Raw genomic sequence first — 57,671 nt, 5'->3', positions numbered from 1 at the left:
GCTTTCACCAAGGCGTCGCACCAATTGCAGATTGACGGCGGCCCAACCGGTAGTCGGCTCACCATCGACAGCAACAATTTCCTGACCAGCGTTCAAACCGGCACTGGCGGCGATACTGCCGGATTCAACTGCACCAATGACCGGGCGAATCTGCTCGCTGCCGAGCATCGCCAATACCCAGAAGAACACCAACGCCAACAGAAAGTTGGCAATGGGCCCGGCCGCAACAATGGCGATACGCTGGCGTACGGATTTGCGGTTGAACGATTGATCTAGCTGATCAACCGGAACTTCACCCTCACGCTCGTCGAGCATTTTGACGTAGCCGCCCAGCGGAATCGCGGCAACCACAAACTCGGTGCCTTGCTTGTCGTGCCAGCGCAGCAACGGCATGCCGAAGCCTACGGAGAAACGTAGAACCTTGACGCCACAGCGACGCGCGACCCAGAAGTGGCCGAATTCGTGAAAGGTGACCAGCACACCCAAGGCGATCAGGGTGCCGGCAATCATATAGAGCGCGCTCATCTACTTTCTCCGCAATCCTGTTCAGTGCCGCGTGTAGCCATTGTCTTGCAAATTCTATCGATCGTGACGCTTCAACCACTGTTCTGCCAGAACTCGTGCCTTGGCATCTGCCGTAAACACGGCTTCGAGATCTGCCAGCGCAACCACCGGCTCGAGATCCAAGACCTCCTCGATGATACTCGCGATTTCCGGGTAACGGACCCGTCCGTCGAGAAACGCTGCCACTGCCACTTCGTTGGCCGCATTGAGCATCGCTGGCGCACTGTCGCCAGCCTCGGCAGCTTGCCGTGCCAGACGCAGGCAAGGGAAGCGCTCTTCATCCGGCGCCTCGAAGTCCAGCCGCGCGATGGCGAACAGATCCAGCGGTGCGACACCGGAATCAATGCGCTCCGGCCAGGCCAAGGCATTGGCGATCGGTGTACGCATGTCGGGATTGCCCAACTGCGCCAGCACCGAACCGTCGACATAATCGACCAGCGAGTGAATCACGCTCTGCGGATGAATCACCACTTCGACCTGCGAAGGTTTTGCATCAAACAGCCAACAGGCCTCGATCAGCTCAAGACCTTTATTCATCATGCTGGCCGAATCGACCGAGATCTTGCGCCCCATGGACCAGTTCGGGTGTGCACACGCCTGATCAGGTGAAACATGCGCCAGCTCACTCATCGGTGTCTGTCGGAACGGGCCACCAGAGGCTGTGAGTAAAATCCGACGAACACCCACCGAACTCAATCCACGGGCAAAATCCTGTGGCATGCACTGGAAAATCGCGTTGTGTTCGCTATCGATCGGCAACAATACCGAACCGCTCTTGCGCACTGCCTGCATGAACAAGGCGCCGGACATCACCAGCGCCTCTTTATTAGCGAGGAGTATCTTCTTGCCGGCCTCGACGGCCGCCAGGGTCGGGCGCAGACCTGCCGCACCGACGATCGCCGCCATCACCGCATCGACTTCCGGAGCAGCAGCGACCTGACACAGCCCCTCCTCCCCCACCAACACACGGGTCGGTAAACCGGCGGCACGCAAATCGTCCTGCAAGCCACGCGCGGCGGCGGCCTCGGGCACCACAGCAAATTGCGGCACATGGCGCACGCACAAAGCAAAAAGCTCACTGAGGCGCGTGAAACCACTCAACGCGAAGACCTGATAACGCTCAGGATGACGAGCAATGACATCCAGCGTGCTCAGACCGATCGAGCCCGTCGCACCGAGAACGGTAATCTGTTGAGGACGACTCACGGTGCCGCCATCCACAGCAGCACGGCAAATACCGGGATTGCCGCGGTCAGACTGTCGATACGATCAAGCACGCCGCCATGACCGGGCAGCAGATTACTGCTGTCCTTGATGCCGGACTGACGCTTGAACATGCTTTCGGTCAGATCGCCGACAACCGAGATAAAGACGATCAGCGCAGCGCCGATCAAGCCCTTAAGCAGCTCGGCGACGGTCCAGTCACGCACCAGACCGACAATCGCTGTAATCAGCAAACTCAGCGCCAGACCACCGTAGACGCCTTCCCAGCTCTTGCCTGGGCTGACTTGCGGAGCCAGCTTGCGCTTGCCGAATTTGCGACCAGAGAAGTAGGCACCGATATCGGCGCCCCAGACCAGCACCATCACGGCCATGATCAGCCAGTTACCCAGCGGGTACTGTTTGATTTGCACCAGGCCTTGCCAGGCCGGCAGCAGAATCAGCAGGCCGATGACCAGTTTGGTTGCCGCACTCGACCAATGCACGCTGGAGCGCGGATAGGTCAGCACCAGCCAGGTCGCCGCCGCCCACCACAATACAGACGCACCCAGCACCCACGGGGCAAGCCCGGGCAGGATGTACATGATGAACAACATGAACGCGACCACGGCGGCAAAACCCACGCGGAACGCTTGCCCGGTGAAGCCAGCCAGACGCGCCCATTCCCAGGCACCCAAAGTCACAACCAGACCGATAAACAAGGCAAAACCGGAGCCTTCCAGCAGGAAAAACCCGCACAAGGCGATCGGCAGCAGGATCAGTGCAGTGATGATTCGTTGTTTAAGCATTAAACCCGGGCTCCAGCTTCGACCTGTTCGCTCGTTTTACCGAAGCGACGCTGGCGCGAAGCGAAATCGGCCAGCGCATTGCGCATGGCATCGTGTTTGAAGTCCGGCCAGAACAGGTCGGAGAAGTACAACTCGGCGTAAGCCAGTTGCCACAGCAAGAAGTTGCTGATGCGGTGCTCACCACCGGTACGAATGCACAAGTCAGGCAATGGCAGATCGCCGGTCGCCAGACAGGTTTGCAGCAGATCAGGAGTGATGTCTTCCGGACGCAGGTGCCCGGCCTGAACTTCACGCGCCAGACGCTGTGCAGCTTGCGCGATATCCCACTGGCCACCGTAATTGGCGGCGATCTGCAGGATGAAACGGTTGGCACCCGCCGTCATCGCCTCGGCTTCACGCATTGCCGCCTGAAGCTCCGGATGAAAGCGCGAACGATCGCCAATGATGCGCAGGCTGATGTTGTTGTCGTTGAGGCGCTTGGCCTCACGACGCAATGCCTTGAAGAACAAGTCCATCAAGGCACTGACCTCATCGGCCGGACGCTGCCAGTTCTCACTGGAAAACGCGAACAGGGTGAGCACTTCGACCTTGGCCTCGGCGCACACCTCAATTACCGCACGCACAGCATCCACGCCCGCTTTATGCCCGGCGACACCCGGCATAAAGCGTTTTTTCGCCCAGCGATTGTTGCCATCCATGATGATCGCGACATGGCGCGGCACCGCGGACGGCGCAGTCTGCTTGGTCTTGTCCATTAAAAGCTCGAACCTTATACGGCCATCAGATCCGCTTCTTTTTGCTTGGTAGCCGTGTCGATATCAGCCTCGGCCTTGTCGGTGAGCTTCTGAATATCGGCAGCGGCACGACGCTCTTCGTCTTCGCTGATTTCTTTGTCCTTGACCAGTTTTTTCAGCTCGCCCAAGGCGTCACGACGAATATTGCGCACGGCAACACGCGCGTCTTCGGCAGCACTGCGCGCCTGCTTGGTGAAGCCCTTGCGGGTTTCTTCAGTCAGGGCCGGCATGGAGATCAGCAACAACTCGCCCAGGTTGGTCGGGTTGAGGTTCAGACCAGCGCTCTGGATTGCCTTGTCGACTGCGGCGAGCATGTTGCGCTCGAACGCAACGACTTGCAGGGTACGCGAGTCCTTAACGGTGATGTTCGCCACTTGAGTGATGGAGGTGTCTGCGCCGTAGTACGGCACCATCACGCTACCCAGAATGCTTGGGTGAGCCTTGCCGGTACGAATCTGACCGAATGCGTGGGCCAGAGAGTCCAGGGATTTTTGCATGCGCTCTTGAGCGTCTTTTTTGATTTCGTTGATCATTGTTGACCTTCCTCGATCAGGGTGCCTTCAGCGCCGCCATGGACGATGTTCAGCAGGGCACCGGGCTTGTTCATGTTGAATACGCGCAGCGGCATCTTGTGGTCGCGGCACAGGCAAATAGCGGTCAGATCCATTACACCCAGCTTGCGATCCAGCACTTCATCATAAGTCAGATGATCGAACTTCTCGGCATGCGGGTCTTTGAACGGGTCAGCGGTGTAAACGCCATCGACCTTGGTCGCTTTCAGCACGACGTCGGCATCGATTTCGATTGCACGCAGGCAGGCTGCCGAATCCGTGGTGAAGAACGGGTTGCCGGTACCGGCTGCGAAAATCACGACGTCTTTGGAGTTCAGGTGGCGCATGGCTTTGCGGCGATCATAGTGATCGGTCACGCCAACCATGGAAATGGCCGACATCACGATGGCCGAGATATTGGCACGTTCCAGCGCATCGCGCATGGCCAAGGCGTTCATCACAGTGGCCAGCATGCCCATGTGGTCGCCTGTGACCCGATCCATACCGGCTTTGCTCAGGGCTTCGCCACGGAACAGGTTGCCACCACCGATCACCAGACCGACCTGTACGCCGATGCCGACCAGCTGGCCGACTTCCAGCGCCATGCGATCCAGCACTTTTGGATCGATCCCGAACTCTTCCGAGCCCATCAGGGCCTCGCCGCTAAGCTTGAGTAGAATGCGTTTATAGCGAGCCTGATAACCACTGCCCTGCTGAGCCATTGCGAATCTCTCCTGCGGCGTATTTAAAAATTCTTTGCGAGCTGTTTACAGCTGGCGTTCACTCTAGCTTGGCGCTGCTTCAGCGCCATCGGAACATGGCTTTGTAAGTCAGTTCCAAGTGGAAACCAATAAAAAATTGGCAACCCCATCTGAAAAGAGGCTGCGCGCGTTAGCGGGCAGCCTCTTTCGGCGACAGTTGAAAAACCGTCTTACTGCTTGGCGGCAGCCAGCTGAGCAGCAACTTCTTCAGCGAAGTTGTCTACTGGCTTCTCGATGCCGTCGCCCACTTTGTAGTAGGTGAAGGAAACGATTTCTGCGCCGCCTTTCTTGGCCAGCTCGCCAACCTTGATTTCAGGGTTCTTGACGAACGCCTGCTCAACCAGGCTTGCTTCTGCCAGGAACTTGCTGATACGGCCTTTGACCATGTTCTCAACAATGTTTTCTGGCTTGCCTTTGATCTTCTCTTCGTTCAGCTGCAGGAACACAGCTTTTTCACGCTCGATCGCTTCGTCCGAAACTTGCGAAGGCAGCAGGAACTCAGGGTTGCTTGCAGCTACGTGCATCGCGATGTCTTTGGCCAGCTCGACGTCACCGCCTTTCAGAGCCACAACAACACCGATCTTGTTGCCGTGCAGGTACGAACCTACAACGTCACCTTCGATACGGGTCAGACGACGGATGTTGACGTTTTCGCCTACTTTGGCAACCAGTGCTTCACGAGCAGCTTCTTGCGAAGCGATCAGCGGAGCAGCGTCGGTCAGCTTGTCAGCGAAAGCTTTTTCAACGCTGGCAGCAACGAAGTTTTTGAAGTCGTCTTGCAGAGCCAGGAAGTCGGTCTGCGAGTTCACTTCCAGGATAACGGCAGCTTTACCGTCGTCCTTGATTGCGATTGCGCCTTCAGCGGCAACGTTGCCAGCCTTCTTCGCAGCCTTGATCGCGCCCGAAGCACGCATGTCATCAATGGCTTTTTCGATGTCGCCGTCAGCCTTTTCCAGGGCTTTCTTGCAGTCCATCATGCCTTCGCCGGTACGCTCGCGCAGTTCTTTAACCAACGCTGCAGTAATTGCTGCCATTTTCAAATTCCTCTTGGATAGGTTTTCAACCATTCCACCCGATCGAACGGGCGTTCAATTCTTCCCGAACCACCCTTGTTAGCTGCCGCACATTACAAACAGTGCCGTGGGCGCCAACAAATGGTTTTCGAGGTGGCAAAAAGGGGGCCAAGCCCCCTTTTTGCTTACTGAGTCAACGCCAGGGCGTTAATTACTCAGCTGCAGCCTGAGTTTCTTCAGCTGCGAATTCTACAGTGCCGCCAGCAACATTGTTGCGACCACGGATTACTGCGTCAGCCATCGAACCCATGTACAGCTGGATAGCGCGGATTGCGTCATCGTTGCCTGGGATGATGTAGTCAACGCCTTCCGGGCTGCTGTTGGTGTCGACAACGCCGATTACCGGGATGCCCAGCTTGTTGGCTTCGGTGATCGCGATGCGCTCGTGGTCAACGTCGATCACGAACAGTGCGTCTGGCAGACCGCCCATGTCCTTGATGCCGCCCAGCGAACGATCCAGCTTCTCAAGATCACGGGAGCGCATCAGCGCTTCTTTCTTGGTCAGCTTGGCGAAAGTACCGTCTTCGGCTTGAACTTCAAGGTCACGCAGACGCTTGATGGAAGCACGAATGGTTTTGAAGTTGGTCAGCATGCCGCCCAACCAGCGGTGATCGACGTACGGCGAACCGCAACGTGCTGCTTCTTCAGCAACGATCTTGCCAGCGGAACGCTTGGTGCCGACGAACAGAATCTTGTTTTTGCCCTGGGCCAGACGCTCTACGAAAGTCAGAGCTTCGTTGAACATTGGCAGGGTTTTTTCAAGGTTGATAATGTGAATCTTGTTACGCGCGCCGAAAATGTACTTACCCATTTTCGGATTCCAGTAACGGGTTTGGTGACCGAAGTGCACACCGGCCTTCAGCATATCGCGCATATTGACTTGGGACATGATAGTTCCTTAATAAGTCGGGTTTGGCCTCCACGTATCCCAATGACCAACCAGTGGCATAAAGCCAAAAGCACCCAGGTCATCGTGTCGACACGTGTGTGGATTTAAGCTTTTCGGGGTATCCCCGGAAAGCGGCGCATTTTATACCACAGGGTGCGCAGAAACGGAACCCGGAATCTGTATTCGCACCAAGGACATGGGCGCAGCCCCCTTGGAATCGGCCCCGAACGCACCATTGTATAGAGAGAAGCGATGCACGCGGGCGCTGAATTGCGCCGTGCGTCTGTTAGAATCGCGTTTTTCAGGGTCGCCGATCGAACACCGGCCACCCTATCCGTATCAGCAAGCGCCGCCGAGCGCAGAGAGAGCCTGTATGACCGTCAACCTCAAAACCCCCGAGGACATCGCTGGCATGCGCGTCGCCGGCAAACTGGCCGCCGATGTGCTGGAAATGATTGCCGAACATGTCAAACCAGGCGTCACCACCGATGAGCTGAACCAGATCTGCCACGACTACATCGTCAATGTGCAGCAAGCCATCCCCGCCCCGCTCAACTACAAGGGCTACCCGAAGTCGATCTGCACCTCGATCAACCACGTGGTCTGCCATGGCATTCCGAATGACAAGCCGCTGAAAAACGGCGACACCCTGAACATCGACGTCACCGTGATCAAGGACGGTTACCACGGCGACACCAGCCGCATGTTCCACGTCGGCGAAGTACCGGTCTGGGCCGAACGCCTGTCGCAGATCACCCAGGAATGCATGTACAAGGCGATCGAGATCGTCAAACCCGGCTGCCGCCTCGGTGACATCGGCGAAGTGATCCAGAAGCACGCCGAGAAGAACGGTTTCTCGGTGGTTCGCGAGTTCTGCGGTCACGGCATCGGCAAGGTTTTCCACGAAGAGCCGCAGATCCTCCACTACGGCCGCGCCGGCACTGGCATGGAACTGAAGGCCGGGATGACCTTCACTATCGAGCCGATGATCAACCAGGGCAAGGCCGACACCAAAGTATTGGGCGATGGCTGGACCGCGATCACCAAGGACCGCAAGCTCTCGGCGCAGTGGGAACACACCCTGCTGGTGACCGACACCGGCTACGAGATCTTCACCCTGCGCGCCGACGACACCATCCCGCGCATCTCGGCCTGATCCAGACAACGCTCCCAGCCTTATAGAAGGAAAGCCAATCGATGCCGCAGGTGGATCCCGAACTCTTCGACCGCGGCCAGTTCCAGGCTGAACTGGCCCTCAAAGCGAGTCCTATCGCGGCGTTCAAGAAGGCGATCCGCCAGGCTCGCGAGGTCCTCGACACGCGTTTTCGCCAAGGTCGCGACATCCGCCGCCTGATCGAAGACCGTGCCTGGTTCGTCGACAACATCCTGCAAAAGGCCTGGGAGCAGTTCAACTGGAGCGAAGACGCTGACATCGCACTGGTCGCGGTCGGCGGCTACGGCCGCGGTGAGTTGCACCCGTATTCCGACATCGATTTGCTGATCCTGCTGGACAGCGCCGATCACGAAGTTTTCCGCGACTCCATCGAGCGCTTTCTGACGCTGCTGTGGGACATCGGCCTGGAAGTCGGTCAGAGCGTGCGCTCGGTCGATGAATGCGCCGAAGAGGCCCGCGCTGACCTCACAGTGGTCACCAACCTGATGGAAAGCCGCACCATCTGCGGCCCCGAGCACCTGCGTCAGCGCATGCTCGACGTCACCAGCACCGCACACATGTGGCCGGCCAAGGAGTTCTTCCTCGCCAAGCGCGCCGAACAGAAGGCCCGCCACCACAAATACAACGACACCGAATACAACCTGGAACCCAACGTGAAAGGCTCGCCCGGCGGCCTGCGGGATATTCAGACGATTCTGTGGGTGGCCCGACGTCAGTACGGCACCCTTAACCTGCGCGCACTCGCTGGCGAAGGTTTCCTGGTCGAGAGTGAAAACGCGCTGCTCGCCTCCTCCCAGGAATTCCTCTGGAAAGTGCGCTACGCCCTGCACATGCTCGCCGGTCGCTCCGAAGACCGCTTGCTGTTCGATCATCAGCGCACCATCGCCGGGCTGCTCGGGTTTGAAGGTGACGACGCCAAACAGGCCGTCGAAAACTTCATGCAGCAGTATTTCCGCGTGGTCATGAGCATCGCCCAGCTCAGCGACCTGATCATCCAGCACTTCGAGGAAGTCATCCTCGCGCCGGAAGACGAAGCGCCGCCGCAGCCGATCAACTCGCGCTTCCAACTGCATGACGGCTATATCGAGGCACGCAATGACAACGTGTTCCGCCGCACGCCGTTCGCCATGCTCGAAATCTTCGTGCTGATGGCGCAGCAGCCGGAAATCAAAGGCGTGCGCGCCGACACCATTCGTCTGCTGCGCGAGCACCGTCACCTGATCGACGACAACTTCCGCAACGATATTCGCAACACCAGCCTGTTCATCGAGCTGTTCAAGTGCAAGATCGGCATTCACCGCAACCTGCGACGGATGAACCGTTACGGCATTCTCGGGCGCTATCTGCCGGAGTTCGGCTTTATCGTCGGGCAAATGCAGCACGACCTGTTCCACATTTATACGGTCGATGCGCACACGCTGAACCTGATCAAGCACCTGCGCAAATTGCAGTACACCCAGGTCTCGGAAAAATTTCCGTTGGCCGCCAAGCTGATGGCCAAACTGCCCAAGCCTGAACTGATCTACATGGCCGGCCTGTACCACGACATCGGCAAGGGCCGGCATGGCGATCACTCGGAGATCGGCGCGGTCGATGCCGAGGCGTTCTGCCAGCGCCATCAGTTGCCGGTGTGGGACAGCCGCCTGATCGTCTGGCTGGTGCAGAACCACCTGGTGATGTCGACCACCGCCCAGCGCAAGGACTTGTCCGACCCGCAAGTGATCCACGACTTTGCCTTGGCTGTCGGCGATGAAACCCGTCTCGACTATCTCTACGTGCTGACCGTGGCCGACATCAACGCGACCAACCCGACGCTGTGGAATTCCTGGCGCGCCAGCCTGTTGCGCCAGCTCTACACCGAGACCAAACGTGCCTTGCGTCGCGGCCTGGAAAACCCGGTGGATCGCGAAGAGCAGATCCGCCAGACCCAGAGTGCTGCGCTGGACATTCTGGTGCGCGGCGGCACCGATCCGGACGATGTCGAGCAATTGTGGGCGCAGTTGGGCGATGACTATTTCCTGCGCCACACCGCCGGTGACGTGGCCTGGCACAGCGATGCGATCCTCCAGCAACCGGTCGATGGCGGGCCGCTGGTGCTGATCAAGGAAACCACCCAGCGCGAGTTCGAGGGTGGCACGCAGATCTTCATTTATGCACCGGATCAACACGACTTCTTCGCGGTGACCGTGGCGGCGATGGATCAGCTTAACCTGAACATTCACGACGCGCGGGTTATCACCTCGAGCAGCCAGTTCACCCTCGACACCTACATCGTGCTCGACAACGAAGGCGAGTCCATCGGCGACAACCCGGCGCGGGTCAAGCAAATCCGCGAAGGCCTGACCGAAGCCCTGCGCAATCCGGACGATTACCCGACGATCATCCAGCGCCGCGTGCCGCGCCAGCTCAAGCATTTCGCCTTTGCGCCACAGGTGACGATTCACAACGATGCCCAGCGTCCGGTGACCGTGCTGGAGTTGACCGCACCCGACCGCCCAGGACTGTTGGCGCGGATCGGCGGGATTTTCCTCGAGTTCGACCTGTCGCTGCAGAACGCCAAGATTGCGACGTTGGGCGAACGAGTAGAAGACGTGTTCTTCATCACCGACGCCCACAACCAACCGTTGTCCGACCCGTTGCTGTGCAGCCGTTTGCAGGATGCGATCGTTGAGCAACTGAGCGTCAATCAGGAACCCGATATCAAATTGTCGCGCATCAGTATTTGATGGCGCCCCGGATTCAAATGGCTTTGCGAGAGACCCAGCCCCAATGAACAACGCTCTGAACCAGCTCCAGCCGTACCCGTTCGAAAAGCTCCGCGCCCTGCTCGGCACTGTGACGCCAAATCCGGACAAACGCCCGATCGCCCTGTCGATCGGCGAGCCGAAACACCGTTCGCCAAGCTTCGTCGCCGAAGCCCTGGCGAACAGTCTGGATCAGATGGCCGTATACCCGACCACCCTCGGCATCCCCGCCCTGCGCGAAGCCATCGCCGGCTGGTGCGAGCGGCGTTTCGGCGTGCCGAGCGGCTGGATCGATCCGGCGCGCAACGTGCTGCCGGTCAATGGCACCCGTGAAGCGTTGTTCGCATTCACCCAGACCGTGGTCAACCGTGGCGACGACGCACTGGTGGTCAGCCCGAACCCGTTCTACCAGATCTACGAGGGCGCCGCGTTCCTCGCCGGGGCCAAGCCGCACTACCTGCCATGCCTCGACGAAAACGGCTTCAACCCGGATTTCGAAGCCGTTTCGCCAGATATCTGGAAACGCTGCCAGATCCTCTTCCTCTGCTCGCCGGGTAACCCGACCGGCGCACTGATCCCGGTCGATACCCTGAAAAAGCTGATCGCCCTGGCCGACGAGTACGATTTCGTGATCGCCGCCGACGAGTGCTACAGCGAACTGTACTTCGATGAGCAAACTCCGCCGCCGGGACTGCTGACGGCCTGCGTCGAACTGGGCCGCAAGGACTTCAAGCGTTGCGTGGTGTTCCACAGCCTGTCCAAGCGCTCCAACCTGCCGGGTCTGCGCTCAGGTTTTGTCGCCGGTGATGCCGACATCCTCAAAGGCTTCCTGCTGTATCGCACCTACCACGGCTGCGCGATGCCGGTGCAAACGCAACTAGCCAGCGTTGCTGCGTGGAACGACGAAGTGCATGTGCGCGCCAACCGTGCGCTGTATCGCGAGAAATTCGATGCGGTGCTGGAGATTCTTGCCCCAGTGATGGATGTGCAGCGCCCGGATGGCAGCTTTTACCTGTGGCCGAATGTGCAAGGTGATGATGCAGCGTTCTGCCGTGATCTTTTCGCTGAGGAGCACGTGACAGTAGTGCCGGGCTCCTACTTGTCCCGCGAAGTGGACGGTGTCAATCCGGGTGCGGGCCGTGTGCGCATGGCACTTGTCGCGCCGCTGGCGGAATGCGTGGAAGCCGCCGAGCGTATTCGCGCATTTATTACTCGCAAGCAGTAATTAATGAGGCCGTGCCAGTCAATCTGGCACGGCCACTTGCAGCATCAAACTCCCGCACCCTATAAAAAATAAACTCCCAGCAAGACACCAACACACCGCCACACCGCCACACCGCCACAGCTTTAATCTAATCTGCCTGAGCGTGTCGTCGCCAATCCAAGGATTTCAAGCGACGCGTGACCGTGGTGTCGGGCTCGTACCTGCACGGGACATAAAACATGACGTCACAGTCCATATAACGTTGTATTGCACTGGGCGTAAAACCGGATCATCCAGACTTTGAAGTCAACGTGACTCATGAGTTCGGTCACGCCCTTGGCGCTATGCATGAACACCAGCACCCGCAGGCGAAAATCCCGTGGGATAAACCAAAGGTCTATGAGTTCTATCAGAACCGCGAAATGAATCCACTGACGCCGGAGGAAATCGACAGAAACCTGTTTACTCCTTTCGACACGCTGGAGGCGATTTATACTTCTTACGACAAAAGGTCGATCATGCACCACCCAGTGGCTAATACGTTGACACTGGGTAATTGGGAAGTGCCAATCAATCGCAGGATCAGCAAGAAAGACAAACGCCTGATGCGTTTGCTTTACCCGAAATGAATGTCCCCACCTAAAAAACTATTCTTTAAAAGCAAACCTGCACGTTGCGCTTCAGACGAGCATAAGACGAGGGCGGCATTGCACCGCCCTCGTCGGCCCGTGACAAACATCGCGGGCCTTTTTTCGCGTCAACTGCCGTTACTTACATCCAGTTCGCCGCCAGCACAGGCTGCAACGCCTGCTGCTCGGCCCCGCCGAAGGTCATGGTCGCTGGCGCCGCCGGCGCGAACGCCGCCATGGCCTGGACCAGTTGCTCCACATCACGATCCATCAACCGATGACGGTCTCCGGCCATGATGTCCCGAGGCCGCTCCGGCTTGTCGGCATACCAGTTATGCAGCGTGACTTCCTGCTTGCTGCCGATCACCGATATCTGCAGGTCCTGCCCTTTGTGCTGGAACCACAATTGATCGGGGCTGATGTCCTTGCCGAACACCAGATCGCCTCCCCCGTTGCTGAACTCGATGTCATTGACCCCGTGCCCGACTTCAACCGTCGGCATGTTGCCGCTGACCACCACCTTGTTGTTGCCATCCCCCAGTTTCACCGTGGCGAAAGACCCTGAATCGGTAATGGTGTTGTTGCCATGGCCGACGGTGAGCTTGTCGACGTCACCGATCACAACGTTATTGCCATTGCCCAAAGTGATATTGCCCCGGCGGCCGGTCACGTTAACCTTGTTGTCACCGTTGCCGGCATGCACCTTGGCATTCGAGGCTTCGACGTTGATAGTCTTGCTTTCGTCGCCAATCGTGACATCGGCGAAGAAGCCCTGGACCGTCATGACGTTCGGGTCGGTGGCCGCCGGCAGAGGGTTCGTTGTAGAAGGTGTTGAACCGCCGCGGATCCTGTCCCGGATTGACGCGAACGTAGTGTCCGCGGTTTGCCCTACGCCCCAGGTATCGTCGATTTTCAGGCGCGGGTCTTGCGCACTCACGACGTCTGGAACGATGACCGGTCGGCGAGTCGGGATATCAAGGTCATGATGGGCGATATCGATCGTCGGGACATCCGGGATGATAATCGGCCGTGGACTCGGAATATCAATCGACGCAGGCCCCAGCACATCCCGACCGACCGGGCCGATGTCCGGTACTTTCGATGGGACCAGGGAACCAACAGCGCGCTCGGCCAGAATCTGCTCGATGGTTTTGTGGTCAGGGAGCGTCGTCCCACCCCGGTTCGCCTCACGCTCGGCCATGATCTGTTCAAAGGTTTTGTGTTCCGGCACTTTCGGATTCAGGTCGATACCGCGTTCTGCCAGGATCTGCTCAATCGTCTTGGTCTCCGGAAGCTTGAAGTCCGGAATCGTGACCGAAGGTCGCAGCACTGGATCAATGGTCGGGACGCTGATGGCCGGGGACAGGTCAATGGGAGGCAGCGGCGTGACCACCGAAGGTTTGTCGACGCCAGGACGCTCGACAATCGGCGTCAGCGTTTCAGGTACCGTGAGCGGAGGCTGATCGGTGACCGGCGGCACCGGTCCAACCGTTGGTACCACGGCAGGCGCAGGGTCGGCAAAGAGGAAATCCGTCGTACTGATCTGCGCCACATCAAGCGCATCCAGATACAGCAGGTTGGTGTTTGCATCGCTGCCCTGGGCACCGATGCGTGTCACATACACACCGTGAATCTGGGTCAGGCCATTGAATGTCGCGCGGTTCTTGTGCTCGATGATCAACTGACTGAAGTCGGTGACGCCAGTCTGGCGCAAATCGATCTTGTCGATACCGTGACGGAACCCACGCAAGGCGTTGTTGTAATCCTTGACGCCGGACTGGGCCGCCACCACGAACACGTCCGAGGTCGCGCTGTCGTGGCTGTAAATCGTACCGTTCAGTGAGGCCACGGTTTTACCCTGAGCGTCGCTGCTGTACATCACGCCTTTACCGCCACCGTTGAGTACCACGGTGCCCAAGCCCTCTTGCGGCTTGACCGCCGAAGCGTCGCTGTTGATGTAAGCCGTCGGCGCGACAAAGCTGTCCTGAAACTTGAAGTTTGCTGCAGTGATGCCGGCGAGTGCCTGGTTTTTCAGAACGATGACCTGGCCCTTGCCCAGGTCAACCTTGACGTCCGCGCCCTGTTGCGTCAGTTGCAGATCAGCGAATTTCTTCCCGGCAAACCCCACCAGATCGACGACTTCACCGCGCGCAGCTTCGAAGTTGTTGAGGGTATCGTTGCCCGCATCGCGACGATGCACCACAAAGAAGTCCTTGCCCGCACCGCCGGTCAGCACGTTGTTGCCACGTCCGCCGTCGAGCAAGGCGTCGGCATTGCCGGCGACCAGCGTGTCATTGCCATCGCCGCTGACAATATTCTGAATGGCCGACGGGTTTTTCACCGTCAGCGCCGCGCCGCCAATGCTGGCAACACCGGTCAGCAGGTTGACCGAGGTGTCCCCGGAAACAGCCGCCGCATTCAGGGTATTGCGCCCACCTGCGACACCGTTGACCGCGTCATCCAGCACCGCGCGATTGGCATGACCAACTACCGACTTGAGGTATTCATCGGTGTAGAAATAGGTGTCGTCCGCCGTCGCCTTACTGCCGTACAAACGCAGCGACCAGCTATTGAGGGTAACCGGCAGACCGGACGCCGAATCGGTCACTTGCAGGGTCCAGTTGCCCGCCGAGCGTTCACCGAAGTCATGGGTCGACATGAAGGTGTACTTGAACGAGCCGGACTGCGTGCTGCCGACATCGCTAGCGCTGGCACCCGGCATGCCATCCGGGACTTTGCCCTGACGGTTGAGCAACACACTTTGCGTGCCATCGGGGGAAATCAGCTTGAGGGTCAGATCGCCGAGGCGGCCAACCTGAGCATCAAAGTCGATCTCGACGTGCTCGACATTCATCCCGGCATTCATCGCAATCGAGGACGTCAGCGTCGCGCCCGCTGCCAACGGTTTGCCCAGTGCACCGCTGGAGGCGCTGTAGACGTATTCGTTGGCGCCGGTGCTCTGGGTCATCCAGGCCTCGGACAAACGCACCGCGGCCCGCGCATCGACTTCACCAAAACCATAGTCATTGCTGGTGTGCATGCCGCCGCCGTTCCAGCCATGGGCGGCGTTGTCGCTCCATTGGGTTGCCGGGTCGTTGATCTGGCGCGCTGACAACGCGAGGATCTGCTGCACATCGCGATAACCCAGGTTCGGGTTGGCTTCGAGCATCAACGCAACGATGCCGGAAACGATCGGCGCAGCAAAACTGGTGCCCTGCATGCTCGTGTAATCGTTGCCGAACGTGGAGCCGCGTTCGGTTTCCAGCATGTGGCTGGTGGACACGACATTGCTGCCCGGTGCTGATACCAACAGGCTGGCGCCCGGGTTGGAAAATGGCGAAGAGCCTATCTGCAAGGTCGACAGATCGCCCTGTGCGTTGATCGCGCCGACTTCCACTGAGAAGCGATTGTTGTTGGTCAGCGAACCCTGGGCATTGCCACCGGTAGCACGGCTGTTGCCGCCCGCTGCAACGATGATCGTACCCAGGCCGCCGCGACCGTTGCTCGCCGCGTACTGCGCATTCATGCTCAGCGCGGTGGCGGTGGTGAAGTGGCCGTCCTGATAACTGCTGAGGGCGAAGTCATTGGTGAAACCCCAGCTGTTGTTGGCGATGTCGAAACTGACCATGTGGCCGAGTCCCGTCAGATCATCGCCCTTGCCCGCGAGGTAGTAACCACCGAGTTTCGCGTCGTAGGCCACGCCCACGCCGCCGATGCCGTTCTTCGCGCCGACCATCACCCCCGCGACCATCGTCGCGTGGTTGGATACCAGCCCCGGCAAGGTGCCGTTGGTCTTCTGCGTTTGCAACCAGGCCTGATCGATATTCGGCGCCAGGTCAGGATGCGCGACATCAAAAATTTCCGGCGCGGTAGCGAACTCGCCGCCCGGCTCGAATTGACCAATGCGCACGCCTTTGCCGGTGTAGTCCTTCCAGACCGGCAGCACATGGGTGTCGCTCAAATACCATTCCTGAGCGGCCAAGGGATCAAGCGGCACTTCGGGAGTCAGCAGGGTCACACCGGCACGCATCGGTGCGGTCTGGCCGCTGCCGAGGTCCACCACCGACGCCGACAGATTACCCGCCGCATCGGCCACGCCGTACTTGAAGCTGATCAGTCCGGTGTAACGCGCGTCCGGGGTAAACAGCACATCGCCCTGGGCGGTGAGGCTGACCGTACCGCCGACCGCGTCACCGACATTGGCAATGTGCAGCGCGCCTTGGCTGTTCAGACGTTGATCATTGGCCAACAGGCTTTCGGCGCTGATCAGATGTGTCTGGGTGCGATCAAACGCCTTGCCGGCCTTGTCGAGCGTGAGCACATCGGCCACTGGCATCGCGTTGGGGGTCAGCAGGTCAACAGCGGAAATGTCCGAGAAGTTAAGCTTCTGGATGTTGCTCAGCGTCACCGTGCCGTCACGCCCGGCGACCTTGTCGGCCACTTCATAACCGGTCGCGGTGCGAGTGATGCGGTAGTCGCCGTGGGTGCCGTGCAGCGTGACCAGATTGATCCCGCCGTCACCATCAATGGTCGCGTTGCCGTGGCCGACTTCGATGATGTCGTTACCGGCACCGCCGAAGATTTTATCGGTGCCGCCACCGGCATGGATGATGCTGCCTCCTTCGGAAGCATAAATGGTGTCGCCCTGAGGCCCGGCATAAATCACCGCTTTACCGCTGCCGCCGATGATGGTGTTGTGGCCGCTGCCACCGACCAGCACGTCGTTGCCCGAGCCACCGACCAGCGTCGAGTTGCCTGAGCCGCCCTTAATGAAAGCGCTGCCGGTGCCACCGCTCATGATCGTGTCGTTGCCGCCACCGCCTTGGGCGATAGTCAGGCCAGCGCGGGCCATGTTCAGCACCACGCCTTTGTCGCCGACGATAATCGCCGTGTCGTGACCGCCATTGCCATGGATGTTGGTCGGGTTGTCCGAGGCGCTGATGACAAACACGTCATCACCCACGCCGCCGTTGTAGGTGTTGCTGCCCGCACCGCCAACGAGCCAGCTACCGGCCGGCGCCGCGATCAACGTGTCGTCGCCGCTGCCGCCATACAGGTTATTCACGCCGAGTTGTGCCGCATCCAGCGTTTCACCCGCGGTGCTCTGGCTGGCATAAGCGCTGGTGGTGCGGCTGTCCTTGCCGCTGGTGGTCGAAGTCACGCGCGTGCCGGTGCCTTGGCTGGTCACGATGTTGCTGACCGGATCCCCCAGAAAATCCACCGCCAACGCTTCCTGGCTCTTGCCATTCATCGTGAACGAACCAGTGGCGAGCACCTTGTTACCGTCACGCATCTCAGCTTGAGGGGACGCCACCGCACGTACATTGATCTGGGTGATTCCCAGCTCGGCCAGCGTCTTGAGTTCACCGCCATCGACTTTGGCGTCATGGGTGCCGTCAACCCAGACGCGCAACTTGCTCCAGATCGGATCGCGCTGATCGATCACGCCGTCCTTGTTCGCGTCTTCACTGGCCAATGCCGCGAAACCGTCCTTGAACTTTGTCTCGCCCGCCGCGCCGTTGACGCCGACCTTGCCACCGTAATACTCGGAGAACATCTGGCTGACGTCTTTGACCTGGCCACTGCCATCGTCAATCACCAGCATGCCCGTGGTGCGATCCGCCCAGCCGCTGCGCTTGAGCGTGCCACTGTGGTCGGTATCAAACAGCACACCGTCACGAATGTCGGTCATGTGCACGCCATTGCCGGTCAGGTCCAGCAACAGCGGGTCAACGTAGGTGTTGAAGGTCGACATTGCCGACAAACCGTTCAGGGTCACCGCACTGCGCAGGCTGAAATCCGGCTTGGTCGCGCTCGGGGTCGGGTAGAACTGCGACAGGTAAGTGTTGGGGCGAGCGTTGGGGTCCAGCTGCATTTCACCGGGGCGGACACCGCCAGAGGCGAGACTGGCCATCTGGGTGGAGGTGAAATCGGTTTTGCTGAGCATCCCGCCGAGGGCGAAGATGCTGTTCGTCGACGAGTTTTGAATGTAGCCGTTGGCGACGTCTTGCTGGGCTTTGCTTTCGCCCTGGATGTGTTGTTGGGGTTGGGGGGATGGGTTGATGTCGATGTTGATCAGGCTGGATGTCTGAGGAGCCGTAGTAATGTCACCCACGCCCAGCCACAAGCATTGTTGACCATCTTTTGCTTCGTAGTACTCACCGTGTCGGGTTAAATCGTCACGGATGATTTGACCGCCATAAGTATGCAATAGATCATTGACATGACTGACATTATCAGCTGGAAACAAAGCACCTTCGAATCCTTTGTCGTTATACCCGATAGATTTCAAAGACGCGTATACAAAGTCCACACAGCTATTGGTAAGTAGTCGGTAGCGAGTATTATCAAACCCGCCTGACTTAGGATTCTCCGAAAAGCGAACTAACTTGTTATATTGGTCCTCGCTCAATACAACACTTACTTCATACACTGTCTCCTTGTACCCGGCATCATCATAATTACCCACCTGCCCCAGGCCACGCATCTCGCCATAAACGGATTCGAAGCCATAACTTTTCTTACTCCCTGCACCATCACTCACGGAATACCACATATGTCCACCAGACGAAGCGTGCGTATCGCCCTCTTTGTGATCACCTTTGTTTTGTTGATAAACGTATTCCGCGTCCGTCTTTGCAACCTTATAAGTCACACTGTACTTCTTATCCACTTTAACGCTCCCTTATAAACTTAAAAATCGCTTCAATGCTTTGGGTTGTAATAAGTAAATTGCACAAACCCCTCTATCCCCCGAAACGCTTCCCGATCGTCAAGAGCACTAACTTCGACGGTATAACTTCCAGATGCCAGCTTTAAAATCTTAATCAATCGAACTGCTGCATTAACATACCGCCCCTCGTACTCAATCCCCTGCCCCCATTGCACTCCTGCTGTCACTAATTCCTCATCAAAGAAAACCTGCCCATCTTTCAAGACCCTAAGGTGTATTGGGATGAGTACACCCTCATGATCAGTATCGCCCCATATTTCAATCTGCCTATATATTCCAGCCAAATCATTTTCCTTCGCAAATAGCAAAGCGAATCTGTAATCGCCGGACGTGGTAACCACAAACTGCGCAGTGACGGACTGATTAGCCCGGGAAATATCCAAGGGTTTGACGATTGATACAGGGGCCGAACAGGCGGCCAACAAAAAACAAACAACACCTAAAACCCCTTTTTGTAAAACACTTATCAAGCCTTGCATAAAAACTCCTCTTCTTACTTTCAACCACTAAAGGAAACCCAAGAAAAATAGACAACCAAATAACTAAATAAAACCAAATTGGACGGATTTATTTTCCGAAAGCAGCACCATTCTGAAAAACAAATCCACCCCCTTTCTCTCCCTTACTTACTCATCGCAGAAAGATATCGCACCACGCATCCCGTAAAAAACCCGAACAACGAAAAATTCGCCAAAACGAATGTCCGGGAAAAGTAAACGAGAAATCTGCTCTTTCGTTCCGAAAGGAAAAGCCCAACAAAAATATTCAAACAGACTAAAACCTTTACATCCGGGTAGATCTCGACAAAGTAGTCATCGGAGACACCAGCAACAAATTTCATCACCAGAAATACAGCCACGCCAAAAAAAATAGCGCAGAGAAAATACTTACTATAGAACCTCCGCTGCTCCAAACTTAGCAACTCCATACACCCCCCTTCAGCCAGCAATTAATACGAGTTAAGTAGATAGAGACGCGGACATGCTTCGACACTAAAGGGGACAGATTTATTTTTTGAAAACAGCACCATTCTGAAAATAAATCTGCCCCCTTTCTCTCCTTCTGGCCAATGCCGCGAAACCGTCCTTGAACTTCGCCTCGCCCGCCGCGCCGTTGACGCCGACCTTGCCACCGTAATACTCGGAGAACATCTGACTGACGTCTTTGATCTGGCCACTGCCATCGTCAATCACCAGCATGCCGGTGGTGCGATCCATTTCACCCGGACGAATACCGCCCGAGGCCAGGCTGGCCATTTGGGTGGAGGTGAAATCGGTTTTGTTGAGAATCCCGTCGAGGGCGAAGATCTTGTTCGTCGCGCCGTTGACGATGTAACCGTTGGCCGCATCTCGTGTTCGCTGATTCTCAAGTTGTATTTGGTGGCTCGCCTGAGGATCGGGGTTGATTTCGATGTTCAGCAGGCTTGCTGGCGGGGTCCACGCCGGTCCACCTTGATCAATCAGTGGTTGCCCGTCACGATCCGGATGAATAATCGACATCCCGGTTTTTATTGAAATGACATTGGGCTCATTGTTCCACAACTCGCCTTCAGTCTTGATATTTTGACCACCGCGGCGGAAGGACTTGTATAAGTTATAGAGACCTCCTCCACCGATAATTTCCGTTTCGGTCAGCCCCAATACGGTTGAAATCAATCCGAAGTTGAAAGACGCAGCATTTGTGAAACTGGGAACGAAGCCGTCACCTGTCGTGTGCGAAGCACCGTTATAAGAGCGTTGAAGATCACCCACGCCACTCTGCCTGAAGGTCTCATAAACAACGCTATAGAGGCTGTTCCGAAAACTGAGAGAGGACGCGTCATAGTCCTCCCTGACTTTCTTGAAGTGTTCGATCGAAGCTTTCATATCATAATCCGCCGGCACCATGAACGGCTGATCGGTCTGGGGATCCATAACATAATTGCCAAGCCCGTCACTCAGCCATTTCGCCGCAACGAGTGTTCCATCTTTGGTTTGTACAGTAAAACTGTCCTTGCCAAATTGCCCCTGCATCAACGTCAGTTTAGCCACTTGCTTCCCTTACTTTAAAAACCCTCTTGATCGTTCAAGAGGAAACTTGAAAATTCCCTTTCTAGCGATAAGCAGAAAACCTGATCTGTATCTTTCCGGAAGCGTCCGAGGCACGCAGCTTGACGTCTCGGCTCACGATCCGGGTTGCGCCGATTGCAAAATCGATTTGAAGATCATTGTCTGAATTCCACTTCACTGCCGGTGAAGCTTCGTGGTCAAAAAAAACATCACACTCAGCTGAATAAACCTGGTATTCGGAGTGAGCAATTACTTCATCGATAGTCTGCCGACTGTTAAAAACAAAAACCGTGTCCGAACAAAACGGCGCTATTGCGCCCCCGCCTGCACGCGTGACGTGAACAGCGCTGTACTTTCCGTTTGGAGACAAATAAGCCAGCTTCGTCACATCATCATCGGAATCAGAACTAAGCGATAAGAGGGTAATGGCGCCATATTTCAGAATCGTCAGAGCACCCACCACCAGCAGTATCAATTTCAACCCACGAACAATGCTCAAATGACCCACCTTGAATTTCATAACGTTTCTGATTTCATGGACGTTGAAGGATTTATCGTTTCAATCCTGACTGTTTCCCACCTGAATCCGTCAACACTCAACGCTCACGCAAACTCTCATCCATATGTTGTTGCAGCGGGCTCAAGAAGTACTCGATCACCCGTCGTTGATCGGTCTTCACTTCCGCCGTCACTGACATACCCGGCGACAGCGCCACGCGTTGGCCGTTGATCAGCAGATGGTCGGTTTTCAGGCGGATGCGGCTGCTGTAGACCGGACCGCGTTTTTCATCGTCGATGGCGTCGCTGGAGACGCTGAGGACTTCACCGGCAACCGTGCCGTACTTGGTGAAGGTGAACGTTTCGACCTTGACCGTGACCGGTTGGCCGGCACGGACGAAGCCGACGTCCTTGTTTTCCAGCATGGCTTCCACTTCCACCGGTTGGTCGGCGGGCACGATGACCATCAAGGGTTGGGCCGCAGTGACGACACCACCGACGGTGTGAATCGCCAGTTGCTGAACGGTGCCGTCCACCGGTGCAGTGAGGCTGGTGAGGGTTTCCTGGTAGCGGGCCTTGGTCAGTTCCTCGACCAGACTCGCGGCTTTTTGGTTGGCCTGCTGTTGCAGGTCGAGCATGGCGCGGCGATTTTGCGCGACCACACCTTCGCGTCGACGCCGCGCTTCGCCTTGCGCGGCGGTGGATTGCAAGACGCTGGCTTGCTGCACACTCAATTGGCGTTGCAGGTCGAGGCGCGCCTGTTCTTTTTCCAGGTACTCGTGGCGGGCGACGTATTGTTGCGCGAGCAGGCGCTGGTAGTCCTCGGCCAGTTGCGTGGCAATCGGCACGGTTTGCCGAAGGCTGGCCACCTGGGCCTGGGCAGACTGGATTTCGGCATTGCGCTGCTGGATTTCCGCGTCCACCAATTCCAGGCTGTTGCGGTATTCCTGATACTGCCCTTGCAGCCAGCGCTGGGCACTGAGCACCTGTTGCGGATCGGCGTCGGTGATTGCGCCGATCAGCGATGCCGGTGGTTTGTGCTGATTGATCGCATCGAGCATCGCTGCACTGCGGGCGCCGTCGATGCGGGCGGCAAGCAAGTCACTCTGAATCCGTCTGACGTCGGCGTCAGCAGCCGTCGGGTCGAGTTCGACCAGCAACTCACCGACTTTCACCGCCTGACCGTCGCTGACATGAATAGCCCTGACCACCGCCGTCTCGCTGGATTGAATCAGTTTGGTCTTGCCACTCGGCACGATCTTCCCGGAGGCGACCGCCACCACTTCGATCTTGCCTGCGTACGCCCACAACAGCGCCAGCACTGCGAAGCCCATGATGCTCCAGACAAAGATTCTTGGCGCCGGGTGCACGGGGGTTTCCTGCAACTCCAGCGCGGCGGGCAGGAACTGCGCTTCATGGCGCAGGCGCGGCACGCTGTCCATCTGTTTGCGCTGACGCCAGGATTCGCGCCAGGCGTGACGGTAACGCTGCATTAATGAGGGCGTTGCGCTCATGGGAAATCGATCCTTGAATCCGGAATACAGTGACTGCCACCGCATCCGAAATGGGGGCGGCGGACTACGAATACATGAAGGGCTGATCAGCCCTGTTGCATGCGATGCAGGCGCGAATAGTGGCCGGCCTGATGGGTGAGCAATTCGGCATGGCTGCCCTGCTCGACGATTTGTCCGCGATCAACCACCAGGATGCGATTGGCATCGCGTACCGCCGACAATCGATGCGCGATGATGATCACCGTGCGGCCCGCGCAGATGCTTTGCATGTTTTGCTGGATGATCCGCTCGGACTCGTAGTCCAGCGCACTGGTGGCCTCGTCGAAAATCAGGATTCGCGGATTGCCGATCAAGGCACGGGCGATGGCCACCCGTTGCCGTTGGCCGCCGGAAAGCGAGGTGCCGTGCTCGCCGACCATGGTGTCGTAGCCTTCGGGCAGTTCCAGAATGAACTCATGTGCGCCGGCCATGGTGGCCGCGTGCATCACCGCTTCGAGTGGCGCGCCCGGATCGCTCAGGGCAATGTTCTCGCGGATGCTGCGGTTGAACAGCATGTTGTCCTGCAAGACCACGCCGATCTGTCGACGCAGGGAGGAGACGTCCGCCAGGGCCAGGTCCATGCCATCGACCAGCACCCGGCCGCGTTCTGGCACGTACAAACGTTGCAGCAATCGCGTCAGAGTACTCTTGCCGGAGCCGGAGCGCCCGACCACGCCGATCACTTCGCCTGCAGCAATTTGCAGGCTGACGCCACGCAGAACTTCCGAACCGTCGGCGCGATAGCGGAAGTGCACCTGGTCGAATTCGATCTGGCCCTTGAGCGGCGGCAACGCACTGCGTGTGGCCTGGGATAATTCGGTTCGGGTATTGAGAATGTCGCCCAGACGCTGAACCGAAACACCGGTCTGCTGGAAGCTCGTCCACAGTTGCGCAAGACGCATGATCGGCCCGCTGACGCGACCGGCGAGCATGTTAAAGGCGATCAGCTCGCCCACCGACAATTGCCCGTCGATCACCAAGCGAGCGCCCAGCCACAAGGTCGCGACCGTGACCAGTTTACCGATCAGCGACACGCTTTCATTGGCGATGGTGGACAGGGTCTGGGTCTTGAAACCAGCGGCGACGTATGCGGCCATCTGGTTGTCCCACTTGCGGATGGCCTGCGGCTCGACAGCCATGGATTTCACCGTGTCGATGCCGTTGACGGTCTCCACCAGAAACGCCTGATTCTCGGCGCCACGCGTGAAGCTGTCCTCCAACCTGGCCCGCAGCAACGGCGTGATGAACAGCGACACCAGAACGTACAACGGCAACGACAGCAACACGATCAGGGTCAGCCAGCCGCTGTAATAGAACATCACCAGCACGAACACCACGGAGAACAGCACGTCCAGCAACAAAGTGATCGCGTTACCGGTGAGGAAGCTGCGGATGTTCTCCAGCTCGCGCACCCGGGCCACCGAATCACCGACCCTGCGCGCCTGGAAATAGGCCAGCGGCAGGTTGATCAGGTGGCGGAACAAGCGCGAGCCCAACTCCACATCGATGCGACTCGCGGTGTGGGCAAACACGTAGCTGCGCAAACCGCTCAGGGCCGACTCGAACAGCATGATGCCCAGCAGCCCGGCGGCGATTACGTCGAGGGTAGTCAGGCCGTGATGCACCAGCACCTTGTCCATCACTACCTGGAAAAACAGCGGCGTGACCAGCGCAAACAGCTGCAAGGCAAAGGACACCAGCAGCACTTCGCCGAGCAGCTTGCGGTATTTAACGATGGCGGGAATGAACCAGGTGAAATCGAAGCGCGAAGTTTCGCCGGCCAGCGTCGACTCCGAACGCACCAGCAGCAGTTCACCGCTCCAGCGTGCGGCCAGTTCCTGGAGCGTAATCACTTCCGGTCGCGCGGCACGCGGGTCCTGAATCAGTGCCTGACCTTGATCAAGCTTGGCGATGATGAAAAACGTGCCGTCGTTTGCGACGGCAATCGCTGGTAAAGGCGTGCGGTCCAGACGGGCGACGGTGGTGTTCACCGACTTGGCCTTCAGGCCCAGCTTGCGGGCGGCGAGCAGCAGCTCACGTTGCGTGAAAGGCTGATTGGCCGGAGTGAACTCATGTGCCAATTGCTCGGCGGATGCTGCCACCGAATGAAAACGGGCAAGCATTACCAGACACACGAGACCGGTGTCTGGCGTGGACGACTCAGCGCCCCTTCCTTGATCACTCATAAGCTTCCATGCATGCCGCTTAGCGACAATAAATTCATATATCTTTCAATAGGTTATATCAGCCTTGAAACAATTGGTATCAAAACGACATCACTTCTCCAAGGTTGATCTCACTCTGGTGTATGACGCGCCCGTTAGAGCGACTTGCGCTCCTCTGGCGGCAGGAAATCGCGATCCGCGTCATAGTCCTTGTTCAGGTACATCGCCAGATCGTTCAGGTCGGCGGGACTCAAGGTCCCGGCCGCCTGCTTCAGCTTGAGCGTATCGATGATGTAGTCGTAACGAGCGTTGTTGTACTCACGCACCGCGCCATACAACTGGCGCTCGGCATTGAGTACGTCGGCGGTATTGCGCGAGCCCAGATTCCGGCCTGCCTGATTGGCCTTGACCGACGCCAGGCTCGAACGAATGGTTTGCCGGCGGGCAGTCACCTGCTCGATATCGGAATTAACCGCACGATAGAAATTGCGCGTGTTCTGCACCACTTCGCGGCGGCGGTCCTCGCGCTCGTCCTCACTTTGCGCCAGACGCTCGGTGGCTTCGCGCACCTGCGAGCGGGTCATGCCGCCGCTGTATAACGGGATGTTCAACTCCACCCCGATGCTGCCTTGGGCGACATTGTCGCGGTAGCCATCGCGGCCGAAATCGGTGGGATTGCTGTAGCCGAAACTGTCGTTGTCACCCTTGCGCCAGGACGCCACCGCATCGATGGTCGGCGCATAACCCGCCTTGCGCTGGCGGTTGGTCTGCTCGGCGGCAATCACTGCGTAACTGCTGGCCTGCAACGCCAGGTTTTGCTGCACTGCACGGCTGACCCAGGCGTTGGCGTCGTTGGGGGCCGGAAGCTCCACCGGGAGTTGATGCTCGATACCGTCGATCGACGAATAGTCCTGACTCGTCAGGCGGGACAGCCCTTCGTATGCATCATCGACCTTGCGCTCGGCAAGCTTGCGGTTGGCGTTGGCGTTGTCGTACGCAGCTTGGGCGTCAAGCACGTCGGTGATGCTTGACGCACCATTTTCAAGACGCGCCTGCGCTTGCTGCTGTTGCCGCTTGAGCGCGGCTTCCTCGGCTTTGGAAGCTGCGAGCAAATCCAGCGCACGCAAGGTTTCAAAATAGGCTTGGGCTGCGGTCAGAACCAGCCCCTGTTCCTTGGCGCCCAGTTCAAGTTCGGCCTGCGAGCTGCTGGCCTGCGCCGCTTCGAGTTGAAACCAGCGGTCGACACGAAACAGTGGTTGATTGAGGTTGGCCTGAAACACCGAAGTACTGCGGGTGCGAGTCAGGCCCGGCTCGTCACGTTGCAGGCGCACCGATTCCACTGTACTTCCAGCGCTGAGGGTGGGCAGCAACCCGGCGCGAGCTTGCGGCACGCTTTCGCGGCGAGCCAGATAATCATGACGGGCGGCGGACAGTTGAGAGTCGTGTTCAACCGCTTGCCGATACACCCCAAGCAGGTCAGCACGTTCGGCACTGGCAGCGGCCAAGGGTACGAATGTCGTGAAAGAGAGGGTCAGCAGCGAGACAAAAAAACGGGAGGGCGCAGTCATAACTATCCGTGTCAAATTGCAATAATCGATTCAGCAGGCTGATCGAGGGCGCGCATGCTACGCCTTCACCCACATCGCAACAAGACAACTTTATAGCCACTTGCCATCATTTGTACAAAGCCACGGGAACTGCATTTCCCTTGTGGAAACGGGCTTGCTCACGAATGCCCCAGGTCATTCAACAATGATGTTGACTGCGACGGCCCCCTCGCGAGCAAGCTCGCGCCCACAGGTTTTGCGCTTTAACCGAAGGCTCATGGCATAATCCAAGACCATTTTTTTCCAGCACCTGTAAAGGGGGCAATTCCTTGACCGTTTCAAGTAAAACGTTGCACCTTTTCGGCATCAAAGCCTGCGACACCATGAAGAAGGCGCGCACCTGGCTCGATGAACACGCTGTCAGTTACGACTTTCACGATTACAAAACCGCCGGCATCGACCGTGAACACCTGACCCAATGGTGTGACGAACATGGCTGGCAAACGGTGTTGAACCGCGCAGGCACGACCTTTCGCAAACTCGACGACGAACGCAAAGCCGATCTCGACCAGTCGAAAGCCATCGAACTGATGCTCGCTCAACCCTCGATGATCAAGCGCCCGGTGCTCGATCTCGGTGACCGAACCCTGATTGGCTTCAAGCCAGATATCTACGCGGCCGCTCTGAAGTAAGCAGCCCGTCACTCTTTGTAGAGGTGTATTTACATGTCCAATTCCCTGTTCAGCATCGCTTTTGGTGTCGGCACTCAGAACCGTCAAGGCGCGTGGCTGGAAGTGTTCTACGCACAGCCATTGCTCAACCCATCGGCCGAACTGGTCGCGGCGGTTGCGCCGATCCTCGGTTACACCGAAGGCAACCAGGCCATCACCTTCACCACCGCTCAGGCTGCGCAACTGGCCGAAGCCGTGAAAGGCATCGACGCCGTGCAAGGCAAGCTGCTGACCCGTCTGGCTGAAAGCCACAAGCCGCTGGTCGCCACTTTGCTGGCTGAAGACGCACAGCTGACTTCGACCCCTGAGGCTTACCTCAAGCTGCACCTGCTGTCGCACCGTCTGGTCAAGCCACACGGCGTGAGCCTGGCCGGGATCTTCCCGCTGCTGCCGAACGTTGCCTGGACCAGCCAAGGTGCTGTTGACCTGAGCGAACTGGCGGAAATGCAACTGGAAGCCCGTCTGCGTGGCGAGCTGCTGGAAGTGTTCTCGGTGGACAAGTTCCCGAAAATGACCGACTACGTGGTTCCGGCCGGCGTGCGTATCGCTGACGCGGCACGTCTGCGTCTGGGCGCCTACGTAGGCGAAGGCACCACCGTGATGCACGAAGGTTTCATCAACTTCAACGCCGGCACCGAAGGCCCGGGCATGATCGAAGGCCGCGTTTCCGCTGGCGTATTCGTCGGCAAGGGCTCGGACCTGGGCGGCGGTTGCTCGACCATGGGCACCCTGTCGGGCGGCGGCAACATCGTGATCAAGGTCGGCGAAGGCTGCCTGATCGGCGCCAACGCCGGTATCGGTATCCCGTTAGGCGACCGTAACACCGTTGAGTCGGGCCTGTACGTGACCGCCGGTACCAAGGTGGCGCTGCTCGACGAAAACAACAATCTGGTCAAGGTTGTGAAAGCGCGTGAATTGGCTGGTCAGACTGACCTGCTGTTCCGTCGCAATTCGGAAACCGGTGCCGTGGAGTGCAAAACTCACAAGTCGGCGATCGAACTGAACGAAGCGCTGCACGCTCACAACTAAGTGCTTGGATAATCCATTGTAGGAGTGAGCCTGCTCGCGATGCTTTTAGCGCCCTCACGGACGCCATCGCGAGCAGGCTCACTCCTACAGGATTTGGCGTACATCCCGCCCCTCTTCACCAGGGCTAAAGACCGTGATGATTCCCTCCCCGTGGCGCGCCGATTTCCCGGCCATCGCCGCCCTGCAACGGCAAGACCAGACCTATCTGGACAACGCTGCCACCACGCAAAAACCCCAGGCCCTGCTCGACGCGCTGACGCATTACTACGCCAATGGCGCGGCCAATGTGCATCGCGCGCAACACCTGCCCGGCGCTCACGCGACGCAGGCGTTCGAGGACAGTCGGCTGAAGGTTGCCCAGTGGCTGAATGCCGGTGACAGCGGGCAGATCGTCTTTACCCACGGCGCCACCAGTGCGCTGAATCTCCTGGCCTATGGCCTCGAACATCTTTTCCACCCGGGCGATGAAATTGTCATCAGCGCCCTGGAGCATCACGCCAACCTGCTGCCGTGGCAGCAACTGGCGCAACGGCGCAACCTGAAACTGGTGATTTTGCCGCTGGACGCCGACGGCCTGATCGACCTCGCCGCTGCCGTGCATTTGATCGGCCCGCGCACGCGATTGCTGGCGGTCAGTCAGTTGTCCAACGTGCTCGGTGCGTGGCAACCGTTGCCGGCCTTGCTCGGCATGGCCAAGGCGCAGAACGCGCTGACTGTAGTCGATGGCGCGCAAGGCGTGGTCCATGGTCGGCATGACGTGCAGGCGCTGGGTTGCGACTTTTATGTGTTTTCCAGCCACAAGCTCTATGGGCCGGATGGCCTCGGCGTGCTATTCGGGCGCAATGCAGCACTTGAGCAGTTGAAGCCCTGGCAGTTCGGCGGTGAGATGGTGCTGGAAGCCAATTATCACGACGCGCGCTTTCGCCCGGCGCCACTGGGTTTTGAAGCGGGCACGCCGCCAATTGCCAGTGTGATCGGCCTCGGCGCGACACTCGATTATCTGGCGGGTCTGGATCAGGACGCGGTGTCGGCCCACGAAGCGGCGCTACATGATTATTTGCTGCGTGGACTCGCGGCGCGTAACGGCATTCGCTTGCTCGGCAATCCACAACTGGCGCTGGCCAGTTTTATCGTCGAAGGTGTGCATAACGCTGATTTGGCGCATTTGCTGACGGAGCAAGGCATCGCCGTGCGCGCCGGCCATCACTGCGCGATGCCGCTGTTGAAAAGCTTTGAGGTGGCCGGAGCGATTCGGGTGTCGCTTGCGCTGTACAACGATTCGGAAGATCTGGAGCGCTTTTTTGAAGCACTGGATCAGGCGCTGGAGTTGTTGCGATGAGTTTGCCGGTCGAAGCGGCAGAGGCGTTGCAGACTTTTCAGAACGCGGCCGGCTGGGAACAGCGGGCGCGGTTGTTGATGCAGTTTGGTGATCGTCTGCCGCCGCTTGGTGATGCGGATAAGTGCGAGGCCAACCGGGTGCATGGCTGTGAGAGTCAGGTGTGGCTGGTTGGATCGTTGCGTAACGGTTACTGGCAGTTCAGCGCGAGCAGCGATGCGCGGATGATTCGTGGCTTGGTGGCGTTGCTGTTATTGCGAGTTAACGGCTTGTCGGCCGCTGAGTTGCAGCAGGTTGATTTGCCGGACTGGTTTAATCAATTAGGTCTTTCGCGCCAGCTATCGCCATCGCGCAGTAATGGCTTGAATGCCGTGCTCCAGCGAATGAATGAGTTGGCGCTTTAAAGCGGCTGCTTCGCAGCCATCGCGAGCAGGCTCACTCCTACAATTGGAATGCGTTCCCCTGTAGGAGTGAGCCTGCTCGCGATAAGGCCATAAGCCCCACCATCAAATCTGAGGTTTGACTCGGTCAGCCGGGCGCCGCACACCCGCGACAATCTTGTCCACAGCCTTGGTCGCCGCGACCATGCCAAACGTCGCCGTGACCATCATCACCGCGCCAAATCCACCGGCGCAGTCCAGTTTCACGCCATCGCCAACAAAACTCTTCTGCAAGCAAATGCTGCCATCCGGCTTCGGATAACGCAGTTGTTCCGTGGAAAACACACACGGCACGCTGTAATGGCGGGTCACGGTGCGCGAGAAGCCATAATCACGACGCAACGTCGAGCGCACTTTCGACGCCAATGGATCGTTGAAGGTGCGGTTTAGATCGCACACCTGAATCAACGTTGGATCAATCTGCCCGCCCGCGCCACCCGTGGTGATGATCTGGATCTTGCGGCGCTTGCACCAGGCGATCAGCGCAGCCTTGGCGTTGACCGCGTCGATGCAGTCGATCACGCAATCAATATTCGACGTGATGTATTCGGCCATGGTCTCGCGGGTGACGAAATCCGCCACCGCGTGCACGGTGCAATCCGGGTTGATCCCGCGCAGACGCTCGGCCATCACTTCGACCTTGGGCTTGCCGACGGTGCTGTCGAGCGCGTGTAACTGGCGGTTGGCGTTGCTGACGCAGACGTCATCAAGGTCGAACAGCGAAATCTCGCCGACGCCACAACGGGCCATGGCTTCCGCCGCCCAGGAACCGACACCACCGACGCCGACAATCGCCACATGGGCCGCGCGCAGGCGCGCCAAGCCCTCGATGCCATACAAACGGGCAATGCCTGCAAACCGCGGATCTTCTGTACTCATGACCATTACCCCAAAAACCGGCGCGCATTATAGGGCTACACAGCGACAAGTTTTAAGCTTCGAGCTACAAGTGTAAGAACTTAAGTCAAAGTCGGCTGCCCAATGTCGGGCATTTCCCTGTCTGATGTACGACTTGCGAACTGCCGGTGTAGGATGCGCGCCCCTCGGGCGTCTAGCCGACCGATCCTCCGTTCCACAGCCTTTGGAACCCGAAATAGCTATGTCATCGCGTAAATTTGGACTCAACCTGGTGGTGGTTCTGGCAATCGCCGCCCTGTTCACCGGTTTCTGGGCGCTGATCAATCGCCCGGTTTCCGCGCCGAACTGGCCGGAGCAGATCTCCGGTTTCTCCTATTCGCCGTTCCAGCAGGGACAATATCCGCAGAAAGATCAGTATCCGTCTGACGACGAAATGCGCCGCGATCTGGAGATCATGAGCAAGTTGACGGACAACATCCGCATCTACTCGGTCGACGGTTCGCTGCAAGACATCCCGAAACTGGCTGAAGAGTTCGGCCTGCGCGTGACCCTGGGGATCTGGATCAGCCCCGACCAGGAACGCAACGAACGGGAAATCACCCGCGCCATCGAACTGGCCAACACCTCGCGCAGCGTGGTTCGTGTGGTGGTCGGTAACGAAGCGATCTTCCGCAAGGAAATCACCGCCCAAGAGCTGAGCGTATTGCTCGATCGCGTGCGCGCAGCGGTGAAAGTGCCGGTGACCACCTCTGAGCAATGGCACGTCTGGGAAGAACACCCGGAGCTGGCCAAGCACGTTGACCTGATCGCCGCCCACGTTCTGCCGTACTGGGAGTTCATCCCGGTCGACAAGGCCGGGCAGTTCGTGTTCGACCGTGCCCGCGATCTGAAAAAGATGTTCCCGAAAAAACCGCTGCTGCTCTCCGAGGTCGGCTGGCCGAGCAACGGTCGCATGCGCGGTGGCGCCGATGCGTCGCCGGCGGATCAAGCGATTTACCTGCGTACCCTGGTCAACAAGCTCAATCGCCAAGGCTTCAACTACTTCGTGATCGAAGCGTTTGACCAGCCGTGGAAGGCCAGCGACGAAGGTTCGGTGGGCGCGTACTGGGGCGTGTTCAACGCCGCGCGGCAGCAGAAATTCAACTTCGAAGGCCCGGTGGTCGCGATCCCGCAATGGCGCGTGCTGGCGATCGGTTCGGTGGTGCTGGCGCTGTTGTCGCTGACCTTGCTGATGATCGACGGCTCGGCCCTGCGTCAACGCGGGCGGATCTTCCTGACCTTTATCGCCTTCCTTTGCGGTTCGGTGCTGGTGTGGATCGGTTACGACTACAGCCTGCAATACAGCACGTGGTTCAGTTTGACGGTGGGCTTCCTCTTGGCGCTGGGTGCGCTCGGGGTGTTTATCGTGTTGCTGACCGAAGCGCATGAATTGGCCGAAGCGGTGTGGATTCACAAGCGGCGGCGCGAATTTCTGCCGGTCGAGGGCGACTCCAGCTATCGCCCGAAAGTCTCGATCCACGTGCCGTGCTACAACGAGCCGCCGGAGATGGTCAAACAGACCCTCGACGCACTGGCAGCGCTCGATTATCCGGACTACGAAGTCCTGATCATCGACAACAACACCAAGGATCCGGCGGTGTGGGAGCCGGTGCGCGATTATTGCGAAACCCTCGGTCCGCGCTTCAAGTTCTTCCACGTCTCGCCGCTGGCCGGTTTCAAGGGTGGTGCGCTGAACTACCTGATTCCGCACACCGCCAAGGATGCCGAAGTGATCGCCGTGATCGACTCCGATTACTGCGTGCATCCGAACTGGCTCAAGCACATGGTGCCGCACTTCGCCGACCCGAAAATCGCTGTGGTGCAATCGCCGCAGGATTATCGCGACCAGAACGAAAGCACCTTCAAGAAGCTCTGCTACGCCGAATACAAAGGTTTCTTCCACATCGGCATGGTCACCCGTAACGACCGTGACGCGATCATTCAGCACGGCACCATGACCATGACCCGTCGTTCGGTGCTGGAAGAATTGGGTTGGGCCGACTGGTGCATCTGTGAAGATGCCGAACTCGGTCTGCGCGTGTTCGAAAAAGGCCTGTCGGCGGCGTATTACCACGACAGCTACGGCAAGGGCCTGATGCCGGATACGTTTATCGACTTCAAGAAACAGCGTTTCCGTTGGGCGTACGGCGCGATCCAGATCATCAAACGCCACACCGGCAGCCTGCTGCGCGGCAAGGACACCGAGCTGACCCGTGGCCAGCGTTATCATTTCCTCGCGGGCTGGTTGCCGTGGGTGGCGGACGGCATGAATATCTTCTTCACCGTCGGTGCGCTGTTGTGGTCGGCGGCAATGATCATCGTGCCGCAACGCGTCGATCCGCCGCTGCTGATCTTCGCAATCCCGCCACTGGCGCTGTTCGTGTTCAAGGTCGGCAAGATCATCTTCCTCTACCGTCGCGCCGTCGGCGTGAACCTGAAGGATGCATTCTGCGCGGCACTGGCCGGGCTGGCGTTGTCGCACACCATCGCCAAAGCGGTGCTGTACGGTTTCTTCACCAGCAGCATTCCGTTCTTCCGCACGCCGAAAAACGCCGACAACCACGGCTTCTGGGTGGCGATTTCCGAAGCGCGGGAAGAGCTGTTCATCATGCTGCTGTTGTGGGGCGCGGCGCTGGGGATCTTCCTGGTCAATGGCATGCCAAGCAACGACATGCGTTTCTGGGTGGTGATGTTGCTGGTGCAGTCGCTGCCGTATCTGGCGGCGCTGATCATGGCGTTCCTGTCGTCGTTGCCGAAACCGGCCGCTGCGCCTGAGCCGGCGCCGGTCGTCTAAATCCTCATCGATGCACTAAACGGCGGCCAATGGTCGCCGTTTTGCTTTAAGATAACCGCCATTTTGCGGGGCTTGGCGTGATACGCGGTGTAACCGACCGAACCCAATCCCTGTGGGAGCGAGCTTGCTCGCGAAGGCTTTGTAACATTCAACCCTTATGTTGCCTGATACACCGCATTCGCGAGCAGGCTCGCTCCCACATTGGCCCTCGCTCAAATTCATGATCCCGGAGTTTTCCATGACGGCCCACGCCGACCTTTCGCCGACCCTCCAACTCGCCATCGACCTGATCCGCCGTCCGTCCGTGACGCCGGTCGACGCCGATTGCCAGAAGCAGATGATGCAGCGCCTGGGCGATGCCGGTTTCAGCCTCGAGCCGATGCGCATCGAAGATGTGGATAACTTCTGGGCGACCCACGGCAACAACGACGGCCCCGTGCTGTGCTTCGCCGGCCACACCGACGTGGTGCCGACCGGTCCGGTCACCGCATGGCAGATCGACCCGTTCAACGCACTGATCGACGAACACGGCATGCTCTGCGGCCGTGGCGCGGCAGACATGAAAGGCAGCCTGGCGTCGATGACCGTCGCCGCTGAGCGTTTCGTCGCCGATTACCCGAACCACAAGGGCAAGGTCGCGTTCCTGATCACCAGCGATGAAGAAGGCCCGGCGCACCACGGCACTAAAGCGGTGGTCGAGCGTTTGGCCGCGCGTAACGAGCGTCTGGACTGGTGCATCGTCGGCGAACCGTCGAGCACCACTTTGGTTGGTGACGTGGTGAAGAACGGTCGTCGCGGCTCGCTGGGCGCCAAGCTCACCGTCAAAGGCATTCAGGGCCACGTCGCTTACCCACATCTGGCGAAGAATCCTATTCACCTCGCGGCTCCGGCACTGGCCGAACTGGCTGCCGAGCATTGGGATCACGGTAACGATTTCTTCCCGCCGACCAGTTTCCAGATCTCCAACGTCAACTCCGGCACCGGCGCGACCAACGTGATTCCGGGCGATCTGGTGGCGGTGTTCAACTTCCGGTTCTCCACCGAGTCGACCGTCGAAGGCCTGCAGAAACGCGTGGCCGATATTCTCGACAAGCACGATCTGGACTGGCACATCGACTGGGCGCTGTCCGGCCTGCCGTTCCTCACCGAACCGGGCGCGCTGCTCGACGCGGTGTCGGCGAGCATCAAGGACATCACCGGCCGTGAGACCAAAGCGTCGACCAGCGGTGGCACCTCCGATGGCCGCTTTATCGCGACCATGGGCACGCAGGTTGTTGAACTGGGCCCGGTCAACGCGACCATTCACCAGGTCAACGAGCGCGTGCTGGCGGCGGATCTCGATGTACTGACCGAGATCTACTACCAGACCCTGATCAAGTTGCTCGCCTGATGCTCGCTTGCCCCATCTGCAGTGAACCGCTTAATACGGCGGACAACGGCGTGGTTTGCCCCGCCGGCCACCGCTTCGACCGTGCGCGCCAGGGTTACCTGAACCTGCTGCCGGTGCAGCACAAGAACAGCCGCGACCCTGGCGACAACCAGGCCATGGTCGAGGCGCGCCGGGACTTTCTGAATGCCGGGCATTACGCGCCGGTGGCCAAGCGTCTGGCCGAACTGGCGGCGAGTTATGCGCCGGATCGCTGGGTCGACATCGGTTGTGGCGAGGGTTACTACACCGCGCAGATTGCCGAGGCCTTGCCGAACGCCGATGGCTACGCGCTGGATATTTCCCGCGAGGCGGTCAAACGCGCCTGCAAGCGCAACCCGGCGATTAGCTGGTTGATCGCCAGCATGGCCCGTGTGCCGTTGGCGTCGGGCAGTTGCCAGTTTCTCGCCAGCGTTTTCAGTCCACTGGATTGGGAAGAAGCCAAGCGTTTGCTCAGTGTCGGCGGTGGCCTGATGAAAGTCGGCCCGACCAGCGGCCACCTGATGGAACTGCGCGAACGCCTGTACGACGAAGTTCGCGAATACACCGACGACAAGCATCTGGCCCTGGTGCCGGAAGGCATGGCGCTGGCGCACAGTGAAACCCTGGAATTCAAGCTAACGCTGGACAAGCCCGAGGATCGCGCCAACCTGTTGGCGATGACACCCCACGGCTGGCGCGCCAGTGCCGAGCGTCGTGCGGCGGTGATCGAACAGGCCGAGCCTTTCGAGACCACCGTGTCGATGCGCTACGATTATTTCGTTCTTCAATAACTTTTGGTCTCGGGCGAGTGCCCGGGGCCGGCTAAATCCGCGAATGGATTTTTCAGACCCGCAGTGAGGACATCCATGCGCCAACCGGACATCGAGATTTACCTGAAAGACGCCGACGTCGACCACAAGGCCATTTCGGCCTGGCTGGGCGAAGCGTTGGGCCCGTGCAGCGACTGGGTACAGAAAGGCCAGACTTACAAGTGCAAGGCCGGCAACGTGCCAGTGACCTGGCTGCCGAAAGCCGTGGGCAAATGGAACAGCCTGTATCTGGAAAGCGACCAGACGCCGTGGGACGACGACATCGCCTGCGCCCGCGCCGCATTCGCTGCGCTGAACGTCGAAGTGCGTTGCGCGCCGGGGACGTGGGTTGAAGAAGAAGGTGAGGAGACAGCGGATCGCTGGATGCGCATCAGCGCAGACGGTGAAGAAGAAATCACCTGGAAAACCGCGTAACAACAGGCAACATAGATCCCATGTGGGAGCGAGCCTGCTCGCGAATGCGGTGTATCAGTCACCATTCATATCGACTGACACTACGCATTCGCGAGCAGGCTCGCTCCCACAGTGGTTTTTGGCGTTCTGGAGGTTTGTGTTACAGGCCTACCACATCCTCAGCCTGCAAACCCTTCTCGCCAGTAATCACTGCGTACTCGACCTGCTGGCCTTCGGTCAGCGACCGATGCCCTTCGCCACGAATCGCGCGGTAGTGCACGAACACGTCCACCCCGTCTTCGCGCTGAATAAAACCGTAGCCTTTGGCGTCGTTGAACCACTTCACGTTGCCGGTTTCACGTGTTGCCATCTGTTCATACTCCTTTTTTATTATTGAACAGGCTTTTCGCAGGAAAGCCTTAGAGGAACGTCAGCCTGCGTCCGACGTCCATAAAAGGGCCCCGGCGACAGACCGCCGAGTATATGACAGGTGCGGAAAGTCTCAACAGGAGATTACTTCGCCGCTTTTTTGCCGATTTTCAGTGAATCCGGCACACTATCGCCCTCCCGAGCAAACGCTCGGTTTTATCCACTCATGCAGAAGCCGTATGACCCGTTCCCCGTTCCGCCGTCTTGTGTTTGGCACCCTGCGCCGACTGTTGTACCTCTGGGTCCGCTCGGAGACGATCAACCAGTCGTCGTTCACCCTCAACCTCGACCGCAGTCGTCCGGTGTTCTACGTCCTGCAAAACCCTTCGCTGACCGATCTGGCCGTGCTCGACACCGAGTGCACCAAGGCCGGTCTGCCGCGTCCGGTGCTGCCGGTATCGGTGGGTTCGCTGATCGAACCGGCGGCGTTCTTCTACCTGACGCCGGATCCGGACTGGCTCGGCCGTCAGGACAAACGCGGTGCGCCGCCGACCCTGACCCGCCTGGTCAGCGCGCTCACCCAGAATGCTGCCGAAGATGCGCAAATCATCCCGGTCAGCGTGTTCTGGGGCCAATCGCCGGACAGCGAAAACAGTCCGTGGAAGCTGCTGTTCGCCGACAGCTGGGCCGTTACCGGACGTCTGCGTCGGCTACTGAGCATCATCGTCCTGGGGCGTAAAACCCGCGTGCAGTTCTCCGCGCCGATCCACCTGCGTGAACTGATCGAGCACAACAAGGGCCACGAACGCACCGTGCGCATGGCCCAGCGCATTCTGCGCGTGCACTTCCGCAACCTCAAAGCCGCGGTCATCGGCCCGGACATTTCCCACCGCCGTAACCTGGTCAAAGGCCTGCTCAACCAGCCGTTGGTCAAGCAAGCGATCCTCGACGAAGCCGAGCGCGAAAACATCTCGCCGGAGAAAGCCAAGGCGCAGGCCCTGCGTTACGGCAACGAAATCGCGTCGGACTACACCTACACCGCGATCCGCTTCCTTGAAGTGGTGCTGAGCTGGTTCTGGAACAAGATTTACGACGGCATCAAGGTCAACCACATCGAAGGCGTGCAGAAAGTCGCGCAAGGTCACGAAGTGATCTACGTGCCGTGCCACCGCAGCCACATCGACTACCTGCTGCTCTCGTATTTGCTGTTCCGCAACGGCCTGACCCCGCCGCACATTGCCGCCGGGATCAACCTGAACATGCCGGTGATCGGCAGCTTGCTGCGCCGTGGCGGCGCGTTCTTCATGCGCCGCACGTTCAAGGGCAATCCGCTGTACACCTCGGTGTTCAACGAGTACCTGCACACGCTGTTCACCAAAGGTTTCCCGGTCGAGTATTTCGTTGAGGGTGGGCGCTCGCGCACCGGGCGCATGCTGCAACCGAAAACCGGCATGCTCGCCATCACCCTGCGCAGCTTCCTGCGTTCGTCGCGCATGCCGATCGTGTTTGTGCCGGTGTACATCGGTTATGAGCGCGTGCTGGAAGGTCGAACTTACCTCGGCGAACTGCGCGGCGCGAGCAAGAAGAAAGAATCGATCTTTGATATTTTCAAAGTCATCGGCGCGCTCAAGCAGCGTTTCGGTCAGGTCGCAGTGAACTTCGGTGAGCCAATCAAACTGGCGGAATTCCTCGACGCCGAGCAACCGGACTGGCGCCAGCAGGAACTCGGCCCGCAGTACAAACCGGCGTGGCTCAACGAAACCACCAATCGCCTCGGCGAGAAAGTCGCGCAGCATCTGAACGAAGCGGCGGCGATCAACCCGGTCAACCTGGTGGCGCTGGCGCTACTGTCGACTACGCGTCTGGCGCTGGATGATCGCGCCATGGCGCGAGTGCTGGATCTGTACCTGGCGCTGCTGCGCAAAGTCCCGTACTCGCCGCACACCACGCTGCCGGAAGGCGATGGCCGCGCGCTGATCGAGCATGTGAAGGACATGGACCTGCTCGCCGAGCAGAACGATGCGCTGGGCAAGATTCTCTATCTGGATGAGCAGAATGCCGTCCTGATGACTTACTACCGCAACAACGTGTTGCACATCTTCGCGTTGCCGGCACTGCTCGCGAGTTTCTTCCAGAGTGCCTCGCGCATGAGCCGCGAACAGATCCTGCGCTACACCCGCGCGCTGTATCCGTACTTGCAGTCGGAGCTGTTCATTCGCTGGACGCTGGATGAGTTGGACGGTGTGGTTGATCAGTGGCTCGAAGCGTTCGTCGAGCAAGGCCTGCTGCGTTTCGAGAAGGATGTGTACCTGCGTCCGGCGCCAAGTTCGCGGCACTTCGTCCTGCTGACGCTGCTGTCGAAGAGCATCGCCCAGACCTTGCAGCGCTTCTACATGACCGTGTCCTTGCTGCTCAACAGCGGCCAGAACAGCATCAGCGCCGAAGAGCTGGAAGACCTCTGTACGGTCATGGCTCAGCGCCTGTCGATCCTACACGGCCTGAATGCGCCGGAGTTCTTCGACAAGAGTCTGTTCCGTCACTTCATCCAGACGATGCTCGACCTCGACGTGCTGCGTCGCGACGAGGCCGGCAAGCTGAGCTATCACGAGCTGCTCGGCGAACTGGCTGAGGGTGCGGCCAAGCGAGTACTACCGGCGGATATTCGTTTGTCGATCCGTCAGGTGGCGTTGCATCGCAGTGAAGATGCGGCGGAAACCGCAGTGACCACCGAGGTCTGACACTTGTCGACAACTAACGGGCGCCCCGGCGGGTTCTCCCGTTAGTTGATTCGTGGATAAATAGGCTCACTTCAATAATCGCGATAAGGATATCGAGATGAGCCTATTACCCGAACAAACTTCCATCGTCACCGTCGACTTCCGTTTGCCCACTGACTTCCGCGCGCCCGCAGGCGGTGTGAATGAAACGGTGGTCAGCGTCAAAGTCGCCAATTCCACTTCTGCAATAAACATCAAGGACTGGCGACATTCTTCAATCTTCGATGTGGGCTGGAAGTTCTCCTTCCCGCATCACTACAGCGACGTCGGCGTGAAGTATCAGATCAACGTCCAGATGTTTCACGAGCAACAGCCTTTGTTGGTGGAACTGGACTACTTCGTTATCGTCAACGCAGCTCCACATCGGCAGACGCTGCACCTCAGCCCGATTGGCTTCCTGTATGTGGAAGTTCAAGCGCCCCAGGCAATCGCTGAACATGAAGCCGTAACGATCAGCCTGCACGATGTTGGCCATCCCGAAATGGAACTTGCCCGTGTCATGCATGATGAACAAACAGCTACCTCGTTTTATCTGCAATACGATCCGGGTAGCGTCATCGCCGGTAAACGCTATGAATTAAGCGGTATTGAAAACCGCTATCACCAATCGATTCCGGTAACGCCATGGCATGTCGAACTTGCGCCGGTTGCGCATCAGTCGAGTTCACGGTTATCCCTCTGGATTTCGCACTATCTGCAGAAACCCTTACGTTTGTTCACTGACGCTGGTGGCAAAATCCGCTAGATTTCTCTTCGGCGCCGGGATTCTTCCGGCGCAAAAGTATTAGAGGTTCCGATGAAAAAACTCACCCTTCTCGCCGCCGCCACGCTGTTGAGCGCCTGCCAATCGACCACTCCCGCCGGCAAGGCCAGCCTCGATGGCGAAGTGTTCTACCTGCAACGCATCGCTTTGCCACCGAGCGCGACCTTGAGCGTGAGCCTGCAAGACGTTTCCCTCGCCGATGCGCCAGCCGTGGTGCTGGACGAGCAGAAAGGCCCGATCAAAGGCCAGGTGCCACTGCCCTTCCACTTGAGCTACGATCCCGCCCAGGTCAAACCCGGCCATCGCTACTCGGTCAGTGCGCGCATTGAAATCAACGGCGAACTGATGTTCATCACCACCGAAAACCATGCCGTGCAACTCGACGGTAACGACCCGCAGCCGCTGAAAATCCGCGTCGACGCCGTTCGTTAATTCATTTTCCGCAGCCCTTTTCCGCAACAAGGAAGCCGCCATGTTCCGCCCTACCCTCCGCTTCGCCGGCCTGTGCGCAGGCCTGATGATCTCCGCCAGCGCGCTGGCGCTGTCGCTCAGTGACCTGTCGCAACAAGACGCCACCGGCGGCCTCAAGGATGCCCTGACCCAAGGCGCGCAAATCGCCGTCAAACAACTCGGCACACCCGGCGGTTTCAGCAACAACCCCGACGTGAAGATCGAACTGCCGGGCAAACTCGGCAAAGCCGCGAGCAAGATGAAAGCCTTCGGCATGGGCGCCCAGGTTGAAGAGCTGGAAACCGCGATGAACAAAGCGGCCGAATCCGCCGTGACTCAAGCCCAGCCAATCCTCGTCGACGCCGTGAAGAATATGAGCGTGGCAGACGCCAAAGGCATCCTCAGCGGCGGCAAGGACTCGGCCACGCAATACCTCGACAAATCCAGCCGCGAACAGATCCGCGCCAAGTTCCTGCCGATCGTCAAGCAAGCGACCGACAAGGTTGGCGTGGCGCAGAAGTACAACTCGTTTGCTGGTCAGGCTGCTGCGTTTGGCGTTGTTGATGCGAAGAGCGCCAATGTCGAAAACTACGTCACCGAACAAGCGCTCAATGGCTTGTTCGAAATGATCGGCAAACAGGAAGAAACCCTCCGTAAAAACCCGGCCGCTGCAGCGACCAGTCTGGCGAAGAAGGTGTTCGGCACGCTTTAAGCGGTCACGACATGGGGGCGAAGGAATTCGCTCCCATGCTTACATCCACCTACAGGACTACGTAAAAAGAACACCCACTCCCGCCCCATCTTCCTTCGTTCAAAAACCCGCAACTCGTCTAATCCCTCTAGTGCCGACGCCGCCTCGCTATACGAGCAAGCAAAATTCTCAGCCACATTGCTCACGGTGAACTCCTTCGCCACTCCGTTTTTGGCCACCTCGTACAACGCGCGTTGTTTTTCCGTGAGTTGCTCAAAGAAGCCGCCATTCTTCAGCCTGCGCTCGAACGCTTCGGTGCACCCCACGCTCTTGCGGTAAACATCGGTAAACCCGAGCACCGCTCGCTGGATCACCGAACACTGGAATTCGATGAAGTACGTCAGATCCAACTCATCCGCCTCGGTATGCAGGTATGAACGTCCGTATTTCACCGGCGCATTACGCAGTAACAAACTGATCGCTACGTAGCGAAACCCCGCAAACTCGTTCTTGAACATGAACCAGTAAAACAACGCCCTGGCGACCCGCCCGTTGCCGTCGCGAAAGGGATGTTCGTAGCCCAAAGCAAAATGCAGCGTGATTGCCTTGATCAGTGGATGCAGGTAGCTCGTCTCTTGCGGTGAGCCTTCGGGCAGGTTGATCCAGTGCGACAGTCGCTCAAGCCGCGACACCAATCCTGCTGCAGGTGGCGGCCGGTGCACCGTGTTGCCCGCCCCGTCCTGAACGACCACTTCGTCATTGATCCTGAACACCCCGGGGGAATACTGCTCGTCATCGATACCCTCGACACCCACCCGATGAATCGCCGCAATCAACTCCACGCTCATGGGTTGGTAACGCATCTCCCAGGCAAAATTCATCATCCGGTAATTACCCAACACCATGCGCTCATCCGGAGTACGGGGCAGACGCTGCCGCTTGAGCATGTCCTTGGCCACGCGCGTGGTAGTCGCCGCGCCCTCCAGCTGACTACTGGCGATGGCCTCGTCTTCGATCAGATCGTTCAGCTGATAACTGAAATGCGCCCGCTCGCCAATCTGGCTGGTCATGTATTCCAGCGCTGCGGTACTGGCCTGCCGATCGACGATGGAGATGGTTTTCTGTGCCAGCGGCGTCAACAGATACTTGCCCCACTGCACCGGCTCGCCCAGTGGCAGAAGGTTAATGTACTGGGCCGCCCGCGCCTTCTTGACCAACGCCCAGCACAGCCTGGCATCCAGACCCGACGCCCAGCGATAACGCAACGCTTCGAATGGCAGATAACGACCTTGATCATCGAGCGGTTTGAGCAGCGCAAGATAATCAGCCAGACGATGTTTGTGGGGCGGGCGCACCAATAAGTCAAACACCGGGTCGGATCGGCCCTTCAAGGGTGGAGGCTTTTTCATCAAGGCGGACTCAAGGACTCTGGAAAAGCAGAGGCTTGAGTACAGCACTCGCGGCACCCAGACTCAATATCGGAGGTTTCTGAAAAAAATGTAGGAAGTGGCGGAGGCAGAGCGGGCTATGGTCGTCAGCTAGAGACTGGTCGGCTGTCAGGCCGCCTTCGCGAGCAGGCTCGCTCCTACAGTTGGATGGGGTACATCTGCGGAAAACAGGTCGGCTGTCGGGTCGCCTTCGCGAGCAGGCTCGCTCCCACAGTTGGATTGAGTACATCTGCGGAAAACAGGTCGGCTGTCGGGTCGCCTTCGCGAGCAGGCTCGCTCCTACAGTTGGATTGAGTACACCTGCGGAAAACAGGTCGGCTGTCGGGCCGCTTTCGCGAGCAGGCTCGCTCCTACAGTTGGATGGGGTACATCTGCAGAAACAGGTCGGCTGTCAGGCCGCTTTCGCGAGCAGGCTCACTCCTACAGTTGGATGGGGTACACCTGCGGAAAACAGGTCGGCTGTCGGGCCGCCTTCGCGAGCAGGCTCGCTCCAGTTGGATGGGGTACACCTGCGGAAAACAGGTCGGCTGTCGGGCCGCCTTTGCGAGCAGGCTCGCTCCCACAGTTGGATTGAGTACATCTGCGGAAAACAGGTCGGCTGTCGGGTCGCCTTCGCGAGCAGGCTCGCTCCCACAGTTGGATGGGGTACATCTGCGGAAAACAGGTCGGCTGTCGGGTCGCCTTCGCGAGCAGGCTCGCTCAGTTGGATTGAGTACACCAGCAGAAAACAGGTCGGCTGTCAGGCCGCCTTCGCGAGCAGGCTCACTCCTACAGTTGGATTGAGTACACCTGCGGAAAACAGGTCGGCTGTCAGGCCGCCTTCGCGAGCAGGCTCACTCCTACAGTTGGATGGGGTACACCTGCGGAAAACAGGTCGGCTGTCAGGCCGCTTTCGCGAGCAGGCTTGCTCCTACAGTTGGATGGGGTACACCTGCGGAAAACAGGTCGGCTGTCAGGCCGCCTTCGCGAGCAGGCTCGCTCCCACAGAAAAGCGAGAGCAGATCGCTTCTGCTCCTCACCACTCAACAGGATGAGCGTTAGCTCGGCTGCGGCTTTTGATCTTGATCTGAAGGCCCGTCGGCAGGCTGAGTGGAGGGATTGATCCGGGGGTGGGAGCGCAGCGACCGTTCGACGAAGTCGAACACATCGAAAGGAGGTGCAGCGAAGCAAACCGGAAGCGATGCCCCCGGATCGATCCCGGAGCGAAGGAACCCCGAGCCCCAGCGAGCGGGGCCGAACGTCAGGGCACAGACCTTTGGTTCCTTTGGGGCGTTTGCCAAAGGGACTCGCTGTAAGAGCGAAACCGCCAGCGGCAGCCCCCGAAGCAACGGATATTCACAAAGAACAACCAGAGCATGGTCGGCCCGAAGGCCGCCACGTCACAAAACAATCAAGCGTCCTTACGCACCCGGAACCAAGCCGCATACAAAGCAGGCAAAAACAACAGCGTCAACGCCGTCGCAACAATCAACCCGCCCATGATCGCCACCGCCATCGGCCCAAAAAACACACTCCGCGACAACGGAATCATCGCCAAAACCGCCGCCAACGCCGTCAACACAATCGGCCTGAAGCGTCGCACCGTAGCCTCGATAATCGCCTGCCAAGGCTTAAGCCCCGAAGCAATATCCTGCTCAATCTGATCCACCAGAATCACCGAATTACGCATGATCATCCCGGACAACGCAATCGTCCCCAACATCGCCACAAACCCGAACGGCTGACGGAACACCATCAAAAACAGCGTCACCCCGATCAACCCCAAAGGCGCCGTCAAAAACACCATCGCCGTGCGCGAAAAACTGCGCAACTGCACCATCAACAGCGTCAGCACCACGACAATGAACATCGGCACCCCGGCATTCACCGACTTCTGCCCACGCTCGGAATCCTCCACCGTACCGCCGACATCCAACAGATAACCATCCGGCAACTCGGCGCGAATCGAATCCAGTGTCGGCATGATCTGCTTGACCAACGTCGCCGGCTGCTCCTTGCCATAAATATCCGCGCGCACGGTCACGTTCGGCAGGCGATTGCGGTGCCAGATAATCCCCTCCTCAAAGCCATATTCCAGCGTGGCAATCTGCGACAACGCCACACTGCGGCCGTTATCCGTCGGCACCGCCAGACTCGGCAACAACGACAATTCGGTGCGTTCATGCACCGTGCCGCGCAACAGAATCTCGATCAACTCATTGTCTTCGCGATACTGACTGACACTCGACCCGGTCAACGAACTCTGCAGGAATTTCGCCAGATTGGCCGTGCTTACACCCAATGCCCGAGCGCGATCCTGATCGATGTTCAGATAAACAACCTTGCTCGGCTCTTCCCAATCCAGATGCACGTTGACCACATGCGGATTCTCGCGAACCTTGGCCGCCACCTTGCGCGCCAATGCGCGGACTTCTTCGATGTGTTCACCGGTGACGCGGAACTGCACCGGATAGCCAACCGGCGGGCCGTTTTCAAGTCGTGTAACCCGCGAACGCAAAGCGGGGAACTGTTCGTTCAGCGTTTCAATCAACCAGCTGCGCAGCGCTTCCCGCTCTTCGATGGTCTTCGCCAAGACCACAAACTGCGCGAAGCTCGCCGCCGGCAATTGCTGATCCAGCGGCAGATAGAAACGCGGCGAGCCGGTGCCGACGTAAGCCACGTAATTGTCGATGCCGGCGTGATCCTTGAGCATCGCCTCCAGCCGTTTGACCTCGCCAGTGGTATTGGCCAACGACGCACCTTCAGCGAGCTTCAGATCGACCATCAACTCCAGTCGATTTGAGGCCGGGAAAAACTGCTGCGGAACGAAGCGAAACAACATCACCGAGGCGATAAACAGCCCCACCGTCAGCACGATTACGGTCTTGCGATGCATCACGCACCACTCCACCAGCCGCCGAACCCGCTGATAAAACGGCGTGCCATACGGATCTGGCTGTCCATCGCCAGTGCCATGTTTGGCCGCATGAATTTTCGCCAGATCCGGCAGGAGTTTTTCCCCCAGATACGGCACGAACACCACCGCCGCCACCCATGACGCGAGCAACGCGATGGTCACCACTTGAAAGATCGAGCGTGTGTACTCGCCGGTACCGGACTGCGCCGTGGCAATCGGCAGAAACCCGGCGGCAGTAATCAATGTGCCGGTGAGCATCGGAAACGCGGTGCTGGTCCAGGCGTAGCTCGCCGCGCGGATGCGGTCGAAGCCCTGCTCCATTTTGATCGCCATCATTTCCACGGCGATGATCGCATCGTCCACCAGCAAGCCCAGCGCCAACACCAATGCGCCAAGGGAGATCTTGTGCAGGCCGATGCCGAGGTAATACATGCAGGCGAAGGTCATCGCCAGCACCAGCGGAATGGTCAGCGCCACGACCATGCCGGTACGCACGCCGAGGGAGAAGAAGCTCACCAGCAAGACAATCGCCAGCGCTTCGACCAGTACCTGAACGAACTCGCCGACCCCGGTTTTCACCGCCGCCGGCTGGTCGGAAACCTTGCGCAATTGCATACCGGCCGGAAGGTTTTTCTGGATGCGCGAGAACTCGCCTTCCAGCGCCTTGCCGAGCACCAGAATGTCACCGCCATCCTTCATCGCCACGGCGAGACCAATCGCGTCTTCGCCCATGAAGCGCATACGCGGCGCCGGTGGATCGTTGAAACCGCGACGCACGTCGGCCACATCGGAGATACGGAACGTACGATCGCCGACGCGGATCGGGAAGTTTTTTATCTCCTCGACCGTCTGAAAATTCCCTGAGACCCGTAGTTGCAAGCGCTCGCTACCGGTTTCAAAAAACCCGGCGGTCGACACCGCGTTCTGCTCTTGCAGCGCCTGTTGCACTGCCGCCAGCGGCAAGCCGAGGGTCGCCAGTTTGACGTTGGACAGCTCGACCCAGATCTTCTCGTCCTGCAAACCGAGCAAGTCGACCTTGCCGACATCCTTGACCCGCTGCAGCTGGATCTGGATGCGATCGGCGTAATCCTTGAGCACCGCGTAATCGAAACCGTCACCCGTCAGCGCATAGATATTGCCGAACGTGGTGCCGAATTCATCGTTGAAGAACGGCCCCTGAATATCCGGCGGTAACGTCTGGCGAATATCACTGACCTTCTTGCGCACCTGATACCAAAGATCGGGGATTTCCTTGGAGTGCATCGAGTCGCGGGCAATGAACGTCACTTGCGATTCACCGGGTCGCGAGAACGAGACGATGCGTTCGTACTCACCGGTTTCCATCAGTTTCTTTTCAATGCGTTCGGTGACCTGCCGCGAGACTTCCTGCGCCGTCGCACCCGGCCAACGGGTCTGAATCACCATGGCTTTGAAAGTGAACGGCGGGTCTTCGCTCTGGCCGAGTTTGGTGTAGGACAAGGCACCAACGATGGCCAGAAGAAGCATCAGGAACAGTACGATCTGGCGATTACGCAGCGCCCATTCGGAAAGGTTGAAGCGCATCGGGGCTTACTCCTTGTCCGCCAGATTGACCACACGGTTGGAGCGATCCACCGGACGCACCTGCTGCCCTTCGAGCAACACATGCACACCGGCGGCGACTACCCAGTCGCTGGCGTTCAAGCCTTCGAGTACCGGCACGGTTTTCTCGCCGAACGGGCCGATGCGCACCGGGGTTTTCTTCAAGGTGTTGTTGCCGTTGACGACCCAGACGTAGGTCGCGCCGTTTTCGGCAGTGAGTGCCGAGAGCGGCACCGACAGGGAAACGCTGTCGGCCGATTGCACAAACACACGGGCGCTCTGGCCCAGTTCGGCCGGGACTTTGCCGCCGGTGAAGGAGATACGCGCAGCAAAGGTGCGTGAGCGTGGATCGGCGGCGGGCGACAGTTCGCGGATCTGCCCAGCGAAGCGCTGGTTTTGCTGCGTCCACAATTCAACAGTCACCGGCTGACCGACCTTGAAGCGCCCGAAGCTCTGCTCCGGCAGGCTGATCAGCACCTCGCGCTCGCCGTCGGTGGCGAGGGTAAATACGGTTTGCCCGGCGGCGACAACCTGCCCCACCTCGACCGAACGCTTGGCTACCACGCCATCCTGCGGCGCACGCAGTACCGCGTAACTGGCCTGATTGGTCGATACGTTGAATTCAGCTTTGATTTGTTTGAGGCGGGCTTCACCGGAGCGGTAAAGGTTTTCGGCATTGTCGTAAGCCGAGCGGCTGACCATCTGCCGATCCATCAAGGTTTTGTAGCGATCACGCTCGGCACGCACCAGATTGAGATTGGCTTCAGCGGCGGCGACCTGGGCGCGGGTAGCTTCCAGTTGCAGGCGTACATCTTGCGGATCGAGTTCGGCGAGTGGCTGATCGGCCTTCACGCGCTGACCTTCATCGACCAGTCGTCGGCTGACTTTGCCGCCAATGCGAAAGGCCAGATCGGGTTCATAGCGGGCACGCACCTCGCCCGGATAACTTTCCATGGCCTGCGCCGAAGGCTCTGGCTGCACCACCATGGCCGGTCGCACGGTGACTTGCGTCGCCTCTTCCTGACCACACGCTGACAAAAGGAACGCCAGACTCACTGGCAACGCGAGGGACAACGCATGGCGGAACATGGTGACGGACCTTTCGCTAATGGTGCTTGGAATAATTATACTGGCGGGTATGTTATTAATAGCAAACTCACCAGTCCAGTATTAAAAGCGAAGAATGTCGAACAATCTTTCAGCTCCAAACGGTCCGGGCCGTCCCAAGGATCTGGCCAAGCGCCAGGCAATCCTCGACGCGGCGAAAATTCTCTTTCTGAGTCATGGCTATGCCAACACCAGCATGGACGCGGTCGCCAGCGAAGCGGGCGTGTCGAAGCTGACGGTCTACAGCCATTTCAACGACAAGGAGACGCTGTTCTCCGCCGCCGTGGTGGCCAAATGCGAGGAGCAATTGCCGCCATTGTTCTTCGAATTGCCCGAAGGCATCGCCGTGGAAAATGTGTTGCTGAACATTGCGCGAGGCTTTCATCACCTGATCAACAGTGATGAGTCGGTGAACTTGCACCGCTTGATCATGGCACTCGGCAGTCAGGACCCGAAGCTGTCGCTGATCTTCTTCGAGGCCGGCCCGCAGCGCATGGTGCAGGGCATGGAGCGGCTGTTGACGCGCATCCACGAAACCGGCGCGCTGAGCATCGATCTGCCGCGCAATGCCGCCGAGCACTTCTTCTGCCTGATCAAGGGCGCGGGGAATTTTCGCTTGTTGTATGGGTGTGGGGAGCTGTTGAGTGAAGAGGCTGCAGAGAGCCATATTCAGGAAGTGGTGGCTTTGTTTATGCGGGCGTACAAACCTTAGCTTCTGCGCTGTTTGGGCTGGCCCTATCGCGAGCAGGCTCACTCCTACAGTGGATTTGTGTGCACCACAGATCAATTGTAGGAGTGAGCCTGCTCGCGATAGGAGCGACTCGGTTTTAAGGTTTGAGCGCTTTCTTTGGGTAAATGTCATACCGGCTCGATTTGCCATCCAGCGCATGACTCGGCTTCGGCCCCTCAATGCACGGCGCCTTGCGCGGCCGCTTGACTACCACCCGGTGCGTCGCCAAGGCCAGCGCCGCCTGCAACAGCGCCGGCGCATCCGGGTCATCGCCCACCAGCGGCCGGAACAGACGCATTTCCTTCTTCACCAACGCAGTCTTCTCGCGATGCGGAAACATCGGGTCGAGATAGATCACCTGCGGCGGCTCACCTTCCCAGTTCTGCATGACTTCGATGGAGTTGCCCTTGAGCAATTTCATCCGCGCCACAATTGGCGCCACATCAAAATCTTCCGCCGCCCGCGCCAGACCATCTTCCAGCAGCGCGCCAATCAGCGGCTGGCGCTCGATCAGGCTCATTTCGCAACCGAGACTGGCCAGCACAAACGCATCCTTGCCCAGCCCCGCCGTGGCATCCAGCACCCGTGGGCGCACGCCTTGGGCAATGCCGACAGCCTTGGCAATCATCTGCCCGCTGCCACCACCGTATAAGCGCCGGTGTGCCGCGCCGCCCTCGACGAAGTCGACGCGCACCGGCCCCGGTGCGTCCGGGCCAAGCTGTTGCAACTGCAAACCCTGCTCGCCGACCTGCAAGGCAAACTCGCCGTCCGCCACTTCAAGCGGCAGGCCCAAGCGCTCGGCCCACTGCCCGGCTTGCGCTTCAAACGTAGGGCCGAGGGCCTGAACATGGATGCGGCAGGCCGCGGGTTGCTCAATCATGGAAAACACGCTCAAAAATTCAAGGAGCGGCAAAAACCGCCGATAACTCATTCAACGCGCATTTTGCCAGAGCTGAGCGTCAACCGAAAAAAATGTCAGGCATTCTTCCCACATCGATTGGCTACATTTCGCCCCATGGCGACTTTAGCCGTCACAACACTCAAGCACTGAGCGGCGTCAGTCACCTGTGGCAGGATTTCTTTGCCCAGGCGCTGGCCGAACAGACGAGTGAAGTGGTGCCTGCCTGCGGTACATTTCCGCCGGTTGACCTGAACAGCCCGGAAGAGCCGACCATCGGCAGTGAGCTGCACGCGCACATCATCAGCCAGCGCGAGTGCGATGTGGTCGAAACCGAAGTGCGCCCACCAGAGCCGCTGTTCCTGCCGATCGCCGAATTCGAAATGGACCTGCTGGACAAGCCATTCCCACCGTTCCCGCCGGAAGAACTCAAAGCTCAGCAAGAGCAACAGGATTTCGACAGCAGCTGGGTGCGGCCGGTGGTGATCAACAACGGTCAGCCAACACCAGAACCAGGTCCGGCACCGCAGAAGAAACCGCTGTACCTGCCGATTGCCGAATTCGATCTGGATCTGCTGCAAAAACCTTACCCGCCGTTCGCGCCGGAAGAAATCGTCGAGCAACAGAAGGCGCTGGACTTCGATAATGGCTGGGCACGCCCGATCGTTCTGCAGAACCTGCGCCTCGCCGCTTAAACCTCAGCGACACACGCTCCAGCGCCCGACATCGACATGAAAGTGATTGCGGTGGGCGGCGTTGTAATCCGGACTCAACACCACACTGAACGCCTCGCAGGCGCCATCGCGCACCTGACGGAGAAACTGCGCGTGCTGATTTTGCTTGGGCCAGTCCTTGAGTACGCTGATGTTGCGGCCATCCGCCAGACGAAACCCGGCAATGTCCAATGCATCGGCACTGGCGTGGCGGCTGAGCGCGCCGCTTTCGCGGTTGTAGACATTGCGGCAGGCGAAGCTGCCGAGGTGATCGAGACGTGTGACCTTCTGGCCGTATACAGACTGAGCGGCGGGTTGCAGGGTGTGGTGTTCAAACATCGCGTAGGCCACCGCCAGCGGACAACTGGCGAGGAAACTGCTGCTCAGCGCCGCCTCGCCGCCCTGTACGCGCAGGGCGCCGATCAGCGGGCACTTGGCGTCAGGACTGTCGGATTGACGTGTGACGCGCAGATCGGAGCTGCTTAACGCCTGCGCGCAGAGCTCAGGATCACTGCGCAAACGCATCAGCTTGTAGCCGGTCAGCCAATTGGGCGCGGCTTTCACGTCCAGCGGTGCCCACGGATTCCATTGCGGCGGGACTTCAAGCCAACCGCGCCAGACACTGACCGCAGCGCCGCCAATCATCAGCAGCACCAGCCAGAATATCCACCGCCCCATGTTCAGCCTTTGAAAAACTGATTGGCCTTGGCGTACGGCATCGACTGCGAGGTAAAGCCGAATGTGCCCGATTGCTGGATCTCTTCAGCGGCGCGGAAGAACTCGCCGAATGCTGCCAACGCCAATGCAGAACCGGTACTGATGCGGCGCACGCCCATTTCCTGCAGTTCCTGCACGGTCAGTTTCAAGCCGCCGGACATCAGCACATTGACCGGTTTCGGCGCCACCGCGCGTACCACCGCCAGCACTTCTTCGGCGTTACGCAAACCTGGCGCGTACAACACGTCAGCGCCGGCCTCGGCGAAGGCCTGCAAGCGGCGAATGGTGTCGTTGATATCGGGGTTGCCGTGCAGATAATTTTCCGCGCGGGCAGTCAGGATGAAGGGAAATGGCAGCGTGCGCACGGCGGCGACGGCTGCTTCGATACGTGCCACCGCGTGTTCGAAGCAATAGATCGGCGCATCCGCGCGGCCCGTCGCGTCTTCGATCGAACCACCCACCGCACCCGCCTCTGCTGCGCGAATCAGGCTTTTTGCAGCCTCGGCCGGGTCATCGGCAAAACCGTTTTCCAGATCCACCGCCACCGGCAAATCGGTGGCCGCGACAATCGCGCGGACATTGGCCAGGGTCTCGTCGAGACTTAACGCACCATCGGCCTTGCCTTGGGAAAACGCATAACCGGCGCTGGTCGTTGCCAAGGCCTGATAGCCGAGACTGGCGAGCATTTTCGCCGACCCCGCATCCCACGGATTGGGAATGACGAAAATCCCCGGACGTTCATGCAGGGCTTTGAAGGCGTGTGCTTTAAAGGCTTGGGCATCCATCGGCAGGCTCCAGGGCAGGAAAAAATCCGCCTCAGAGCAGGCCAAGTTGCTCCGCGGCGGGTTCTCTGTATAGCTCAGGCAGCGCTGGCAGGCCAGGCAAACGTTGCATCAGTTGTGCGTGAAAACGTTGCGCCAGCTTCGCCGCCAGGAGGTTGTCGGCGGTGTGCAGGAAGATATACGGCGTACGGCCCTCTTCGATCCACTCGGCAATTTTCGCCACCCACGGCAGCAGAAACGGGTCGTTGGCTTCCAGCTCGGGGTGGCCGATAAAGCGCACCTGCGGGAACTGGGTGAACGCCGCCGGGCGTGTCGGCACGCGCGGCTTTTTCGATTGCGCGTGGATCACCGAGGATTCGGTCGACAGGCAGCTGAACAGCGCACGCGGATCGAGGCAGATGCGTTCAACACCACGATCCAGCAACAGGCGATTGAGCAAGCGTTCGCTCTCGCCCTTGGCGAAGAACTGTTCATGCCGCACTTCCACCGCCAGCGGGCAATCCAGCGCATCGATGAACGCCGCCAGTTCCGGCAGCCGATGCGGTGTGAAGCTTTTCGACAGTTGCAACCACATCGGCGAGACGCGCTCACCGAGAGGCTTGAGTAATTGCAGGAAGGTTTCGGCGGCGATCAGTTGCTCGCGCAGATCACCGCTGTGGCTGATGTCGCCGGGGAATTTGGCGGTGAAGCGAAAGTGTTCGGGCATCACCTCAGCCCAACGCTGCACAGTGGCGGGCGACGGGCTGGCGTAGAAGGTGGTGTTGCCTTCAACGGCGTTGAACACTTGCGAATAGAGACCGAGGAAATCAGAGGTTTTGGCGTCTACCGGGTACAGATACTCGCGCCAGGCGTTTTCGCTCCAGGACGGGCAACCGAGGTAGTAAGGCAGATCCATCAGATGTACAGATCGAGGCCCAGCACGTCTGCATCCCAATCGACAAAACCGGCAGTGCTCAGGTAACTGGCCAAGGCCATCGCTACGCTTTTTTTCATCGCACGGTGGTAGATCATGTCTTGCTGACGGGCAGGCAGATTGCTCAGGCGTTGGGCCGAGGCTTTGGCAGCGCGGGCGGCCAATTGCTCTTCAGTCGGGAATTCCAGCTCGCCGTCGATATCGTCGACGGACTCATCCACAGTCACATGGCCTTTGCGAGGCTTGCGCTTGATGGGGTAGGACTGAGAGGAAAGGCCGTCTATACGCATAATTTCATGCTCGGTATCGATGATGGCAATTTAGCGGCACTTGACCGACTTAGCAAACCGCCGAGTGATAACTAGAACACATAAAGCGCAAAAGGTTTAAAGCGAGGGGTTACAAACTGACGATTGGCGGATTCGCGGGCGACTTAATTCCCTGTGGGAGCGAGCTTGCTCGCGAAGATTTCAGCACATGCAACATTGATATAGGCTGACCCGACGCCTTCGCGAGCAAGCTCGCTCCCACAGGTAAAGTGGTGAATCAGCGGGCTTTCGGGGTGGCGACTTTGTCGCGCAGGTAAACCGGTTGCGCGTCATCCGCCGGGATCGATTCGCCGCGTTCCCAGGCAAAACGCGCCAGCGTCAGCAGGTCTTCGGCGTGGGGCAACATGCCGGCGTCGGAACCCGTCAAATCGACCGCAATGCGCTCGGCATAACCCCAACCGGTGCCGGCGCCGAACCAGTCGCCACTGGCATCGGCCGGCAGCGCCGCGACTTCCGGTGGCAACACCGCTTCGGCACCCACGAGGCGCATCTCCCCCGCCGTCTCGCGGTAGCAGCCCCAATACACTTCATCCATCCGCGCATCGATGGCCGCCGCGACCTGGCTCACGCCATGTTGACGCAACGCTCGCTGCGCCAGCACCGCGAGGTTGGACACTGGCAACACCGGACGATCCAGCGCAAACGCCAAACCCTGCATCACACCAATGGCGATCCGCACACCCGTGAACGCGCCAGGCCCGCGACCGAAGGCAATCGCATCGACCGCTTGCAACGTGGTGCCGGCGTCGGCCAGCAATTGCTGGATCATCGGCAGCAGCTTCTGCGCGTGCAGGCGCGGGATCACCTCGTAATGGCTCGTGACCTTGCCGTCATGCAGCAAGGCAACGGAGCAAGCTTCAGTCGCGGTGTCCAGGGCCAGCAAGGTGCTCATCGATGTTTCCAAAACAGGGAAGGGAAAAAGTGCGTCAGTATAAACAACTACGGCCCGCAAGCGGGCCGTGGATGATGCTGCGGTTCAGACTTTTCAGCTCAGCGCGGCCAGCACCTTGGCGGTGATCGCATCGACCGAACCAACGCCCGGGATGTGGCTGTACTTCGGCTTGCCAGCGTTTTTCGCGGACAGGCTCTGATAGAACTCCACCAGCGGCTTGGTCTGCGAGTGGTAGACCGACAGGCGATGACGCACGGTTTCTTCGGTGTCGTCCTTGCGCTGTACCAGCTCTTCGCCGGTGATGTCGTCTTTGCCGGCGATTTTCGGCGGGTTGTAGACGATGTGGTAAACGCGGCCGCTGGCTTCGTGAACACGACGGCCGGCGATGCGTTGCACGATTTCTTCGTCTTCAACAGCGATTTCAACCACAGCATCCAGCTCAACGCCGGCAGTCACCAGGGCTTCAGCCTGCGGAATGGTGCGCGGGAAGCCGTCGAACAGGAAACCGTTGGCGCAGTCTGGTTGAGCGATACGGTCCTGAACCAGTGCGATGATCAGGTCATCCGACACCAGGCCGCCGGCATCCATGATGCTCTTGGCTTGCACGCCCAGTGGAGTACCGGCCTTGACCGCTGCACGCAGCATGTCGCCGGTGGAAATTTGTGGAATGCCGAATTTTTCGGTGATGAACTTAGCCTGAGTACCTTTACCGGCCCCGGGAGCTCCCAGCAGAATGACGCGCATTAGATGTGCTCCTCAATTTTTTTATAAAAAGCTTTTACAAAACAAAGGATTCGCCGCTTGGGACGAATCCTGAAAATACGGGTCGTGGCCGCACAAACGGCCAAAGGCTGATCAAGATACACAGCAGGCTGCGCCCACACAAGACGCCAAAAGTCGGAGAAACCGACGCCCCCTGCGACCTTGCGACGCGGTAACCCAAGTCGCAACCCCATCATTAACTGTCGCCTGGCGGCACTTCCCCCCGTCAGGCAAAGCGGCATCCGGCGTTTGTGTCCGGTGCCGCGCGCCACGACAAAAACGTTAGCCGGTATTTCGCAAACCGGCGGCAATCCCCGCCACAGACACCAGCAACGCCTGTTCCACCGGGCTGCCCTGCTCGACATCCTGCTGTCGCGAGCGGGCCAGCAGTTCGGCCTGCAATAGATGCAGCGGGTCGAGGTAGGTGTTGCGCAGACGGATGAATTCAAGGGTGTCAGGGCTATGTGCCAGCAGCTGCGACTGGCCAGTCAGGCCGAGCACCACGGCGCACGCCTGCGACAATAGGTCGCGTAACTGCGCGCCCAACGGCAGCAAGTCCGGCTCGACCAGACGCTGATCGTAGGACAGCGCGATATCCGCGTCAGCCTTGGCCAGGACCATTTCGAGCATGTCGATACGGGTGCGGAAGAACGGCCACTGTTCGCGCATCTGCCCGAGCAACTCGCCTTCGCCACGCTCCAGCGCTTTGCTCAGCGCCGACTCCCAACCGAGCCACGCTGGCAGCATCAACCGCGTTTGCGTCCAGCCGAAGATCCACGGGATCGCCCGCAGGCTTTCGATACCGCCGGCCCGACGTTTGGCCGGACGACTGCCGAGTGGCAAACGGCCCAACTCCTGCTCCGGCGTGGACTGACGGAAGTACTCGACGAATTGCGGATTTTCCCGCACCACCTGGCGATAAGCACTGACTCCGTCAGCGGCCAATTCGTCCATCAGATGGCGCCATTCCGGTGTTGGCGGTGGTGGCGGCAGCAGCGTTGCTTCAAGCACCGCCGCCAGATACAGATTGAGGTTTTGCTCGGCGATGTCCGGCAGGCCAAATTTGAATCGAATCATTTCGCCCTGCTCGGTGGTGCGGAAACGCCCGGCCACCGACCCCGGCGGTTGCGACAAAATTGCCGCGTGCGCCGGGCCACCGCCACGGCCCACGGTGCCGCCGCGACCGTGGAACAGGAGTAGTTCGACTTGCTGCTCGCGGCAGATCTCCACCAAGCGTTCCTGCGCGCGATATTGCGCCCACGCGGCCGCCGTGGTGCCGGCGTCCTTGGCCGAGTCGGAGTAGCCGATCATCACTTCCTGCGGGCCTTGCAGCCGTGCGCGATAGCCCGGCAACAGTAACAGCCGCTCCATCACCGGCCCGGCGTTGTCGAGGTCAGCGAGGGTTTCGAACAGCGGCACCACGCGCATCGGCCGCAATACGCCGGACTCTTTAAGTAGGAGTTGCACGGCGAGCACATCGGAAGCAGCGCCGGCCATGGAGATCACGTAGGAACCGAGCGACGCACCCGGCGCGGCGGCGATTTCCTTGCAGGTGTTGAGCACTTCAGCGGTATCGGCGGACGGCTTGAAATGTGCTGGCAGCAGTGGCCGGCGATTGCTCAGTTCGCGGGTCAGAAAGCTGATGCGTTGCTCTTCGTCCCAATCTTCATAGCGACCGAGGCCGAGGTAGTCGGTGATTTCGGTCATCGCCGAGCTGTGGCGCGACGAGTCCTGACGCACATCCAGACGCACGAGGAACAAGCCGAAGGTCACCGCCCGACGTAGACAATCAAGCAGCGGGCCATCGGCAATCACGCCCATGCCGCATTCGTGCAGCGAGTTGAAACACAGCTCCAGCGGATCGAGCAGATCGCGGTTGTTGTGCAACACATCGGCCGGCGCCGGGGTTGGCGCAGTCAGCGCGGCGTGTGCCCAGTTGCGCGTCGCACGCAGGCGTTCGCGCAGTTGCTTGAGCACTGCGCGGTACGGTTCGGCGCTGTCGCCAGCCTTGGCTTTGAGGGCATCGCTGGCTTGCTGCATCGACAGTTCGGCCGCGAGA

The 57,671-nt window shown here is 59.0% G+C and carries 46 protein-coding genes (2 of these 46 running past the window's edge); 18 read left to right on the top strand and 28 right to left on the bottom strand.

Annotation, left to right across the window (positions count from 1 at the left end):
• From rseP to rpsB, 8 genes are all read right to left on the bottom strand, one after another.
• Nucleotides 1-525, bottom strand: the 5' portion of a protein-coding gene (gene rseP / locus VY732_RS05670) for a sigma E protease regulator RseP (protein WP_116028746.1). 828 nt of this gene lie to the left of the window's left edge; the window shows 525 of its 1,353 coding nt (coding positions 1-525); its start codon is at nucleotides 523-525; the stop codon falls past the left edge of the window.
• Between the two features lie 54 nt (nucleotides 526-579).
• On the bottom strand, nucleotides 580-1,770 hold the full coding sequence (gene ispC, locus VY732_RS05665; RefSeq protein ID WP_077571319.1) for a 1-deoxy-D-xylulose-5-phosphate reductoisomerase: 1,191 nt from the start codon (nucleotides 1,768-1,770) through the stop codon (nucleotides 580-582).
• A complete protein-coding gene (locus VY732_RS05660) occupies nucleotides 1,767-2,573 on the bottom strand; it encodes a phosphatidate cytidylyltransferase (RefSeq protein WP_038357900.1) in 807 nt (268 codons plus the stop codon). Before VY732_RS05660 ends, ispC begins: the two co-directional genes overlap by 4 nt.
• Nucleotides 2,573-3,328 carry a polyprenyl diphosphate synthase gene (uppS, locus tag VY732_RS05655; RefSeq protein WP_007908854.1) on the bottom strand — a complete coding sequence of 252 codons (756 nt, stop codon included), beginning with the start codon at nucleotides 3,326-3,328 and terminating at the stop codon, nucleotides 2,573-2,575. Before uppS ends, VY732_RS05660 begins: the two co-directional genes overlap by 1 nt.
• A 14-nt stretch (nucleotides 3,329-3,342) precedes the next feature.
• Nucleotides 3,343-3,900, bottom strand: a complete 558-nt coding sequence (gene frr / locus VY732_RS05650) for a ribosome recycling factor (RefSeq protein ID WP_007908855.1) — start codon at nucleotides 3,898-3,900, stop codon at nucleotides 3,343-3,345.
• Nucleotides 3,897-4,640: a UMP kinase gene (gene pyrH, locus VY732_RS05645; protein WP_003222124.1), complete on the bottom strand. Its 744-nt coding sequence runs from the start codon at nucleotides 4,638-4,640 to the stop codon at nucleotides 3,897-3,899. The genes frr and pyrH overlap by 4 nt, the downstream gene beginning before the upstream one ends.
• A 209-nt stretch (nucleotides 4,641-4,849) precedes the next feature.
• Nucleotides 4,850-5,713: a translation elongation factor Ts gene (gene tsf, locus VY732_RS05640; RefSeq protein ID WP_077571318.1), complete on the bottom strand. Its 864-nt coding sequence runs from the start codon at nucleotides 5,711-5,713 to the stop codon at nucleotides 4,850-4,852.
• 190 nt (nucleotides 5,714-5,903) lie between these two features.
• A complete protein-coding gene (gene rpsB / locus VY732_RS05635) occupies nucleotides 5,904-6,641 on the bottom strand; it encodes a 30S ribosomal protein S2 (RefSeq protein WP_003222119.1) in 738 nt (245 codons plus the stop codon).
• Nucleotides 6,642-7,014: 373 nt separating this feature from the next.
• Between rpsB and map the strand changes: the two genes are divergently transcribed.
• The 4 genes from map (at nucleotide 7,015) to VY732_RS05615 (ending at nucleotide 12,392) form a co-directional block, all read left to right on the top strand.
• Complete coding sequence (gene map, locus VY732_RS05630) at nucleotides 7,015-7,797, top strand: type I methionyl aminopeptidase (RefSeq protein WP_016985097.1); 783 nt, start codon at nucleotides 7,015-7,017, stop codon at nucleotides 7,795-7,797.
• 41 nt (nucleotides 7,798-7,838) lie between these two features.
• Nucleotides 7,839-10,541 carry a [protein-PII] uridylyltransferase gene (locus VY732_RS05625; protein WP_077571317.1) on the top strand — a complete coding sequence of 901 codons (2,703 nt, stop codon included), beginning with the start codon at nucleotides 7,839-7,841 and terminating at the stop codon, nucleotides 10,539-10,541.
• A 43-nt stretch (nucleotides 10,542-10,584) separates the two neighbouring features.
• Entirely contained in the window at nucleotides 10,585-11,784 is a 1,200-nt protein-coding gene (gene dapC, locus VY732_RS05620) for a succinyldiaminopimelate transaminase (protein ID WP_331694884.1), read from the top strand.
• A gap of 290 nt (nucleotides 11,785-12,074) precedes the next feature.
• The gene (locus tag VY732_RS05615) at nucleotides 12,075-12,392 is read left to right on the top strand and encodes a hypothetical protein (protein WP_331694883.1); all 318 of its coding nucleotides are present in this window, start codon (nucleotides 12,075-12,077) and stop codon (nucleotides 12,390-12,392) included.
• 142 nt (nucleotides 12,393-12,534) lie between these two features.
• Here the strand turns inward: VY732_RS05615 and VY732_RS05610 are convergent, their stop codons facing one another.
• The 7 genes from VY732_RS05610 to VY732_RS05580 form a co-directional block, all read right to left on the bottom strand.
• On the bottom strand, nucleotides 12,535-19,065 hold the full coding sequence (locus VY732_RS05610) for a S8 family serine peptidase (RefSeq protein WP_331694882.1): 6,531 nt from the start codon (nucleotides 19,063-19,065) through the stop codon (nucleotides 12,535-12,537).
• 32 nt (nucleotides 19,066-19,097) lie between these two features.
• Complete coding sequence (locus VY732_RS05605) at nucleotides 19,098-19,604, bottom strand: DUF5625 family protein (protein WP_331694881.1); 507 nt, start codon at nucleotides 19,602-19,604, stop codon at nucleotides 19,098-19,100.
• Between the two features lie 528 nt (nucleotides 19,605-20,132).
• The gene (locus tag VY732_RS05600) at nucleotides 20,133-21,155 is read right to left on the bottom strand and encodes a hypothetical protein (protein WP_331694880.1); all 1,023 of its coding nucleotides are present in this window, start codon (nucleotides 21,153-21,155) and stop codon (nucleotides 20,133-20,135) included.
• A gap of 61 nt (nucleotides 21,156-21,216) precedes the next feature.
• Nucleotides 21,217-21,693 carry a hypothetical protein gene (locus VY732_RS05595; RefSeq protein WP_077571314.1) on the bottom strand — a complete coding sequence of 159 codons (477 nt, stop codon included), beginning with the start codon at nucleotides 21,691-21,693 and terminating at the stop codon, nucleotides 21,217-21,219.
• Between the two features lie 76 nt (nucleotides 21,694-21,769).
• Nucleotides 21,770-23,185, bottom strand: a complete 1,416-nt coding sequence (locus VY732_RS05590) for an HlyD family type I secretion periplasmic adaptor subunit (RefSeq protein WP_077571313.1) — start codon at nucleotides 23,183-23,185, stop codon at nucleotides 21,770-21,772.
• 86 nt (nucleotides 23,186-23,271) lie between these two features.
• Nucleotides 23,272-25,410: a type I secretion system permease/ATPase gene (locus VY732_RS05585; RefSeq protein ID WP_331694879.1), complete on the bottom strand. Its 2,139-nt coding sequence runs from the start codon at nucleotides 25,408-25,410 to the stop codon at nucleotides 23,272-23,274.
• Between the two features lie 134 nt (nucleotides 25,411-25,544).
• Nucleotides 25,545-26,957: a TolC family outer membrane protein gene (locus VY732_RS05580; RefSeq protein WP_077571311.1), complete on the bottom strand. Its 1,413-nt coding sequence runs from the start codon at nucleotides 26,955-26,957 to the stop codon at nucleotides 25,545-25,547.
• A 362-nt stretch (nucleotides 26,958-27,319) separates the two neighbouring features.
• On the opposite strand from VY732_RS05580, the gene VY732_RS05575 reads away from it, so the two are divergent.
• The 4 genes from VY732_RS05575 (at nucleotide 27,320) to VY732_RS05560 (ending at nucleotide 30,436) form a co-directional block, all read left to right on the top strand.
• Nucleotides 27,320-27,628 carry an arsenate reductase gene (locus VY732_RS05575; RefSeq protein ID WP_042607053.1) on the top strand — a complete coding sequence of 103 codons (309 nt, stop codon included), beginning with the start codon at nucleotides 27,320-27,322 and terminating at the stop codon, nucleotides 27,626-27,628.
• A 33-nt stretch (nucleotides 27,629-27,661) separates the two neighbouring features.
• Nucleotides 27,662-28,696 carry a 2,3,4,5-tetrahydropyridine-2,6-dicarboxylate N-succinyltransferase gene (gene dapD / locus VY732_RS05570; RefSeq protein ID WP_077571310.1) on the top strand — a complete coding sequence of 345 codons (1,035 nt, stop codon included), beginning with the start codon at nucleotides 27,662-27,664 and terminating at the stop codon, nucleotides 28,694-28,696.
• A gap of 133 nt (nucleotides 28,697-28,829) precedes the next feature.
• Nucleotides 28,830-30,035: an aminotransferase class V-fold PLP-dependent enzyme gene (locus VY732_RS05565; RefSeq protein WP_331694878.1), complete on the top strand. Its 1,206-nt coding sequence runs from the start codon at nucleotides 28,830-28,832 to the stop codon at nucleotides 30,033-30,035.
• Entirely contained in the window at nucleotides 30,032-30,436 is a 405-nt protein-coding gene (locus VY732_RS05560) for a SufE family protein (RefSeq protein WP_331694877.1), read from the top strand. The genes VY732_RS05565 and VY732_RS05560 overlap by 4 nt, the downstream gene beginning before the upstream one ends.
• Before the next feature lie 102 nt (nucleotides 30,437-30,538).
• On the opposite strand, the gene tcdA is transcribed toward VY732_RS05560, so the two are convergent.
• Nucleotides 30,539-31,351 (bottom strand): tRNA cyclic N6-threonylcarbamoyladenosine(37) synthase TcdA, encoded by an 813-nt coding sequence (gene tcdA / locus VY732_RS05555; RefSeq protein ID WP_439848418.1) that lies wholly within the window; start codon nucleotides 31,349-31,351, stop codon nucleotides 30,539-30,541.
• Between the two features lie 220 nt (nucleotides 31,352-31,571).
• On the opposite strand from tcdA, the gene VY732_RS05550 reads away from it, so the two are divergent.
• The 4 genes from VY732_RS05550 to VY732_RS05535 all read left to right on the top strand — a co-directional run bounded on the left by VY732_RS05550 (nucleotide 31,572) and on the right by VY732_RS05535 (nucleotide 36,815).
• A complete protein-coding gene (locus VY732_RS05550; RefSeq protein ID WP_212622877.1) occupies nucleotides 31,572-34,163 on the top strand; it encodes a glycosyltransferase in 2,592 nt (863 codons plus the stop codon).
• A gap of 238 nt (nucleotides 34,164-34,401) precedes the next feature.
• Nucleotides 34,402-35,553: a succinyl-diaminopimelate desuccinylase gene (dapE, locus tag VY732_RS05545; RefSeq protein ID WP_095050390.1), complete on the top strand. Its 1,152-nt coding sequence runs from the start codon at nucleotides 34,402-34,404 to the stop codon at nucleotides 35,551-35,553.
• The gene (locus VY732_RS05540; protein WP_331694876.1) at nucleotides 35,553-36,362 is read left to right on the top strand and encodes a putative RNA methyltransferase; all 810 of its coding nucleotides are present in this window, start codon (nucleotides 35,553-35,555) and stop codon (nucleotides 36,360-36,362) included. The genes dapE and VY732_RS05540 overlap by 1 nt, the downstream gene beginning before the upstream one ends.
• 75 nt (nucleotides 36,363-36,437) lie before the next feature.
• Nucleotides 36,438-36,815, top strand: a complete 378-nt coding sequence (locus VY732_RS05535) for a hypothetical protein (RefSeq protein WP_064120729.1) — start codon at nucleotides 36,438-36,440, stop codon at nucleotides 36,813-36,815.
• Between the two features lie 139 nt (nucleotides 36,816-36,954).
• On the opposite strand, the gene VY732_RS05530 is transcribed toward VY732_RS05535, so the two are convergent.
• On the bottom strand, nucleotides 36,955-37,164 hold the full coding sequence (locus tag VY732_RS05530) for a cold-shock protein (RefSeq protein WP_007908870.1): 210 nt from the start codon (nucleotides 37,162-37,164) through the stop codon (nucleotides 36,955-36,957).
• Nucleotides 37,165-37,402: 238 nt separating this feature from the next.
• Between VY732_RS05530 and plsB the strand changes: the two genes are divergently transcribed.
• From plsB to VY732_RS05510, 4 genes are all read left to right on the top strand, one after another.
• Nucleotides 37,403-39,901 (top strand): glycerol-3-phosphate 1-O-acyltransferase PlsB, encoded by a 2,499-nt coding sequence (plsB, locus tag VY732_RS05525; protein ID WP_331694875.1) that lies wholly within the window; start codon nucleotides 37,403-37,405, stop codon nucleotides 39,899-39,901.
• Between the two features lie 97 nt (nucleotides 39,902-39,998).
• Nucleotides 39,999-40,685, top strand: coding sequence for a hypothetical protein (locus VY732_RS05520; protein WP_331694874.1), 687 nt, complete (start codon nucleotides 39,999-40,001; stop codon nucleotides 40,683-40,685).
• A 51-nt stretch (nucleotides 40,686-40,736) separates the two neighbouring features.
• Nucleotides 40,737-41,135 (top strand): YbaY family lipoprotein, encoded by a 399-nt coding sequence (locus tag VY732_RS05515; RefSeq protein WP_331694873.1) that lies wholly within the window; start codon nucleotides 40,737-40,739, stop codon nucleotides 41,133-41,135.
• 40 nt (nucleotides 41,136-41,175) lie between these two features.
• Nucleotides 41,176-41,865, top strand: a complete 690-nt coding sequence (locus tag VY732_RS05510) for a DUF4197 domain-containing protein (protein WP_331694872.1) — start codon at nucleotides 41,176-41,178, stop codon at nucleotides 41,863-41,865.
• Here the strand turns inward: VY732_RS05510 and VY732_RS05505 are convergent.
• From VY732_RS05505 to VY732_RS05495, 3 genes are all read right to left on the bottom strand, one after another.
• Nucleotides 41,862-43,253 (bottom strand): Fic family protein, encoded by a 1,392-nt coding sequence (locus VY732_RS05505; protein ID WP_331694871.1) that lies wholly within the window; start codon nucleotides 43,251-43,253, stop codon nucleotides 41,862-41,864. The two genes, VY732_RS05510 and VY732_RS05505, sit on opposite strands and share 4 nt — an antisense overlap.
• Before the next feature lie 1,429 nt (nucleotides 43,254-44,682).
• On the bottom strand, nucleotides 44,683-47,751 hold the full coding sequence (locus tag VY732_RS05500) for an efflux RND transporter permease subunit (RefSeq protein ID WP_331694870.1): 3,069 nt from the start codon (nucleotides 47,749-47,751) through the stop codon (nucleotides 44,683-44,685).
• A 6-nt stretch (nucleotides 47,752-47,757) separates the two neighbouring features.
• Nucleotides 47,758-48,858 carry an efflux RND transporter periplasmic adaptor subunit gene (locus tag VY732_RS05495; protein ID WP_150749458.1) on the bottom strand — a complete coding sequence of 367 codons (1,101 nt, stop codon included), beginning with the start codon at nucleotides 48,856-48,858 and terminating at the stop codon, nucleotides 47,758-47,760.
• Between the two features lie 94 nt (nucleotides 48,859-48,952).
• On the opposite strand from VY732_RS05495, the gene VY732_RS05490 reads away from it, so the two are divergent.
• On the top strand, nucleotides 48,953-49,588 hold the full coding sequence (locus VY732_RS05490) for a TetR/AcrR family transcriptional regulator (RefSeq protein WP_331694869.1): 636 nt from the start codon (nucleotides 48,953-48,955) through the stop codon (nucleotides 49,586-49,588).
• Between the two features lie 115 nt (nucleotides 49,589-49,703).
• On the opposite strand, the gene VY732_RS05485 is transcribed toward VY732_RS05490, so the two are convergent.
• A complete protein-coding gene (locus VY732_RS05485) occupies nucleotides 49,704-50,486 on the bottom strand; it encodes a class I SAM-dependent methyltransferase (RefSeq protein ID WP_122600895.1) in 783 nt (260 codons plus the stop codon).
• Between the two features lie 92 nt (nucleotides 50,487-50,578).
• On the opposite strand from VY732_RS05485, the gene VY732_RS05480 reads away from it, so the two are divergent.
• Nucleotides 50,579-51,199: an energy transducer TonB gene (locus VY732_RS05480; RefSeq protein WP_331694868.1), complete on the top strand. Its 621-nt coding sequence runs from the start codon at nucleotides 50,579-50,581 to the stop codon at nucleotides 51,197-51,199.
• Between the two features lie 3 nt (nucleotides 51,200-51,202).
• Here VY732_RS05480 and VY732_RS05475 read toward each other — a convergent pair whose 3' ends face one another.
• The 7 genes from VY732_RS05475 to ppc all read right to left on the bottom strand — a co-directional run.
• A complete protein-coding gene (locus VY732_RS05475; protein WP_331694867.1) occupies nucleotides 51,203-51,895 on the bottom strand; it encodes an extensin-like domain-containing protein in 693 nt (230 codons plus the stop codon).
• A 2-nt stretch (nucleotides 51,896-51,897) separates the two neighbouring features.
• Nucleotides 51,898-52,719 (bottom strand): isocitrate lyase/PEP mutase family protein, encoded by an 822-nt coding sequence (locus VY732_RS05470; RefSeq protein WP_331694866.1) that lies wholly within the window; start codon nucleotides 52,717-52,719, stop codon nucleotides 51,898-51,900.
• A gap of 31 nt (nucleotides 52,720-52,750) precedes the next feature.
• Nucleotides 52,751-53,611 (bottom strand): DUF72 domain-containing protein, encoded by an 861-nt coding sequence (locus VY732_RS05465; protein ID WP_331694865.1) that lies wholly within the window; start codon nucleotides 53,609-53,611, stop codon nucleotides 52,751-52,753.
• Nucleotides 53,611-53,919 carry a hypothetical protein gene (locus VY732_RS05460; protein WP_116028725.1) on the bottom strand — a complete coding sequence of 103 codons (309 nt, stop codon included), beginning with the start codon at nucleotides 53,917-53,919 and terminating at the stop codon, nucleotides 53,611-53,613. Before VY732_RS05460 ends, VY732_RS05465 begins: the two co-directional genes overlap by 1 nt.
• 256 nt (nucleotides 53,920-54,175) lie before the next feature.
• Nucleotides 54,176-54,850: a tRNA (adenosine(37)-N6)-threonylcarbamoyltransferase complex dimerization subunit type 1 TsaB gene (gene tsaB / locus VY732_RS05455; RefSeq protein ID WP_331694864.1), complete on the bottom strand. Its 675-nt coding sequence runs from the start codon at nucleotides 54,848-54,850 to the stop codon at nucleotides 54,176-54,178.
• A gap of 93 nt (nucleotides 54,851-54,943) precedes the next feature.
• Nucleotides 54,944-55,594, bottom strand: a complete 651-nt coding sequence (adk, locus tag VY732_RS05450) for an adenylate kinase (RefSeq protein ID WP_008078383.1) — start codon at nucleotides 55,592-55,594, stop codon at nucleotides 54,944-54,946.
• A gap of 300 nt (nucleotides 55,595-55,894) precedes the next feature.
• Nucleotides 55,895-57,671, bottom strand: the 3' portion of a protein-coding gene (gene ppc / locus VY732_RS05445; protein ID WP_331694863.1) for a phosphoenolpyruvate carboxylase. It continues 854 nt past the right edge of the window; only the last 1,777 of its 2,631 coding nucleotides appear in the window; its start codon lies beyond the right edge, outside the window; the stop codon is at nucleotides 55,895-55,897.

Source organism: Pseudomonas sp. ZY71, from assembly GCF_036542145.1.
GTDB classification, from domain to species: Bacteria; Pseudomonadota; Gammaproteobacteria; order Pseudomonadales; family Pseudomonadaceae; genus Aquipseudomonas; species Aquipseudomonas koreensis_A.
The sequence above is the reverse complement of the archived record's forward strand: the minus strand, read 5'-3'. Positions and strand labels throughout refer to the sequence as shown.

What these genes read in the sequence shown, in the direction of transcription:
- VY732_RS05575 (WP_042607053.1), top strand. Translation starts at nt 27,320, where the DNA reads ATGAAGAAGGCGCGCACCTGGCTCGATGAACACGCTGTCAGTTACGAC.
- VY732_RS05475 (WP_331694867.1), bottom strand. Translation starts at nt 51,895, where the DNA reads ATGGGGCGGTGGATATTCTGGCTGGTGCTGCTGATGATTGGCGGCGCT.
- adk (WP_008078383.1), bottom strand. Translation starts at nt 55,594, where the DNA reads ATGCGCGTCATTCTGCTGGGAGCTCCCGGGGCCGGTAAAGGTACTCAG.
- plsB (WP_331694875.1), top strand. Translation starts at nt 37,403, where the DNA reads ATGACCCGTTCCCCGTTCCGCCGTCTTGTGTTTGGCACCCTGCGCCGA.
- VY732_RS05605 (WP_331694881.1), bottom strand. Translation starts at nt 19,604, where the DNA reads ATGCAAGGCTTGATAAGTGTTTTACAAAAAGGGGTTTTAGGTGTTGTT.
- VY732_RS05460 (WP_116028725.1), bottom strand. Translation starts at nt 53,919, where the DNA reads ATGCGTATAGACGGCCTTTCCTCTCAGTCCTACCCCATCAAGCGCAAG.
- VY732_RS05535 (WP_064120729.1), top strand. Translation starts at nt 36,438, where the DNA reads ATGCGCCAACCGGACATCGAGATTTACCTGAAAGACGCCGACGTCGAC.
- VY732_RS05585 (WP_331694879.1), bottom strand. Translation starts at nt 25,410, where the DNA reads ATGAGTGATCAAGGAAGGGGCGCTGAGTCGTCCACGCCAGACACCGGT.
- map (WP_016985097.1), top strand. Translation starts at nt 7,015, where the DNA reads ATGACCGTCAACCTCAAAACCCCCGAGGACATCGCTGGCATGCGCGTC.
- uppS (WP_007908854.1), bottom strand. Translation starts at nt 3,328, where the DNA reads ATGGACAAGACCAAGCAGACTGCGCCGTCCGCGGTGCCGCGCCATGTC.
- VY732_RS05500 (WP_331694870.1), bottom strand. Translation starts at nt 47,751, where the DNA reads ATGCGCTTCAACCTTTCCGAATGGGCGCTGCGTAATCGCCAGATCGTA.
- VY732_RS05560 (WP_331694877.1), top strand. Translation starts at nt 30,032, where the DNA reads ATGAGTTTGCCGGTCGAAGCGGCAGAGGCGTTGCAGACTTTTCAGAAC.
- VY732_RS05625 (WP_077571317.1), top strand. Translation starts at nt 7,839, where the DNA reads ATGCCGCAGGTGGATCCCGAACTCTTCGACCGCGGCCAGTTCCAGGCT.
- tsf (WP_077571318.1), bottom strand. Translation starts at nt 5,713, where the DNA reads ATGGCAGCAATTACTGCAGCGTTGGTTAAAGAACTGCGCGAGCGTACC.
- VY732_RS05530 (WP_007908870.1), bottom strand. Translation starts at nt 37,164, where the DNA reads ATGGCAACACGTGAAACCGGCAACGTGAAGTGGTTCAACGACGCCAAA.
- VY732_RS05470 (WP_331694866.1), bottom strand. Translation starts at nt 52,719, where the DNA reads ATGGATGCCCAAGCCTTTAAAGCACACGCCTTCAAAGCCCTGCATGAA.
- VY732_RS05540 (WP_331694876.1), top strand. Translation starts at nt 35,553, where the DNA reads ATGCTCGCTTGCCCCATCTGCAGTGAACCGCTTAATACGGCGGACAAC.
- VY732_RS05520 (WP_331694874.1), top strand. Translation starts at nt 39,999, where the DNA reads ATGAGCCTATTACCCGAACAAACTTCCATCGTCACCGTCGACTTCCGT.
- dapC (WP_331694884.1), top strand. Translation starts at nt 10,585, where the DNA reads ATGAACAACGCTCTGAACCAGCTCCAGCCGTACCCGTTCGAAAAGCTC.
- pyrH (WP_003222124.1), bottom strand. Translation starts at nt 4,640, where the DNA reads ATGGCTCAGCAGGGCAGTGGTTATCAGGCTCGCTATAAACGCATTCTA.
- tcdA (WP_439848418.1), bottom strand. Translation starts at nt 31,351, where the DNA reads ATGAGTACAGAAGATCCGCGGTTTGCAGGCATTGCCCGTTTGTATGGC.
- VY732_RS05495 (WP_150749458.1), bottom strand. Translation starts at nt 48,858, where the DNA reads ATGTTCCGCCATGCGTTGTCCCTCGCGTTGCCAGTGAGTCTGGCGTTC.
- dapD (WP_077571310.1), top strand. Translation starts at nt 27,662, where the DNA reads ATGTCCAATTCCCTGTTCAGCATCGCTTTTGGTGTCGGCACTCAGAAC.
- VY732_RS05485 (WP_122600895.1), bottom strand. Translation starts at nt 50,486, where the DNA reads ATGATTGAGCAACCCGCGGCCTGCCGCATCCATGTTCAGGCCCTCGGC.
- VY732_RS05490 (WP_331694869.1), top strand. Translation starts at nt 48,953, where the DNA reads ATGTCGAACAATCTTTCAGCTCCAAACGGTCCGGGCCGTCCCAAGGAT.
- dapE (WP_095050390.1), top strand. Translation starts at nt 34,402, where the DNA reads ATGACGGCCCACGCCGACCTTTCGCCGACCCTCCAACTCGCCATCGAC.
- VY732_RS05660 (WP_038357900.1), bottom strand. Translation starts at nt 2,573, where the DNA reads ATGCTTAAACAACGAATCATCACTGCACTGATCCTGCTGCCGATCGCC.
- frr (WP_007908855.1), bottom strand. Translation starts at nt 3,900, where the DNA reads ATGATCAACGAAATCAAAAAAGACGCTCAAGAGCGCATGCAAAAATCC.
- VY732_RS05590 (WP_077571313.1), bottom strand. Translation starts at nt 23,185, where the DNA reads ATGAGCGCAACGCCCTCATTAATGCAGCGTTACCGTCACGCCTGGCGC.
- VY732_RS05510 (WP_331694872.1), top strand. Translation starts at nt 41,176, where the DNA reads ATGTTCCGCCCTACCCTCCGCTTCGCCGGCCTGTGCGCAGGCCTGATG.
- VY732_RS05515 (WP_331694873.1), top strand. Translation starts at nt 40,737, where the DNA reads ATGAAAAAACTCACCCTTCTCGCCGCCGCCACGCTGTTGAGCGCCTGC.
- VY732_RS05550 (WP_212622877.1), top strand. Translation starts at nt 31,572, where the DNA reads ATGTCATCGCGTAAATTTGGACTCAACCTGGTGGTGGTTCTGGCAATC.
- VY732_RS05465 (WP_331694865.1), bottom strand. Translation starts at nt 53,611, where the DNA reads ATGGATCTGCCTTACTACCTCGGTTGCCCGTCCTGGAGCGAAAACGCC.
- VY732_RS05580 (WP_077571311.1), bottom strand. Translation starts at nt 26,957, where the DNA reads ATGACTGCGCCCTCCCGTTTTTTTGTCTCGCTGCTGACCCTCTCTTTC.
- tsaB (WP_331694864.1), bottom strand. Translation starts at nt 54,850, where the DNA reads ATGAGCACCTTGCTGGCCCTGGACACCGCGACTGAAGCTTGCTCCGTT.
- VY732_RS05595 (WP_077571314.1), bottom strand. Translation starts at nt 21,693, where the DNA reads ATGAAATTCAAGGTGGGTCATTTGAGCATTGTTCGTGGGTTGAAATTG.
- rpsB (WP_003222119.1), bottom strand. Translation starts at nt 6,641, where the DNA reads ATGTCCCAAGTCAATATGCGCGATATGCTGAAGGCCGGTGTGCACTTC.
- VY732_RS05505 (WP_331694871.1), bottom strand. Translation starts at nt 43,253, where the DNA reads ATGAAAAAGCCTCCACCCTTGAAGGGCCGATCCGACCCGGTGTTTGAC.
- VY732_RS05480 (WP_331694868.1), top strand. Translation starts at nt 50,579, where the DNA reads ATGTCAGGCATTCTTCCCACATCGATTGGCTACATTTCGCCCCATGGC.